At 40.7% G+C, this 57671-nt stretch carries 27 protein-coding genes; 19 read left to right on the plus strand and 8 right to left on the minus strand.

Annotated elements, in window-relative coordinates; translation table 11 throughout:
- Positions 1–701 precede the first annotated feature (701 nt).
- From A4S05_RS11310 to A4S05_RS11335, 6 genes are all read left to right on the plus strand, one after another.
- Complete coding sequence (locus A4S05_RS11310) at positions 702–1901, plus strand: response regulator (protein WP_069069928.1); 1200 nt, start codon at positions 702–704, stop codon at positions 1899–1901.
- Positions 1902–2399: 498 nt separating this feature from the next.
- A complete protein-coding gene (locus tag A4S05_RS11315; protein WP_069069929.1) occupies positions 2400–2762 on the plus strand; it encodes a response regulator transcription factor in 363 nt (120 codons plus the stop codon).
- Between the two features lie 125 nt (positions 2763–2887).
- Positions 2888–3361 (plus strand): chemotaxis protein CheW, encoded by a 474-nt coding sequence (locus tag A4S05_RS11320; RefSeq protein ID WP_069069930.1) that lies wholly within the window; start codon positions 2888–2890, stop codon positions 3359–3361.
- Between the two features lie 126 nt (positions 3362–3487).
- On the plus strand, positions 3488–6796 hold the full coding sequence (locus tag A4S05_RS11325) for a GAF domain-containing protein (RefSeq protein ID WP_069069931.1): 3309 nt from the start codon (positions 3488–3490) through the stop codon (positions 6794–6796).
- A 24-nt stretch (positions 6797–6820) separates the two neighbouring features.
- Positions 6821–7201, plus strand: a complete 381-nt coding sequence (locus A4S05_RS11330; protein ID WP_069069932.1) for a four helix bundle protein — start codon at positions 6821–6823, stop codon at positions 7199–7201.
- Positions 7198–10827: a hybrid sensor histidine kinase/response regulator gene (locus A4S05_RS11335; RefSeq protein WP_069069933.1), complete on the plus strand. Its 3630-nt coding sequence runs from the start codon at positions 7198–7200 to the stop codon at positions 10825–10827. The genes A4S05_RS11330 and A4S05_RS11335 overlap by 4 nt, the downstream gene beginning before the upstream one ends.
- Before the next feature lie 128 nt (positions 10828–10955).
- On the opposite strand, the gene A4S05_RS11340 is transcribed toward A4S05_RS11335, so the two are convergent.
- Genes A4S05_RS11340 through A4S05_RS11350 form a run of 3 tightly spaced genes read right to left on the minus strand, consistent with a single transcriptional unit; the run spans position 10956 to position 13722 of the window.
- A complete protein-coding gene (locus A4S05_RS11340) occupies positions 10956–11660 on the minus strand; it encodes a Uma2 family endonuclease (protein WP_069069934.1) in 705 nt (234 codons plus the stop codon).
- A 54-nt stretch (positions 11661–11714) separates the two neighbouring features.
- Positions 11715–12608, minus strand: a complete 894-nt coding sequence (locus A4S05_RS11345; protein WP_069069967.1) for an ABC transporter permease — start codon at positions 12606–12608, stop codon at positions 11715–11717.
- A gap of 28 nt (positions 12609–12636) precedes the next feature.
- Positions 12637–13722 (minus strand): ABC transporter substrate-binding protein, encoded by a 1086-nt coding sequence (locus A4S05_RS11350; RefSeq protein ID WP_069069935.1) that lies wholly within the window; start codon positions 13720–13722, stop codon positions 12637–12639.
- 480 nt (positions 13723–14202) lie between these two features.
- Here A4S05_RS11350 and A4S05_RS11355 point away from each other — a divergent pair, with 480 nt between their 5' ends.
- From A4S05_RS11355 to A4S05_RS38845, 8 genes are all read left to right on the plus strand, one after another.
- Positions 14203–15762, plus strand: coding sequence for an ABC transporter substrate-binding protein (locus A4S05_RS11355; RefSeq protein WP_069069936.1), 1560 nt, complete (start codon positions 14203–14205; stop codon positions 15760–15762).
- 188 nt (positions 15763–15950) lie between these two features.
- The gene (locus A4S05_RS11360; RefSeq protein WP_069069937.1) at positions 15951–17987 is read left to right on the plus strand and encodes an ATP-binding protein; all 2037 of its coding nucleotides are present in this window, start codon (positions 15951–15953) and stop codon (positions 17985–17987) included.
- Positions 17988–18063: 76 nt separating this feature from the next.
- Positions 18064–18234 (plus strand): hypothetical protein, encoded by a 171-nt coding sequence (locus A4S05_RS41510; RefSeq protein WP_176726978.1) that lies wholly within the window; start codon positions 18064–18066, stop codon positions 18232–18234.
- Positions 18235–18419: 185 nt separating this feature from the next.
- Positions 18420–23849, plus strand: coding sequence for a trifunctional serine/threonine-protein kinase/ATP-binding protein/sensor histidine kinase (locus A4S05_RS11365; RefSeq protein ID WP_069069938.1), 5430 nt, complete (start codon positions 18420–18422; stop codon positions 23847–23849).
- 87 nt (positions 23850–23936) lie between these two features.
- A complete protein-coding gene (locus A4S05_RS11370; RefSeq protein WP_069069939.1) occupies positions 23937–29318 on the plus strand; it encodes a trifunctional serine/threonine-protein kinase/ATP-binding protein/sensor histidine kinase in 5382 nt (1793 codons plus the stop codon).
- Between the two features lie 73 nt (positions 29319–29391).
- The gene (locus A4S05_RS11375; RefSeq protein ID WP_069069940.1) at positions 29392–34845 is read left to right on the plus strand and encodes a trifunctional serine/threonine-protein kinase/ATP-binding protein/sensor histidine kinase; all 5454 of its coding nucleotides are present in this window, start codon (positions 29392–29394) and stop codon (positions 34843–34845) included.
- 119 nt (positions 34846–34964) lie between these two features.
- The gene (locus tag A4S05_RS11380; RefSeq protein WP_069069941.1) at positions 34965–40766 is read left to right on the plus strand and encodes an AAA family ATPase; all 5802 of its coding nucleotides are present in this window, start codon (positions 34965–34967) and stop codon (positions 40764–40766) included.
- A 280-nt stretch (positions 40767–41046) separates the two neighbouring features.
- Entirely contained in the window at positions 41047–43038 is a 1992-nt protein-coding gene (locus A4S05_RS38845; protein WP_084227082.1) for a PAS domain-containing sensor histidine kinase, read from the plus strand.
- Between the two features lie 262 nt (positions 43039–43300).
- Here the strand turns inward: A4S05_RS38845 and A4S05_RS11390 are convergent, their stop codons facing one another.
- The gene (locus tag A4S05_RS11390; protein ID WP_069069942.1) at positions 43301–44428 is read right to left on the minus strand and encodes an ABC transporter ATP-binding protein; all 1128 of its coding nucleotides are present in this window, start codon (positions 44426–44428) and stop codon (positions 43301–43303) included.
- Between the two features lie 291 nt (positions 44429–44719).
- On the opposite strand from A4S05_RS11390, the gene mrdA reads away from it, so the two are divergent.
- Both mrdA and A4S05_RS11400 read left to right on the plus strand, forming a co-directional pair.
- Positions 44720–46552: a penicillin-binding protein 2 gene (mrdA, locus tag A4S05_RS11395; RefSeq protein WP_069069943.1), complete on the plus strand. Its 1833-nt coding sequence runs from the start codon at positions 44720–44722 to the stop codon at positions 46550–46552.
- Positions 46553–46946: 394 nt separating this feature from the next.
- Positions 46947–47384 carry an NUDIX hydrolase gene (locus A4S05_RS11400; protein ID WP_069069944.1) on the plus strand — a complete coding sequence of 146 codons (438 nt, stop codon included), beginning with the start codon at positions 46947–46949 and terminating at the stop codon, positions 47382–47384.
- A gap of 112 nt (positions 47385–47496) precedes the next feature.
- Here the strand turns inward: A4S05_RS11400 and pip are convergent, their stop codons facing one another.
- Positions 47497–48444 carry a prolyl aminopeptidase gene (gene pip, locus A4S05_RS11405; protein ID WP_069069945.1) on the minus strand — a complete coding sequence of 316 codons (948 nt, stop codon included), beginning with the start codon at positions 48442–48444 and terminating at the stop codon, positions 47497–47499.
- A 340-nt stretch (positions 48445–48784) separates the two neighbouring features.
- On the opposite strand from pip, the gene A4S05_RS11410 reads away from it, so the two are divergent.
- Positions 48785–50980 (plus strand): GUN4 domain-containing protein, encoded by a 2196-nt coding sequence (locus A4S05_RS11410; RefSeq protein WP_069069946.1) that lies wholly within the window; start codon positions 48785–48787, stop codon positions 50978–50980.
- Here A4S05_RS11410 and A4S05_RS41515 read toward each other — a convergent pair.
- A complete protein-coding gene (locus A4S05_RS41515; RefSeq protein ID WP_176726979.1) occupies positions 50973–51350 on the minus strand; it encodes a hypothetical protein in 378 nt (125 codons plus the stop codon). The two genes, A4S05_RS11410 and A4S05_RS41515, sit on opposite strands and share 8 nt — an antisense overlap.
- 65 nt (positions 51351–51415) lie before the next feature.
- On the opposite strand from A4S05_RS41515, the gene A4S05_RS11415 reads away from it, so the two are divergent.
- A complete protein-coding gene (locus A4S05_RS11415) occupies positions 51416–52948 on the plus strand; it encodes a DUF1565 domain-containing protein (protein WP_069069969.1) in 1533 nt (510 codons plus the stop codon).
- A gap of 128 nt (positions 52949–53076) precedes the next feature.
- Positions 53077–53838, plus strand: a complete 762-nt coding sequence (locus A4S05_RS11420; RefSeq protein WP_069069947.1) for a hypothetical protein — start codon at positions 53077–53079, stop codon at positions 53836–53838.
- 114 nt (positions 53839–53952) lie between these two features.
- Here the strand turns inward: A4S05_RS11420 and A4S05_RS11425 are convergent, their stop codons facing one another.
- The gene (locus A4S05_RS11425) at positions 53953–56004 is read right to left on the minus strand and encodes a tetratricopeptide repeat protein (protein WP_069069948.1); all 2052 of its coding nucleotides are present in this window, start codon (positions 56002–56004) and stop codon (positions 53953–53955) included.
- Between the two features lie 269 nt (positions 56005–56273).
- On the minus strand, positions 56274–57107 hold the full coding sequence (locus A4S05_RS43220) for a PEP-CTERM sorting domain-containing protein (RefSeq protein ID WP_069069949.1): 834 nt from the start codon (positions 57105–57107) through the stop codon (positions 56274–56276).
- Between the last annotated feature and the right edge of the window lie 564 nt (positions 57108–57671).

The following is a 57671-nucleotide window of genomic DNA, read 5'->3' on the forward strand; positions in this document are numbered from 1 at the left end:
TAGAAAAAGACGAAGGCGATCGGCTTCTTTCAGAACACCAAAGTAATCTCAGGGAAGCTGTTGTCAGCTATCAAAACCATAAGCAACCTTGAAAAATATTCCTAAATAAATATTCTAAAAAAAGGCGTGCTACTTCTCTTAGTAGCACGCCTTTTTTAGAAAATATTCCCTAGAAAACCTGATATAGCAGGAGGCAGGAGGTAAAAGTATTACTATTCCTAGCCTTGGGGTTTTTAAAATGTCCTAACCTATGTGGCTACGGCTATATTAGCTATGGATAATTAAGAATAGTAAACTTAAATAAATATTTTTAATATTTATTGTCAATCTCAATAATGAAAGTAGAACTCTCTAGAGGATGCTAATCTTTTTTAAACAAAAATTCAGAACTTATACGGATATGATTCAGTATGAAAATTCTTAAAATGATATATCAATACTGCTTACATCACAATGAGGACTATGGCAACCCCCTTAAGTCATAAATATTAGCAGAAAACTAAAGTCTGTCAATAAAACTCTATGCTAGATAAATTATTTCATAGCATAGTTTTGCTATCTTCTCATCTTCCTTGCTTTTAATAATCTTGATTTAGACTGCTACATAACAAATGTATTTGCACTTATTCACATATCTGCTGACCACTATATAGCTAGCGTGGGTTTTTTGAGGGTTGGCTTTTTTACAAAAGGAACAAACTATGTCCCATCGGGAACTTATTTCAAATAATCTTGTAAATGAATTTAAAACTTGTACTCAATTACAATATAATGGCAAATTAAATATTAAGAGTTCAAAGGGCAGTCAATGGACTTTTTACTATCGCCTGGGACGAATAGTTTGGGCAACAGGGGGAACTCATCCCTTTAGACGCTGGCGTAGGCATATAGCTCAAAATTGTCCCCAAATTGATATTGATAAGTTGCAGTTACGTTTGCAAGACCTATCAATCGATTACTGGGATTATCGCCTTCTAGAAATCTTGTATAAAAAACAGAAAATCCAGCGAGATCAAATCAACACTATTGTCGATAATACGATAGCAGAACTATTATTTGACCTCGCTCTGCAAGGAAACTTTGCATCTATAAGTTGCAATCGCAGCCAAGAAGTTATCTTAGAAACTCCAATGAGTTTCACGAGTGCAGAAATGTCTGTAAAGCACATGCAAGACTCATGGAAAATTTGGTCAGAAGCTGGTTTAGCAAATTTTTCTCCTGACTTAGCACCAATTCTGCGGCGGCCAGAGCAACTTGAGCAGATGGTAAGTCCATCTGTTTACAAAAACTTTGTGAATTTAATCAATGGCAAGTTCACTCTGCGAGATTTAGCCATGAAAATGAAGCAGAGTGTATTACCACTGACGCGTTCGTTGCTTCCCTATATCCTGAAAGGAATTATTGAATTGGTAGAAGTACCTGACTTGCCTTTAGGAATTACTGAAGTCAACAATAACTCTACCACCACACAAGGAAAAAAGCGGATTGCTCCATTAGTGGCTTGCGTTGATGATAGCCCTCAAGTATGTAAAATGCTAGAGGATATTATCACTTCCAATGGATTGAGGTTTGTCAAGATTCAAGATGCTGTACAAGCTCTACCAATTCTCATTCAGGATAAACCAGACTTGATTTTCTTAGATTTGATTATGCCAGTTGCTAGTGGTTACGAAATTTGCACTCAGTTGCGACGAATATCTACCTTTTCCAATACGCCAATAATTATATTAACGGGCAGTGATGGTCTTTTAGATAGAGTTCGTGCCAAAGTAGTTGGCTCTACAGATTTTCTTACCAAACCTGTAGTGGCTGATAAGGTAATGGGTATAGTACGTAAATATTTACCTACACCGACTGTATCCACCGATAATAGTAAATCTAATTTAGAGATTTGTAATTAGGAACAATTAGAGGCTATTTTTGTTCTGAATCCTTCTGCAAAATTTATAGTTTTTTCCACCTCAGTAAAAAATAACTTATTGAGGCAAAACTATTTTAGATTTACTCCAGTAATCAAGTCAGTGGCTCTGTTAATTATTTTAAAATTTGGATTTTAGATTGATTATCGCGTTTAAATTTGCTTGCTTTCAGGTATTTTTAAATTTTTAATATTCAATCCAAAATCCAAATTTTGATGATACAACTATTTGGTATTCAAATATATATTAATTTATGTTGATTACGTACTTTTTCTGAGGTTGATACATAAGGATTGAACCAAAATTAGACAAATACAAAATTTTGTATTTATAACAGTCCTATTTGATTTGTGAAATATTGGTTAGGGCAAAGGGGTTAGGGCTAGTCTCTAGTCCCTTCCATGTCTTGTTTAGGAAATCATTTAGGATTTGTATATCTAATTTGTTTACATTTTGATAAAAATTTAACGAGTAATTAGCATGAATACTGTTTTAGTTGTTGAAGATGGCTTAACAGATATGGAAATAATCAGCCGTTACTTACAACAGGCAGGTTATTCTGTGATGAGCGCTACTAGCAGTGAAGAGGCTCAAGACAAAATAGATAAAAATAAGCCAGACCTAATATTTCTCGACGTAATTTTACCGGGTAAAAGTGGCTTTGAAATTTGCAGAGAACTGAAAAACAATCCCAACACTAGCAAAATACCTGTAGTTTTTTGCTCTACCAAAAATAGTGATGTAGATAAAATTTGGGGTAATATGTTGGGCGCTGATGGTTATCTCTCAAAACCAATTGATCGAGACGAGCTAGTGGTAATTTTAAAGCGATTACTTAATTAGCAAATAATGTCATAAATCAATAATCACTAGAAGTTACTATTTCTCAGGTATAACCTATATAAGAAGAAACCATAACTGTAAATAGTGGCTAAAGATAAATAATCAAGGACAAAGGATTAATAACTTTGGAAACCCAGGAAAAGTTTTTAAGTTTTAATTTGGGAGTAAGTGATACAGCCGTAATTTCGTTACAACACATCACAGAGGTTTTGCAAGTGCCATTACCTGAAATATGTGCCGTTCCTCAAATGCCTAGTAGCGTTTTGGGTATTTATAACTGGCGTGGTGAAATGCTTTGGTTAGTGGATTTGGAGGCAATGTTAGGTTATCCTCCAATTTCGCAAGGATCAAATTTACTTTCAAGAATGATGGCGATTGTTCTGGAAAACAAGGGTAAATATTTGGGCTTATTGGTGCGACAGCTTATAGATATTGAATGGCTGGATACTAAGGAAATGAAACCCGCAACTGCTGAATTATTTTATCCGAAAATATCACCTTTTTTACAGGGATACTTTATTAATGATTCGGAGGACATGATTTTTAATTTAGATGCCACAACTATTATGCAAGCTCCCATCTGGGGGATTCATAATTGAACATTTGGCAATGGTTAATTAGGTAGAGGATTTTGACAATACTTAATCTTTAATGACCAAATACCAAATCATTTTTAGCTGTCACATATCAAATTATTATCCATCACAAGTTTTGAGGTTAATCAAATGACATTCTTGTATAACAGTAGCCAGGAAAATGAGCATCTAATCTCTGAATTAGAAAATCAGAATGGTAACGCTAATATAGCGAATATTGCTAGCAATGAAATAACTTTATTAAATGCGATCGCTCAGGAATTTAAAACTTGGCGGCGACAGTTGCAAGACATTGCTACTCACATGCGCCAAGCGCCAGACCTTGATACACTACTCAAAATCACTGTAGCGCAAATTAGAGAAAAGATTGGCTGCGATCGCGCCTTAATTTATCAGTTTACTTCGCGTGAATCAGGTAATGTTTTAGCCGAATCGAGAACACTAGGTTGGACACCAACTTTAGGTGAAAATATTCCCGGAATTATTTTTGGCTTATATACCAATCAAGACTATATAGAATCTGTAGTTATTGACGATATCAATCAAATACAACTTACACCTTATCAAAAGCAACTACTAGATAAATTTCAAATTAAAGCTAGTTTGAGTTTGCCGATTTTAGTAAAAGGTAAAGTATGGGGATTACTGTCAGTAAATAATTGCTACTCAATCCGGCAGTGGCAAGAAGTAGAAATTAGTCTACTATCTCAAATTACAACAGAACTGACTTACAAATTGCAGAGCTTTGAATTCCAAAAAGAACAGCAACAGCGGATACTAGCAAAAAAATCGGTAGCTAAAGTCATCGACAAAATTCTGCGAGTCTCAAATGTCGATAAGCTTTTTCAAACAACCACTCAAGAAGTACGTCAATTACTAAAATGCGATCGCGTTGGTGTTTATCGCTTCAAATCTGACTGGAGTGGCGAGTTTGTCGCTGAGTCTGTAGGTAATGGTTGGGTAAAAATGGTAGGCCCTGATTTTTACATGGTCTGGGAAGATAGCCACTTACAAGAAACTCAAGGAGGACGTTATGCCAAGGGTGAAAGTTTTGTGGTCGATGACATTTATCAAACGGGCCATGCTCAATGTCACATTGACATTTTAGAGCAGTATGAAATGAAGGCTTACATCATTGCACCGATATTTTCTGGAGAAAAATTATGGGGTTTGCTAGCAGCTTACCAAAATTCTGGGCCTCGTGATTGGCAACCTTGGGAAGAAACTTTTGTAACTCAAATTGGCCTGCAATTTGGTGTGGCTATCTCACAAGGGGAATATCTCGAACAAGTGCAGATGAAATCTGATCAACTAGCTCAAATAGTTGAACAAGAGAAAGTTTTCACTAAGATAGTCAACCGCATCCGACAATCTTCAGATGTAGAGAGTGTCTTCAAAACAACCACTCAAGAAGTGCGTCAATCACTACAATGCGATCGCGTCGCTGTCTATCGCTTTAACCCTGACTGGGGTGGCGAATTTGTGGCTGAGTCTGTGAGTACTGGTTGGACAAAACTGGTAGGCCCTGATATTAAAACCGTTTTGGATGATACCTACTTGCAAGAAACTAAGGGAGGTCGGTATGTCAGAGGTGAAAACTTTATCGTTAATAATATCTATGAAGTAGGTTTAGCTCCCTGTCATATTGAGATTTTAGAGCAGTTTGAAGCCAAAGCTTACATGATTGTTCCGATATTTTTCGGGGATAAATTGTGGGGATTGCTGGCAGCTTATCAAAATTCTAGCTCCCGTGAATGGCAAAGCTGGGAAGTAAACTTTTTGGTTCAGACTAGCTTGCAATTTAGCCTAGCTAAATCCCAAATAGATTATTTAGAATTAGTCCGGGTGAAATCTGAAAAATTAGCTCAGATAGCGGAACAAGAGAAAGCTGTCACCAAGATCAGTAACCGCATTCGGCAATCTCTAGATGTAGAAGAAATCTTCAAAACCACCACTCAAGAAGTAAGACAATTACTGCGGTGCGATCGCGTCGCTGTCTATCGTTTCAACCCTAACTGGAGTGGGGAATTTGTAGCGGAATCAGCAGGTCATCTTTGGGTAAAACTGGTAGGCCCCGACATCAAAACTGTCTGGGAAGATACCCACTTACAAGAAACTCAGGGAGGTCGATATGTCGAGGGTGAAAACTTTGTTGTAAATGATATCTATCAGGTAGGTCATTCTCCTTGCCACATTGAAATTTTAGAGCAATTTGAAGTCAAAGCTTATGTAATTGTTCCTGTATTTGCTGGGGAACAATTGTGGGGCTTGCTGGCAGCTTATCAAAATTCGGGAACTCGTGATTGGGAAGAATCGGAAGTCACTTTGTTAGCACGTATTGGTAGCCAGTTAGGACTGGCATTACAACACACCGAATATTTGCAACAAGTACAAGCGCAGTCAGCAAAATTAGCAGAAGCAGCAGCGCGGGAAAAGGCAGCTAAGGAGTTATTACAACAACGATCTATTCAACTTCTAACAGCCCTTAGACCCGCTCTCAACGGCGACTTAACGGTACGCGCACCAATTACAGAAGACGAGCTAGGCACGATCGCAGATGCTTACAATAATACTCTGCAAGCACTGCGGCAAATCGTTATTCAGGTACAGGGGGCTGCTCAACAAGTTGCCCAAACTTCTAGTAATAGCGACGCTTCACTGGCTGGACTAACCAATCTAGCACAACAGCAATCTGAGGAAATTACCGCAGCATTAGGTGATATTCAACAGATGGTAGACTCCACTCAAGCTGTGGTGGCAAACGCAGAGTTAGTGCAACTAGCAGTGCAACAAGCCAATCAAACTGTAGAGTCTGGCGATACTGCGATGAACCTAACTGTAAAAGCAATCCAAGGAATTCGCGAAACCGTTGCTCAAACCAGCAAAAAGATTAAACGCCTCAGCGAATCCTCGCAAAAAATCTCCAAAGTGGTGAATTTGATTGGTAATTTTGCCACACAAACAAACGTACTGGCTCTGAATGCAGCCATTGAAGCCACCCGTGCAGGTGAATATGGCAAAGGCTTTGCAGTTGTAGCTGATGAAGTCCGTTCTTTATCTCGCCAATCAGCAGCAGCAACCATCGAAATAGAAAAATTAGTTCAGGAGATTCAAGCAGAAACCGGGGAAGTTGCAGTAGCAATGGAAACTGGTATTCAGCAGGTAGTGGAAGGTACGAATCTTGTTAGCGACACTCGCCAGAACTTAAATGCGATCGTTTCTGCAACTGCCGAAATTAGTCAGCTAATCGAGCGAATTACCGCAGCGACTCAAAAACAAATGGCGCAATCTGTAACAGTAACTAAATCAATGCAAGATGTAGCAGAAATTGCTAACAAAACCTTTGCTGAATCTCAAGAAATTGCTACTGTGTTCCAAGATTTATCAGGAATGGCGCAAGAGTTGTTAACAACTGCTAGCAAGTTTAAAGTCAAATGAATTTTAGATTTTAGATTTTGGATTATGAATGAGGAGGATTTTAAGCGGAGAACAAAGCAGCTAGCATTGCGAGTAATCCGCTTAGTAGAAGCTCTTCCGCAGAGCCGAACGGCAGATGTAATTGGCAAGCAGCTAATCCGTTCAGCAACATCTGTGGGAGCTAACTATCGGTCAGCTTGTCGTGGTAAGTCAACCGCCGATGTCATTGCTAAACTCAGCTTGGTAGAGGAAGAAGCCGATGAAAGTCTTTATTGGATGGAACTTATTGTTGAAGTTGGTTTATTACCACTGGAAAAAGTTAGCAATTTGATGTCAAAAAACACCGAAATTCTTGCAATGACAGTTGCATCAATTAAAACTTTACGTAACAAATCCAAAATCCAAAATTTAAAATCCAAAATATGATTACAGATAACGAAATTCGCGAACAAGGATACATCTACTTTCTGGCTGAAGCCCCGGAATTAGTCCAAATTATTGAACAAGAACTATTTAGCTTATCGGAAGGTTATAGCACTGCCAAAATTCACAACTTAATGCGGGCTACTCATACCCTTAAAGGTGGTGCTGCTAATGTTGGATTAGAAGTAATTAAGATGATAGCCCATTTTTTAGAAGATGTATTTAAGGCTCTCTATAACCCAAATGTGGTAGTTGATGCTGAATTACAAACACTTTTATTACAAGCTTATGAGTGTCTGAGTATAGCATTAAATACTGAGCTAATCGGCAGTACTGTTAATGATGAAGAATTGCTTCATCGAGCAACTTCCGTCTTTGCACAGTTACAAGAAAAATTGGGTGATGCTTTTGGTGCTGAGTCTCATATTCCCACCTCTGAAGAATTGGGATTTGATATTGTGCAGTCAGTTTTTGAAGTGGGAGTAGAACAACGTCTAAACAGTATTGCTGATGCTGTTAATAATCCACCAAATGATGCCGAATTAATTGAATTTTTAAAATCTCAATCTGAAGTGTTTTTCGGATTGGCAGAATCTCTAAACTTACCTGGTTTAGGAGAAATTTCCCAAACTATTCTGTTGGCTTTGGAAACAAATCCCACCCAGGTGCAGAAAATTGCAGAAATTGCCCTTGCAGATTTACAACAAGCACAAAAATTAGTATTAGATGGCGATCGCACATCTGGTGGAAAACCTTCTCCAGGTTTACTAAAACTCACAATTGTGGAAAATCATGAGTTATTTGAAGAATTGCAAAATAATTCATCTACTGGCAGTTTTTTCACCCATGAAGAACAATTTTACCAGTTTATCACTACATCTGATCACAATAAAAATGAATCGGTCAATCCAAAAACTGCCAAGTTTTATTTAAAGGTAATTCGCTATATTTTTGGCTGGTTCAATCACCAGATGCAAATACCAGAAGCAGAACTAAGTTTGAATTTACTAGTTCCCACATTAGAAAGAAAAAGTCTACTTAAGTATATCGAAAACTGGCTGAAAAAGTTTCTTGATTTTGTTCAAGATGAAGAAGATAGTCCAAGTCTTTATATTTATAGACGTGGTATCATCTTAATCATTCTATTTGCAGTTGCAAAATTTCAATATTCTCTTAAATCATCTGATACGTATCTCTCAGTAATTAAAATTCTACAAAACCAAATTTATAAATTAGCAAAAGAATATAAAAATTATCCTCCTGTTACTGGCGAAGAGAAAAATTGGCTTGATAGTCCCAGATTACAAACACTCTTAGTTATTAAAGAGATATCTGTATCACCCCAAACAACTGATAACTTACTAGAAGCAATATGGGGAGAAGAAGCTAGCCAAAATATTGCTGCTGAAATCGTGACTTTCCAGACTGATGATGATTTTTCAGAAAAGCTTGATTCATTAACTGTCAGTGAACAGGTAGTTATCAATGTTTCTGAAACAGCTATTGAAGTCATGCCTGATTTAGCTACACAAATCAACAAAGAAATAGAAGATAAATCACAGTATGTTCAAACTAAAAACTTTCGCCAACCTTCATTTATTCGAGTAGATACAGAGAGACTGCAACACCTTAATTATCTAGCAGGAGAATTGCTGATTTACCAAAAACGGCGTGGATTGCAAGATGAACAAGTCAAAGAAATAATTGAGCAATTAATACAGCAACTCACTAGACACCAAACAACTTTAAATGAATTACGCGATTTACCATTACAAATACAAAATATAAGCTCACAACAAACGCAAAGTTTTGCAGTGGATTTTGACTCTCTAGAAATGGATGTATATACAGAATTTCAGATGACATTGCATGAAGCAATAGAAGAGACATTGCAACTACAAGAAACCACAGAGTCTCTTGACTTGCTGCTGACCCAAGCTGCTCAAATTAGTGACAAACAAGAGAATTTAACTCTTAATATTATAGATAGCTTAGTAGAAGCACGAATGTCGCCTTTGGGCAATATCCTGAATCGCTTCCCCCACATGGTAGATAAGTTGGGGAATGTTCATGCCAAACTTGTAGAATTGAAACTTATTGGTAGTGAAGTACTAGTAGATAAAGCGATCGCAGAAAAGCTGTACGATCCCTTGTTACACTTAGTGCGTAATGCTTTTGACCACGGTATTGAAGCTCCGCAACTTCGTCGAGAGCTTGGTAAACCAGAACAAGGTTTAATCGAAATCTGCGCCTATCATCAGGGTAGCCAAACTGTTATTGAGGTTCGGGATGATGGTCAGGGATTAAATTTAGACAGAATTCGGAGAAAAGCTGCTGAACTTTATCCCATACAAACTCAAGAAAAAACTAGAGCTTATGCTTCTAATCTGCCTGAATCTGAACTTTTAGATTTGATATTTGCGCCTGGGTTTTCTACTGCTAATAAAGTGAGTGATATTTCTGGGCGCGGTATGGGTTTAGATATTGTGCGTACTCAGATGCACGCACTCAACGGCTCAATTTCAGTTCAATCCTTACCCAATCAAGGAACAATATTCATACTCAAAATTCCTTTTTCTATGACTACAGAAAAATTAATGCTAGTTCAAGCCAAAGGTGTTGTTTATGCTCTCCTTTTGGACAGTGTAGAAAAAATATTGATTCCCTCCGATCAACAGATTAAAGAAATTGAAGGGAATAAAGTCTTGCATTTGCACACAGACAATGATGAGACTATGGTCAGCCTTCGTCAGCTTTCAAAGTTGATTGATTATAATGGTTCATTCTTTAATAGTGCTACTTCATACAACACATCAAATACTCAAGATCCAAGTTTAACGAAGAATCCGGTGCTTTTACTACGACGAAATCAGGGAAAAATTGCTTTAGAAGTTGACCAAATAATTGGTGAACAAGAACTGGTAATTAGACCTTTAGGAAATGCGATCGCACCGCCAAAATATATTTATGGTTGTAGTAGTTTAGCCAATGGTAATCTCATCTTAGTGATTGATGCTTCACTGCTGGTAAAGTCTAGCGAGATCCAACAGACAACACTTGATATCAGAGCGCTACCAGTAGCTTCAGCTTCTTCCTCAAATAAAAAAGCCTTGCCGATATCGGGGCAGACTTTTTCATCTACACCATTACTTGCTGCATCTACTTCCACAACAATTATAGAAAGCCAACCCAGTTATTCTCAAGAGCCAAATAAATCACCAAAAGTTATTTTAGTAGTAGATGACGCAATTAGTCTCCGCCAAACTCTTTCTCTCACTCTGCAAAAATCTGGCTATCAAGTAATACAAGCTCAAAATGGTGTAGAAGCTCTAGAGAAGTTGCACTTACATCCAGAAATTCAAGTTGTTGTCTCCGATTTAGAGATGCCACGAATGAATGGTTTCGAGTTGTTGAGTAATTTCCGTCAATACCCCAATTTAAGCAAAATACCTGTAGTGATTCTCACTTCTCGTAGCGCTGAAAAACACCGCCAGCTTGCCCAAGAATTGGGTGCAAAAGCTTACTTAACTAAGCCTTATTTAGAGCATGAATTTTTGTCTACAATTAAAAGTTTAATTAATAGCAATACAGATGATTTAAATCATTTGCTCATGGTGACAAATCATTAAAATTAATCTGAATTTTAGTTGAGTGCTATCGGTAAGTTATCTGTGAGAGTTTAAGTTCAGTGATACCACACTGGTGAAAGAAGCATGGTGTAGTTATGTGGTGTCTCAATCCTTGGGACGCGATCGCCTTAATTACCAGGTAGATTATTTGGATCTACACCTAGAGAACGTAAATACTGCGCTAACTGTTCAGTCTTTTGCCGCTCCTGTTCTACCTGTTCTGCATCTGTCAAATAGCGATTTCCTTGCTCGTCATACCAACATAAAAACTCCTGTTGTATCCCAGCAATTACAGCTTGGTGTCGTCCTATACCTAAACCCACCTCTGGCATCAAATAAGGTTCACCTATTTGTAGTTGGTAGTTTCCATCTATCAACTTATACACTTCAAAGGGTTGATGTTGGTCGCGTCGCCAAAATTCAGGGTTATAAATTACGTAGTACAATACACCGAGTTTTCTGTAGATATCTAGCTTCTCGTCATATTCACCGCCTGGGGTATGAGATACCATTTCTAATGTGAATATTGGAACTATCCCATTTTCTTCCCAAACCGCGTAACTTTTGCGTGATTTACCACCCTTTTTCCGTTCTACTCCCAGACTTAAAAAAGCATCTGGGACTACAGGTACTCTAGGATTTACTCCTGTGGTGTGATACAGTCCCATATCTACTCCGAAGTACCAATCCATGCGATTTGCCCAAATGGAGTTAAGTAAAAAGAGTAAAATATTGGGCAAAAAGTTTTGATCTTCGTTATCCACTGGTGTATCGTCTGAACAGGGAAGTTCATCAGTAGTTGGTAACGCATTTTTGAGATCAGGTGAGAGCATAACCGTTGTCTCGCTGGCGTTTAATGCCTTTATTATAAATGAGCGAACAAAAGTTTAACGTTTGGGTGTAGCTTCACCAAACTTAATTAAAAATGCGATCGCAATACTAACAAGCAAAATTAACGTCATACTTAAGGCTGAACCAAATCCCCAATTTTGCGTTGCTCCAAGAAACTGGTTATAAACTAACCGCGCCGCCGTCATACTAGAAGCACCACCGAGTAATTCTGGATCGACAAAATCCCCCAAGCCTGTGATGAATACAAGCATGGAAGCAGCTGCAATTCCCGGCAAAATTTGCGGTACGGTTACTTGGAAAAAAGTTTCTACAGGATTTGCACCTAAATCAGCTGCGGCTTCTAGCAACTGCTTGTCTAACTTTTCGAGAGAAGCATATAAAATCAAAACCATGTAGGGTAACAAGCTGTAACTCATCCCAATCAATACAGCTTGACTCTGATTAAGTAATTGCAAAGTAGGCAAGCCTAAATTGCTGAGTAAACTATTTAATAAACCAGTAGGACGAAGAATTGTAATCCAAGCATAGGAGCGAAGTAAAGAGGAAGTCCACAAAGGCAAGACAAAGCTTAATAACAGTAAATTTCGCCAACGCTGCGGTGCTATCTGAGCAATCCAATAAGCGACTGGGAAGCCCAAAATTAAGCAAATTATTGTGGTACCAAAGGCAAAAAATAGCGATCGCCCAATTACTTGCACATAAAGAGAGTCAAATATTCGGATGTAGTTTTTGAATCCGTTGGGATTGACCAAATCTCCCGGTCGGATGTCTGCAACTAAACTTAACTCGAAAATTATCAAAGTTGGCAACACCAACAAAAGCAATAACCAAATGCCAGATGGTGCAAGCAATACCAAGGGTTGGAGCCAATTTCTGACGGGGCGATGCAATTCTTCTATTTTAGAAATCTCATTTTTTTCCAAATTAATCACTCCTAACTCCTAACTCCTAACTGTTTTAACTGCTGGTCAATTGAGTCCAATAACGATCATAAACCTCTTCAAATTCTCCTACAGGAGTAATACGTTCACAATTTTGTAAAAGTGACTCTGGCGGAAACAAATTAAAATTGTTTTGGATTATTTTTGGCAATTGTTCAAATCCAGCGCTATTAGGTGTAGAAATATTCAGACGTTGAGTGATTTGGGCTGCTATTTCTGGTTGCAAAATCATGTTAATCCAAGCATAGGCTCCAGCTTGATTGGGGGCTGTTTTGGGAATCACAATAGTGTCTGTCCATAATGAAGAACCACTGCGAGGAATCACATATTTGAGTTTAGGGTTTTCTTGAGAGATTTTCACTGCATCTGCTGAATAACACATTGCCAAGAGTAAATCTCCTGCCAGAATTTGATTTTGCCAAGCGTCGGTGTCGAAACGTGCGATCGCAGGTTTTAGTTCCTTCAACTTTTCATAAGCTTGTTTGATTTCTTGTTCATTTTTTGAGTTGTAAGAATAACCTAGCATTCGTAACGTCGCACCCATCACCTCTCGAACATCATTGAGCAAAGTCATTCGCTGATTAAGTTGCTCTTGGTTTTGCCAAAGGTAATCCCAGTCTTGTGGTGGATTTTTGATTTTTTCGGAATTGTAAAGTAAACCTGTTGTTCCCCAGTTAAAAGGGATACTGTAGCGGTTATTGGGGTCATAGCTAGGATTCTGGAACCGGGGAAATAAATTCTCTAGACCGATTAAGCGATCGTGATTTATTTCTGTTAGCAAACCTTTGTCTACCATCTTCTGCACCATGTAATCAGATGGGTTGATGATGCTATAAGTGCCACCGCCTCCAGCTTGCAACTTAGCTAGCATGACATCATTGGAATCATACACATCCGCTAGCACTTTTATGCCAGTTTGGGTGGTAAAATTTTTCAGTAATTGATTGTCAGTATATTGCGTCCAGGTAAAGATATAAAGTTGGTCACGCTGACCATTAGTATTAGAATTAGCACGTACTTCAGCCAGCCTCCAGCCACAACCAGCTAAAGATAAGCTAGAAAGCGCTGCCACCCCTTTTAAAAATTGGCGTCTGTTAGTCATTAAGTTAATAGTTAATCATCTTCTGTGTTGTTGTCGATTGATTTTAGATATAGGACTCATATTTGATTTCTGAAAAAACTCAGTACAACTAAGAAGCCTTCTTTCCTGTTGCCTGTTGCCTATTGCCTGTTGCCTATTGCCTGTCTACGCAAATTCGTTCAGAAATCAAAGCGGATTCCTATATGCCTTTAATTAGAGTGCTCATAGCCAGTTTAAACATTAACTTAAGTGTATCTACCTGTGCAACTGTTAATAAGTTACGGCTATCAGCTAGTTTGAGTAAAGATTTTTAATCTATTTAAACAAGCTTGAGCTATAAGAATTAACAAGGTGAGCGATCGTCAAACTATCAGGGGAACCCAGGGTTGTCAGCTGAACTGCACTTCTGTAGTAGCAAAAAGAACAGGGTTTGTCATTACCTTACCAGTTAAAACTGTGACAGGAGTTTTGGATTCATAACTGTAAGGAGGACTCATACAAATGTCTAATTGGCAAAACTTTCGCTTGCAGTTTCAGGGAATTCGATATTATCTGATTTTCCTGGCTGCCCTCTGGTTGACTTTAGGGGTTCCAGGTTGCAGTTTCTCCCCATCCAATTCTCAAACAACTTCATCTCTTAGTCCCACCCAGATCAAGCCAACAGTAGAACGCTTTGACGGTGTGACGGTTAATGTCATTACCCATGATGAAGCAATTTATACGGGAACTAAGCGACATATTGCTGAGTTTGAATCGCTAACTGGAGCGAAGATCAATTTAACGGGTATTCCCTTTAAAAATCTCTACACCACATTACAAAAGAACTGGTCTGGTAACAATTCAAAGTACGATATGGCAGTGATCTTGCCTCAATGGCTGATTGACTTTATCAATGCTGGCTATTTGGAAGATTTAACTGCACGAGTCAATACTGATAATGCTTTGCAGTGGTCAGATATTGCTCCGATCTTTCGGAATGTGAGTGCGACTTATAAAGGGCGGATTTATAGCATTCCCTTGGATGGCGATTTTCACATGGTTTATTACCGTACCGATCTGTTAAAGGAAGCTGGTTTAACGCCTCCAGCAACATGGGATGAGTATTTGGCGATCGCTAAACGGTTTCATGGCAAAGACCTAAATGGCGACGGTAAACCAGACTATGGCTCTTGTATTTCAAAGCGTGCTAATGAAAATAGCACAAGTATGTTGATTTCCATTGCCACTCCTTTTTTGCAATCTCAGGGAACAGCACAAGGAGCATTTTTTGACCCAGATACGATGAAACCTTTGGTCAACAATCCAGCTTTTGCCAAAGCACTGGATATTTACAAACAAACTATGGACTATGGAATTCCCCAAGATCAAAATCTGGGTGGTTCTAAAGCTAGAGAATTATTTATCACTGGCAGGTGTGCTATGACCATTGATTGGGGCGATGTCGGGCCTCTAGCTATAGATTTGTCTGTGTCTAAAGTGATGGATAAAGTCGGTGCTGTCATCACTCCAGGTACTACTCAAGTCCTCGATCGCAAGACCAACAAATTGGTCGCCTGCAATAAATTTACCTGTCCATACTCCATTGGTGGCGTCAATCACACGCCTTATGCAGCTAATGTTGGTTGGACTGGTGTAATTCATACTAAGGCAGCATCAAGGGTACAGGATGCCGCATACTCGTTTCTCTCATATATCAGTCAACCTGCTCAGTCCAGTATAGATGTGACTATCGGCACAACGGGCTTCAATCCCTATCGAATTTCTCAATTTCAAAACTCAGATCCCTGGATAAAAGCAGGGCTGTCGTCTAAAGCTGCTAACAACTATCTGGCAGCGATTGGGGTCAGCTTGAACAGCCCCAACATCGTTTTGAATTTGAGCATTCCCCATAATCAGCAATATCAATTTGAAGTCCTCGATGCCGCTGTATCTAATTTTTTAGCAAACAAACTCACCACAGAGACAACCATGCAGCAGATTGAACAGGGATGGGAGCAGATTACTAACACAGTCGGGCGTGATTCTCAACGCGCCGCTTACCGCGCCAGCATCGGGCTATGACAGAATGAAAAACTCTACGCCACTTGCGGGATGGAGTTTCCCGTCGCTTTCAATAAAAGGGGGCAATAAGGCAATACAGTTCAAAATGAGCAACAAAACTCTCATAATGATAATGATATCGAAATCATTTATGACTTGTAATACACAGGCAATATCAGTAGCTTGAGACTGTAACAGGAGGCACGCAAGTGCGAAATTGGAACCTCAGCACCAAAATTATTGCTTCCTATTCAGTGCTAATCGCAGTGATGGCTGGGACAATAGCTTCGGGGATGTACTGGCAGTTTTACTCTAGTCAACGGCAGGCAATTCGTAATCGTCTTTTGGCGATCGTCAGTCTGGCAGTTCCCCAAATCGATAGCGATTATCACGGATTGGTTCTCTCGCGTAGCGATCGCACTTCCGCCTTTTATAAAATTAATCAAGATAGACTTGTAGCCATTCAAGCAACCAGTCCAGATATTAAGCGTATTTATACGGTACGCCAGCAACCAAATAAAAAATTTGTCTATGTCTTAAACTACGACCCTGCCGATCAAGGCAAAACTGTATTGATTGGCATGGATTACACCAAGTCATTAGATAATTTGTATGCAGCCGTTGCTAGAAATACACCCTTCGTTGAGCCGGAATTTCACCAAACTGCAAATGGCGAAACTATTCTTTACGGTTATGCCCCAATTACCAATCTCCAGGGTCGTGTGAATGGATTCTTGGTGGTTGAACTGGATGCAAGTTCTGTGTTGCGCCAGGAATATTCAGTAGCCGCATTTGCTTTGGTAACTTTTTTGGGTGTATTGTTGCTGACTGTAGTTTTAGTGCGTTGGCTATCGCGATCGCTTGTCGTGCTACCAATTTTACAACTCAATAGCGCCGCCAAGCAATTAGAAAGGGGAAATTGGGATGCAACTCTACCGAGCGATGTCTACGACGGGCTACGCCTACGCACCGATGAGCTTGGAGAACTCTCCGCATCTTTTAATAGCATGGCTAAACAGTTGCAAACCTCCTTTGCCACTTTAGAACAAAAAGTAGAAGAACGAACGCTACAACTAGCAGAGGCCAAAGAAAAAGCCGATACTGCTAACCTTGCCAAGAGTGAGTTTCTGGCTAACATGAGCCATGAACTGCGAACACCGCTTAATGGCATCCTAGGCTATGCCCAAATTCTCCAAAACAGTGAACCATTAACAGAACGAGCTAAAAAAGGTGTAGATATCATCTATCAGTGCGGCAATCATTTGCTGAATCTAATTAATGATGTCCTTGACCTTGCTAAAATCGAAGCCCATAAGCTGGAATTGTACCCCAGCGATGTCTATTTACCGGCACTTCTGGAAGGCGTTGCGGAGATGATGCGCGTGCGTGCTGGTCAAAAAGGAATTCCTTTCACCTATCAACCTGATTCTAATTTACCCATTGGCATTACAGTCGATGAAAAACGGCTACGCCAAGTGTTGATTAACTTATTAGGCAATGCCATTAAGTTTACTGACGAAGGCGGGGTGACGTTTCGCGTTAAAACTCAAAAACTGGAAACTGGAACCTATCAAATTCGCTTTCAGGTCGAAGATACAGGGGTGGGGATATCGCCATCTGGACTCACGAAAATCTTCCAACCCTTTGAACAAGTGGGTGATGTGAAGAAACAAGGAGAAGGTACTGGACTAGGACTAGCAATTAGTCAGCAAATCGTTTCTCTGATGCATAGCACCCTAAATGTGGAAAGCCAGTTGGGAAAAGGTAGCACCTTCTGGTTTGAGGTCGAACTTGCCGAAGCTAAAGAATGGGCAGCAAGTCTGCGAACAACTAAGCAAGAGAAGATTACAGGATTTCAAGGCAGCAAGCGCCAAGTGCTGGTAATCGATGACCGTTGGGAGAATCGGTCAGTTTTGGTCAATTTACTCAAACCTTTAGGTTTTGTAGTGACTGCCGTCAGCAACGGTAGAGAAGGATTGGACAAGGCCAAAGAGATTCATCCTGACCTAATTATTACAGACTTGATGATGCCAGAAATGGATGGCTACGAGATGCTGCGACAGTTGCGACAGATTCCTGAGTTGAAGAATATTCCAGCGATCGCTTCTTCAGCTAGTGTATTTGAAAGTAACCAAAATGAGAGTATCACAGCCGGAGCCGATGCTTTTTTACCCAAGCCTGTAGAAGCCCCAGCACTGCTGAAGTTGTTGGAAAAATACCTGAGTCTGCAATGGATTTATGAGTAAAATTCCATTAGGGTAAAGGTTAAAGGTTTTTTCTTTCCCCTTTCCCCTTACCCTTTTCCCCAAAACCCGACAAGTATTGACCCCAGATGAGATCATTCCCCCGACCGATGAGGTTTTGTCGAAATTGCACACATTGGCGTTGCAGGGACGCTTGATGGCGATCGAGCAACAGCTAAAAACTTTGGAAAAAACAGATGATCAGAGGTTGAATGAACAAGTTTTTCGCTGTGACTTTCGGCACTTTTAGATCCCCTTAAAAAGAAGGGAATCGGAATCAAAGTCCCCCTTAAAAAGGGGGACTTAGGGGGATCTAAAATTTTTTATACTGACAAGAGGACTTTTCAAACATCCTCTCAGATACCCGACTTCGCGCAAGTTGTCAGGGATCTTTTTTGGGAATACTAAATCTGGAAGTTTCACAGATTTAGCAGCATGGTTAGCACTATTGTCAATATTCCCGGATACAAGATTAGCGAAGAACTCTACAATGGTTCGAGAACCCTAGTTTATCGAGGGTATCGAGAGACTGACTCGTTACCTGTAGTGATTAAACTGCTGAAAAATCCTTATCCCAGCTTCTCTGAACTCTTGTCGTTTCGCAATCAATACACCATCGCCAAAAATCTTAACCATCCGGGAATTATTCAAACTTATAGCCTAGAACCATACCAAAATGGCTATACGTTGGTGATGGAAGACTTTGGGGGCATATCTCTTAAGGATTTTGTCAAGGTAGAGAGGTTACATATAACCTCTCTAAAGGAATTTTTGCTCCCCGCTATATCTCTGTGTAACACATTAGATATTCTCATTCGTCATCGTATTATTCATAAAGATATTAAACCCAGTAATATTTTAATTAATCCCGAAACCAAACAAGTTAAATTAATTGACTTCAGTATTGCATCTTTGCTACCAAGAGAAACCCAAGAAATTCAAAATGCCAACGCTCTAGAAGGCACACTTGCTTATCTTTCACCAGAGCAAACTGGAAGGATGAATCGGGGAATCGATTACCGCAGTGACTTCTACTCATTAGGTATCACATTTTATGAATTACTCACTGGAGTTTTACCATTTGTCTCAAACGATCCGATGGAGTTGGTGCATTGTCATCTTGCCAAAAATCCCATTGCCGTACATCATCACAATCCCAATATTCCCTTAGTTTTATCTGAAATCGTCAGTAAGTTAATGGCGAAGAATGCCGAAGAACGCTATCAGAGTGCCTTGGGAATCAAGCATGATTTAGAAATTTGTCTAAGTCAATTACAAGCCACCGATAATATTGAATATTTTACATTAGGAGAACGAGATATTAGCGATCGCTTCCTCATTCCCGAAAAACTCTACGGCAGAGAAACCGAAGTATTAACCCTGCTCCAAGCATTTGAAAAAGTCAGCCTTGGGACAACAGAAATGATGTTGGTAGCAGGTTTTTCTGGAATTGGAAAAACTGCCGTTGTCAATGAAGTTCATAAACCCATTGTCCGGCAACGCGGTTATTTTATTAAAGGGAAATATGACCAATTCCAGCGCAATATTCCCTTTTCGGCATTTGTGCAAGCATTCCGAGATTTAATGGGGCAATTGCTTTCAGAATCAGATGCACAACTACAAGCCTGGAAAACCAAAATTCTCGAAGCCGTTGGCGACAATGGACAAGTCTTAATTGATGTAATTCCAGAGCTAGAACGTATTATTGGTACTCAACCTCCAGCTATAGAACTATCAGGGAGTGCTGCCGAAACCCGCTTTAATCTGCTGATGCAGAAATTTGTGCAAATCTTCACAAGTGTTGAACATCCCTTAGTGATGTTTTTAGATGATTTGCAATGGGCAGATTCCGCATCGCTGAAATTGCTGGAATTATTAATGTCAGAAACAGGACATTTATTAATCTTGGGTGCATATCGGGATAATGAGGTTTCGCCGGTTCACCCATTCATCCTGACTGTAGATGAAATTGTCAAAACTGGGGCAGTGGTCAATACGATTGTTCTGCAACCTTTAAGCGAACCAGATATGAATCAGTTGGTAGCAGATACCCTAAATTGCAAATTATTTCTAGCCCAACCTTTGACAAAATTAGTCTATCAAAAAACTCATGGTAATCCTTTTTTTGCTACCCAGTTTCTCAAAGCATTAAATGACGATAATCTAATTACTTTTGACTTAGAATCCTGTCATTGGCAGTGTAATATTGCCCAAGTCAGAGCCTTAGCAATTACTGATGATGTGGTGGAGTTTTTGTCACTGCAATTGCAGAAGTTGCCGAACCAGACTCAGAATGTTCTCAAACTAGCAGCTTGTATTGGAGCGCAGTTTGATTTGAATACGCTGGCGATCGTTTCAGAACAATCCCTAGAAACAACGGCGGCTGATTTATGGAAAGCTTTGCAAGAAGGGCTGATTATTCCGAATACGGAAATCTATAAGTTCTTTATTCAATCAGATGGTACCTCGGTTTCTAATGCCGCAGCTAATCCGATTTATCGGTTTTTGCATGACCGAGTTCAACAAGCAGCTTATTCCTTAATTCCTGATGACCAAAAAAAAGCAACCCATGTCAAAATTGGGCAGTTACTTCAGCAAAACTTTTCAGAAATAGAACGAGAAGAAAAACTGTTTGATATTGCCCTTCATTTGAATTTAGGAATTGAATTAATTAATCAACAACAGGAACGAGAAGCCTTAGCGCAACTTAACTTCAAAGCTGGCAGTAAAGCCAGAAGTTCAACTGCATACACTGCCGCCAAAGTGTATCTACAAACTGGAATTGATTTACTAGAGGTCGATTGTTGGCAACATCAATATGAACTAACTCTAAATTTGTATGTGACGGCTGCGGAAGTTGCGTATTTGAATGGTGACTTTGAGGGTATGGAACAGCTAGCCGCAGTGGTATTGCGACAAGCACAGACTATTTTCGACAAAGTGAAAATCTACGAAATTCAAATCGTGGCACAGACGGCTCAGATCCAAATATTAACTGCGCTGGCAGTGGGAACAGAGGCTTTAGCACAATTTGGGGTGGATTTCCCGACGGAAGTAGACGAAGCTTTGATTGACAAAGCCTTACAAGAACTTAACCAGCAACTAAATGGTAGAGAGATTGCTGGGTTAATCGATCTGCCCGTGATGAGCGATCGCACAGCCCAAGCCGCGATGCAATTGTTAAGAATGTTGGTTGCACCTGTGTTCCAGGGAATGCCAGGTTTACTGCCCCTGTTGAGCGCGACGATGGTGCGGTTGTCGCTCCAGTTTGGCAATGACAAAGCCTCGACAGTCGGCTATGTGATTCATGGCATGGTGCTATGTTCAATTCTTTGCGAAGTCGAAACAGGCTACGAGTTTGGTAAATTATCACTCTCCTTGCTGGAGAAGTTGAATGCTCAGTCTATGAAATGCAGCACTCTCAACCTGTTTGGAAATTTCATTCAGCATCACCAGCAATCATTCTTGGCAACGCTACCAACCATGAAAGATAGTTACATCATTGGTATGGAAACAGGTGATTTTCTCTTTGCTGGCTACGGCATAGCAAATTACGCCTATGTTGCGCTTTTTGCAGGTGTAGACCTAGACACGTTGGCACCGGAATTGACTGGTTACAGTGCTGCCCTGGCTCAATTGAAACAAGATTCAGCGCGGATTATTTTGGGTATGGTGCGGCAAACAGTGCAGCAGTTCAGAGAAACGGTGAGCCAGCCCGATTGCTTAATAGGCACTGCCTACGATGAAACGGTGATGATTCCTAAGCACCACGAGGATAAGAATCTCACAATGATCGCCTTTGTATCTACTTACAAACTGCTGCTTGCCTACTACTTTGGCAATTATCAGGCTGCTCTCGACTATATCACCCAAGGCAAATCCTATTTGATGGCAGCATCGGGAATGGTGCATATTCCCACTTTCCATTTCTATGCAGCCCTGACGTACTTGGCACTTGCTCCCACAAAGTCAGAAATTGAGCTTTCGGTAATTCTCGCCGAGTTTAAAACCTATGAAACTATTCTGCATCAGTGGGCGCACAATGCCCCGATGAATCATCAGCATAAATGGCATCTCTTGGAGGCCGAAAAGTGTCGAGTTTTCGGTAACAAATTGGAAGCAATGGAGCAGTACGATCGCGCCATTCAACTCGCCAAAGAAAATCAATACCCCAACGAAGAAGCATTAGCCAATGAACTAGCTGCTAAATTCTATCTGGATTGGGGCAAAGAAAAAATCGCTCAAACCTATATGAATGAAGCTTATTATTGTTACACCCGTTGGGGAGCAAAAGCTAAAGTTGTTGATTTAGAAACCCGCTATCCCCAACTACTCGCCACAATTTGCCAAAAACAGCAATCATCTTTCACATCTACGGAAACGATGATTGCGATCTCTTCTCACACGATTCAGACTTCTAGCTTCAATAATGCTAGCCTCTCTGAAGCCCTGGATCTGGCGACCATTCTCAAAGCTTCTCAATCTCTGTCGAGTGAAATTGAGTTGGATAAATTACTCTCAACTCTACTTGAGGTGATACTGGAAAGTGCGGGAGCGGATAAATGTGCGTTGCTGATGCCTTCAGGCTCGCGCTGGGTAATTGAGGCATTATCCCAATTGGAACAGCCTAATATTATCTTGCGAAGGCTGCCCTTTGACGATGGTCAAACAGTACCCGTTACCCTAATCAATCGGGTCAAAAATACCCTCACCTTGACAGTAATTGAGAATGCAGTAGTTGAGCCAACCCTAGTAGCTGACCCTTATATTATTCGCCATTCACCTAAGAGTATTCTCTGTGCGCCAATTCTCAACCAAGGCAAATTGATTGGCATTTTGTACCTAGAAAATAATTTGACAGTGGGAGCATTTACGAGCGATCGCCTACAAGTTCTCAAACTCCTCACGACTCAAGCAGCGATCTCTCTAGAAAATGCCCAACTTTATCGCCAATTAGAGGAATATTCCCATACTTTGGAGCAAAAAGTCGAAGAACGCACCCAGGAAATCACACGTTCTTACACTCAGCTAGAATCAACCTTAGAAAAACTATACTCAACTCAAGCCAAGCTAATTCAAGCTGAAAAAATGTCAGGTTTGGGACAGCTAGTTGCTGGAATTGCTCATGAAATTAATAATCCGATTAATTTCATCTATGGCAACTTAGAGCCAGCCAGTGAATATGTTGCTTCCTTAATTGAATTAAATAACTTATATCAGAAATACTATCCCCAACCGTTGCCAGAGATTGCCGCAAAAATCACCGAGATAGAACTAGAATTTCTGGTGAATGATTTACAAAAGCTACTCTCGTCGATGAGGGTAGGAGCAGATCGTATCCGTCAAATTGTGCTGTCGCTGCGAAATTTTTCCCGTTTGGATGAATCAGAAATAAAATCAGTAGATATTCACTCTGGTATTGATAGCACGCTGTTAATTTTGCAACATCGACTTAAAAACAATAGCAAGCATTCCGAAATTACAGTTATTCGAGAATATGCAAACCTACCTTTAGTTAATTGTTATGCTTCAGCGTTAAATCAGGTATTTATACATCTGATAAATAATGCTATTGATGCTATACAAGAATCAAAGATAAATCGCACACCTACTATTAGAATTCGGACGGAATTTTTAGAACCTAAAAAGGTAATAATCCGCATTGCAGACAACGGTGTAGGGATGAGCGAGTCTGTGCAAAATAAGATGTTTAATCCATTTTTTACTACAAAGCCGATTGGTAGTGCGACAGGTTTGGGATTGTCAACTAGCTATTCGATTGTAGTAGAAAAACATGGAGGTCAGTTAAACTGCATTTCTAAACTAGGAGAGGGAACAGAATTTTCCATTGAAATTCCGTTATAGTTTAGTCCTCAGATCCTCGACTTCGCGCAAGTTGTCGGGGATCTTTTTTGGGAATACTAAACCTGGAAGTTTCACAGATTTAGCAGTATGGTGAGCATCTTAGCCAGTATTCCCGGATATCGCATTAGTGAAGAACTCTACAATGGTTCAAGAACTTTAGTTTATCGAGGGTATCGAGAAACGGACTTATTACCTGTAGTCATTAAACTGCTAAAAAATCCTTATCCCAGTTTCTCTGAACTCTTGTCATTTCGCAATCAATACACCATTGCCAAAAATCTTAACTCACCTCTAATCGTTCAAACCTATAGCCTAGAACCTTACCAAAATGGCTATGCGCTGGTGATGGAAGACTTTGGGGGGATTTCTCTGGTGGAATGGAGAATGAGGGGAAGTGTAGAATCTCTGATAGAGTTTTTGGAGATAGCGATCGCACTTTGCAACACTTTAGATATACTCTACCGCCATCGGATTATTCATAAAGATATCAAACCCGCCAATATTTTAATTAATCCTGAAACCAAACAAGTCAAATTAATTGACTTTAGTATTGCATCTTTATTGCCACGAGAAACCCAAACACTGATAAATCCAAATGTACTGGAAGGAACACTCGCTTATATTTCCCCAGAACAAACAGGAAGGATGAATCGCGGGATTGACTACCGCACTGATTTTTATTCTTTGGGCGTAACTTTTTACGAATTACTGACGGGAGTTTTACCATTTCAGTCAGAGGATGCGATGGAGTTGCTACACTGTCATATTGCGAAATCAGCAACCTTAGTACATGAAATTAATTCAGCAATTCCATCTGTACTCTCTGCAATTGTTAGTAAGTTAATGGCGAAAAATGCCGAAGACCGTTATCAGAGTGCATTAGGGCTGAAATCTGACTTAGAAAACTGCTTGGTTCAATTAAAGGAAACAAGCAAAATAGAAGACTTCCCAATTCCTCAACGGGATGTGTGCGATCGCTTCATCATCCCCGACAAACTTTATGGACGGAAAAATGAAGTTCAGTCTTTACTGAAAGCCTTCGATCGTGTTGCTAGTGGTAGTTCTGAACTGATACTGGTGGCTGGTTTTTCTGGTATTGGCAAAACAGCAGTCGTGAATGAAGTCCACAAACCCATCACCCGACAGCACGGCTATTTCATCAAAGGCAAATATGATCAGTTCAATCGCAACATTCCGTTTTCTGCCTTTGTCCAAGCTTTCCGCAGCTTGATGGGACAACTCTTGAGCGCATCTGATGTAGAACTAGCTCGTTGGAAAAAGCAAATTCTGGCTGCTGTTGGTGAAAATGGACAAGTTCTGATTGAAGTCATTCCCGAACTAGAACACATTATTGGTTCCCAACCCCCGGTAGTTGAGCTAGTTGGTAGTGCTTCTCAGAATCGGTTTAATCTGCTGTTCGGCAAATTTATTCAGGTATTTACCAAGAAAGAACATCCTTTAGTGATTTTCCTCGATGATTTACAGTGGGCTGATTCTGCTTCTTTGAACTTGTTGAAATTGTTGATGAGCGAGTCGGAAGCAGGCTATTTATTAGTACTTGGAACTTATCGGGATAATGAAGTTTTTCCGGCTCATCCATTGATGTTAACCCTGAATGAGATGAGACAACGAGGTGTCAATCTTAATACTTTAATCTTGGCTCCTTTGAAGGAATCAGATATTACTTGTTTAGTTGCCGATACATTGCTGTGTTCCAATGATATCGCTGCATCACTTTCGCAGTTGGTCTACCAAAAAACTCAGGGAAACGCATTTTTTACAATCCAGTTTTTATCCGCACTGTATGAGGAAGAATGTATTATTTTCAATCGTTTATCCGGTTATTGGCAGTGCAACTTAAGCCAGGTGACACAATTAGCATTGACAGATGATGTAGTTGCATTTACTACCCAACGATTGCGGAGGCTACCAGTAGCAACACAAGAAGTATTAAAGTTAGCGGCTTGCATTGGTAATCGATTTGATTTAGAAACATTAGCAATAGTCTGCGAAGCTGGTCAAGATAGTGTAGCAGTAGACTTGTGGCGATCGCTTCAAGAGGGGTTAGTTATCCCAGAAAACTCAACCTACAAGTTTTTCCAAGGGAATGAACATGATATTGAAGATATAGAAGCGATGAATAACCTCAATGTGAGTTATCTCTTTATCCACGATCGCGTTCAGCAAGCGGCTTACTCTCTTATTCCTGACGGTTTAAAACAAGCAACTCACTTCAAAATTGGCAACCTTCTGCTGGCTAATGTTTCACCGGAAGAACAAGGGAGCAAAATTTTTGCGATCGTTAATCACTTAAATCAGGGTTTTGAACTGCATCAAAGCCAGGAAGAACGTTTAGAACTTTTGCGGCTAAACTGTATTGCAGGGATAAGGGCTAAAGAGTCTACTGCCTATGGAGTTGCCGTAAACTATTTTACGGTAGCTCAACGCTTGTTACCTCCAAATAGTTGGCAGCAAGACTACGAAAAGTCCCTAGAAGTTTATTTCTATCTCGCAGAAGTTAAGTATTTGTCTGGAGATTTTCAATCTTCTCTAGCCATTATTGAAACAATCTCTAACTTTGCCAAACGACAACTTGAAAGAGCCGAAGCCTTTAACCTGGCAATTTTGATGTTCACATTACAAGGTCATTATCTGCAAGCACTTCAGTATGGACAAAAGGCATTATCTTGCTTGAATTTTGATTTATCAGAAATAGATTTACCAGAGAAACTTGAATCATCCCAAAATGAGATTCAACTAAAATTAGCCAATCGCCAGCCAGAGGAGCTAGTCAATGAACCAGAAGCTACCGATCTAGAGAAGCGCTTGATTATCAAAATCCTCAATAATTTAATCGTACCAGTTTATGTTCTACAAAAGGGAGAGCTATACTTTCTCGTTGCGTTATCAATGGTTTCAGTATCTCTCAATTTTGGCGTAATAGCTGAATCAGGAAACGGATTTTCAGCCTATGGGATGTACTTGGGATATTATCAGCGTGACTATCAATTGGGCTATGAATTTGGAGTCTTGGCAGAGAATTTAGCCAAACGATTTAAGCAAGCAGATAATCTCTGCAAAGCTTGCTATATGCTAGGCAACAATCTCCTTTCTTGGGTGCGTCCTCTGCGTAGCTCCGGTTCGATTTTTGATGAAGGATTAATCGCTGGACTCCAGTCTGGGGAGATGGTTTTCTCAGGTAATCTTTTGATGTACAAGTTGCTCAATTCATTTTATGCAGGAGACAGTGTATTAGAAGTTCAGCAAAATCTTCCTGAATATTTAGAATTTTGTGCTAAGAAACTTAACTATCAACTGGCTGTGGATGTGATAGCGGGATTAAATATTTGGTTGCCTGAACTTACAGCTTTTCCTGCGGAGAATCTCCCAACTGAGCAGCAGCATCTTGAGTCCTGTAGAGTCAACAATAGCGACTATGCAATTTGCCATTATTTACTCCTGAAAACTAAAGTCCTATGCTTTTACGGGCGCTATGAAGAGGCTGTGGAAGCAGCACAGGGGGCTGAAGAACTTGTTGGGACTATTATTGGAAAATACCAAGTTGCAGCCATCAATTTCTATCAATCTATTGCGATAGCAGAATACTGTCGAACTCATGCTCTAGGCTTAGACAATAGTTACATTCAAAAAGTTAAGTCAAACCAAGCTCAACTTAGTCTCTGGGCAATTAGTTGCCCAGAAAACTTTGCTCATAAATACGATTTAGTTAATGCTATTTTAAGTATTTTATCAGGACAGAAAGCAGAAGCAATTGAACTGTTCGATCGCGCCATAACTCTAGCCAAAGCCAACGAATATATCCAAGAAGAAGCCTTAGCAAACGAACTTGCTGCTAAATTTTACCTCGATTGGGGTAAAGAGAAAGTTGCCGCCAGCTATATGCAAGAAGCCTATTACTGTTATTCCCGTTGGGAAGCTAAAGCTAAAACTGATGACTTAGAAACTCGTTATCCAGACTTGCTTTGTCCGATTTTGCAACAGTCGGATTTCTCGGTGACAATGTTAGGCACGCTAGCAACGATCGCTACTCCCAACTATTCACTTCATTCCAACACCCGCAAAACTTCTAGCGGTTCCAGGATCAATACAACCCTTGATTTTGCTGCCATTATCAAAGCCTCTCAAGCACTTTCGAGGACGATTCAATTAGACGATCTGCTCCACCAACTTACCCAAATTATTCTGCAAAATTCGGGTGGCGATCACTGTGCGTTAATCTTACCTTCGGAAAATGAAATTTGGGAAGTGCGGGCGATCGCCACACCCACCGCCACCGAACTCTGCTCCGAACCCCTGGAAAACAACCCCAATCTCCCCGTCAAACTGATTCAATATGTCAAAAACACTCAACAAATCGTGGTGATTGACGATTTAGAAACCGATTTACCTGTAATTGATAATTATTTGACACTACACCAGCCTAAAAGTGTCCTGTGTTTACCCATTCTCAATCAAGGAAATTTGGTCGGTATTTTGTATCTCAAGAATCGCTTAACCAGTGGTGTGTTTACTAGCGAACGCATCATTATTCTCGACTTTCTCTGCACTCAAGTGGCTATTTCTCTAGAAAATGCCCGACTTTATAATCAAGTCCAGCAGACTCTCACCGACTTGCAACAAGCTCAATTACAAATAGTCCAAAGTGAAAAAATGTCTGCACTGGGTAACTTAGTCGCCGGAGTTGCCCACGAAATCAACAATCCTGTCGGCTGTATTATTGGCAATGTTGATGCTGTCCAAAATTCCATTAATGACCTATTTGGGTTGATTGACCTCTACAACGATAAATTTCCCCAACCTGGGACGGAGATTGAAGAGGAATTAGAGACAATCGACCTGGAATATTTACGGGATGATTTACCCAAGTTAATTAGAGCCATGAAGGATGGTGGCGATCGCATCACAAGCATTAGCAAGAGTCTCCGCACCTTCTCCCGTGCTGATACCGATCAAAAGCAGAAATTTAACCTGCATGAAGGGATTGATAGCACCATCTTGATTTTACGCCATCGCCTCAAGGCTTCGGAGACTCGTCCGGCTATTGAAGTTGTCACCAAATACGGTAATTTACCTCAAGTAGAATGTTTTCCCGGTCAATTAAATCAGGTATTTATGAATATTCTGGCTAATGCCATTGATGCTTTAGAAGAATCTAATCATGGACGCAGCTTTGCAGAAATTAAGGCCAATCCCAACTGCATTAATATTCAAACATCGGTCGAAAATGAAAAGGTAAAAATTGCCATTGCTGATAATGGTAAAGGGATGAGTGAAGAAATTCAACAAAAGATTTTTGACCATTTATTTACTACCAAAGCTGTTGAAAAAGGTACGGGATTAGGATTAGCGATCGCTCGTCAAATTGTGGAAGAAACCCACGGCGGAAAATTAAGTTTTAACTCTGTTCTAGATGAAGGTACTGAATTTATCATTGAAATTCCAGTATAAGTTTTGTATGTAATGTTAAACACGCTTCAGATATCTGGGAATACTAAACCTGGAAATTTAAGGATTTAGCAGTATGGTTAGCACTCTTGTCAATATTCCCGGATATCGCATCAGCGAAGAACTCTACAATGGTTCGAGAACCGTAGTTTATCGAGGGTATCGGGAGGCTGACTCATTACCTGTAGCCATTAAATTGCTGAAAAATCCATATCCAGATTTCAACGAACTCTTGTCGTTTCGGAATCAATACACCATTGCTAAAAATCTCAACTCTCCTCTGATCGTCCAAACCTACAGCCTCCAACCATACCAAAATGGCTACGCGCTGGTGATGGAAGACTTTGGGGGAATTTCTCTCAAGGATTGGGAAGTTAAGGGAAGGGGGCAATCTCTACAGGAGTTTTTAGAAATTGCGATCGCACTCTGCAATACCTTAGATATACTCTACCGAGAGCGGATTATTCATAAAGATATCAAACCCGCCAATATTTTAATTAATCTCGAAACAAAACAAATTAAATTAATCGACTTTAGTATTGCATCTTTACTACCACGAGAAACGCAAACTTTAATCAATCCCAATGGATTAGAAGGGACACTCGCTTATATTTCCCCGGAACAAACAGGTCGAATGAATCGGGGGATTGACTATCGAAGTGACTTTTATTCTTTGGGAGTAACTTTATACGAATTACTGGGAGGAAAGTTACCTTTTGAATCCAAAGAGCCGATGGAGTTAGTCCATTGTCATATTGCCAAAAATCCCCCGAATTTAAGTGAAATAAAGGAGACAAAAATTCCGCAAGTTTTGTGCGATATCGTGATGAAACTGATGGCGAAGAATGCCGAAGAGAGATATCAAAGTGCCTTGGGACTGAAATTAGATTTAGAAAAATGTTTAGATCAGCTACAAGTTTCTGGTGAAATTCAGAGTTTTGAAATTGGACAACGGGATGTGTGCGATCGCTTCATCATCCCCGACAAACTCTACGGACGAGAAACCGAAGCAGAAACTTTACTGCAAGCATTTGAGCGAGTTAGCCTTGGTGCAACAGAAATGATGCTCGTTGCAGGTTTCTCTGGTATTGGGAAAACCGCCGTTGTCAACGAAGTTCATAAACCAATTGTTCGGCAACGCGGTTATTTTATCAAAGGAAAATTTGACCAATTTCAACGCAATATTCCCTTCTCTGCTTTTGTACAAGCATTTCGGGATTTAATGGGGCAATTGTTAACCGAAAGTGATGTCCAACTAGAGCAATGGAAACATCAAATATTAGAAACTGTTGGAGAGAATGGTCAGGTAATTATTGAAGTCATTCCCGAATTAGAAAAAATCATTGGCGAACAACCACCAGCAGTAGAATTATCAGGAACGGCAGCCCAAAATCGCTTTAATTTATTGTTTCAAAAATTCACCCAAATCTTTACTAGCGCCGAACATCCATTAGTGATGTTTTTAGATGATTTACAATGGGCTGATTCAGCATCATTAAAGTTGATGCAGCTATTAATGGCTGATACAGGTCATCTTTTCATCATTGGTGCTTATCGGGATAATGAAGTCAATCCAGCCCATCCATTAATGTTGACTTTGAGTGAAATCCAAAAAAACCAAGCAACCATTAATACTATTACTTTAACACCCCTGAGTCAATCCCAAATCAATCAATTAGTCGCTGATACCCTAAAAAGTACAGAAAATTTGGCATTACCCCTTTCACAATTAGTCTATCAAAAAACTAAAGGCAACCCATTTTTTGCCACCCAATTTCTCAAAGCCCTACACGAAGAAAATCTCATTCAATTTAACTTGGAGTTAGGCTGTTGGCAATGCGATCTATCCAAAATTAATCAACAAGCCTTGACCGATGATGTTGTAGAATTTATGGCGTTGCAGTTAGAGAAGTTACCCTTAGCAACACAGAATATTCTGAAGTTAGCCGCTTGTATTGGCAATCAGTTCGAGCTAACAACATTAGCAATTGTTTCAGAACACTCAGAAGTAGAAACCGCAGCCAATTTATGGAAAGCATTGCAAGAAGGTTTGATTTTACCGATTGGTGATGTTTATAAGTTTTATCAACAAGAGTCATTAGTCACTTGTACTGAGCGTAGTCGAAGTATTAGTCATCTGTCATTAGTAGATAGTCAAAAACAAATGACCAATGACAATGGACAAATGACAGTTTCTTATAAATTTTTGCACGATCGCGTTCAACAAGCAGCCTATTCCCTAATTCCCGATGACCAAAAACAAACGACTCATTACCAAATCGGACAACTGCTTCTACAACAGATTTCCGCACAAGCTAGAGTTGACCGGATTTTTGAAATCGTCAATCAATTAAATCACGGAACTGTTTTAATTACCCAACCAACTCAACGAGAAGAATTAGCTAGCCTCAATTTAATTGCCTGTCGCAAAGCTAAAACTTCAACCGCCTATCAAGCAGCGCGTGAATATGCGACAGTCGGATTGTCTTTGTTGTCAGAAAATGCTTGGCAGCAGCAGTATGAAATGACCCTCGCCTTATATGAATTAGCTGCGGAACTAGCAATGCTAAACGGTAATTTTGAGGCGATGGAACAGCTTATTGATATTGTCATTCAACAGGCACGCTCCTTACCTGAAAAAGTCAATGTTTACTGCATTAGAATTCAATCTCATATTTCCCAAAGTAAACTGACATCAGCGATCGCGATCGCCCAACCAATCTTACAACAGCTTGGTGTCACCTTTCCTGAAACACCGACACCATCAGATATTAAACGGGAAATCCAACAGATTGAGGAACTCATTGGAGATCGGGAAATCGCTGATTTGGTTCACTTGCCTGAAATGACAGATGGAGAAAAACTCGCTATTCTTAAGATTGTCAATATCATCAGCCCAGCAGCTTACCTCACTGGCTCAACGTTGTACCCATTGCTGAATACTTTGTCCGTTAAACTCTCGATTCAGTACGGTAACACATCGACTTCTGCTTTCGGCTATGCGAACTATGGCAATATTCTCTGCAATTTCTTCCAAGTCGTGGATACAGGAACACAGTTTGGTTCTCTGGCACTCCAGATTATCTCAAAACTCGATGCCAAAGCCAGTAAAACAGAGATTTTGATGCTCTTGGGGTTGTTTATTGTACACCGCAACTCTCACATTCAAGAAACACTACCCCTGTTGCAAGAAGGTTACACCACTGCCATAGAATTTGGGAACTTGGTACTTGCTGGGTACAATGGCCACAGTTTTTGTCTTAATTCTTTTTGGAGCAGTAAACCCCTGGCTACCTTAGAGCAGGATATTAGTGCTTACTGCCATAGTTTGACGCAATTAAATCAATTAACAACCGCAAATTATTGCCGGATTTATTGGCAACCTGTTTTAAATCTGCTAGGTTTTGCAGAACACACCACCCTTTTGTCTGGAAAAGCCCTTGAAGAAATAGAATTTCTCCAGCAGCTACAATCCGCCAAAGATGGATATGGATTGTATATTTTCCATTTGTATAAACTAATGCTTTGTTTCTTGTTTGGAGAAATTGAGCCAGCGAAAAATCATGCTATTGAAGTCAGGCGCTATTTTATGGCTGGTGCGGGATTAGTCAGCGAACCAGTATTTTATCTTTATGATTCTCTGCTAACTCTGGCACAATTAAATCCACAGTTAGATGAAACATCAGAAGCATTGCAGGGTGTCATAGAAAATCAAACCAAATTACAGCAATGGGCGGATCATGCACCCATGAATTATCAACATAAAGTTGATTTGGTAGCGGCAGAAAAATGTCGAGTGTTAGGGCAAAAAGCCGAAGCAATTGAGTTTTACGACAAGGCGATAACTCTAGCCAAAGCCAACGAATATACCCAAGAAGAAGCACTTGCTAACGAACTGGCAGCAAAATTCTACCTAGATTGGGGCAAAGAGCGCATAGCCGGGGAATACATGGTTGCAGCCTACTATGCCTATGCTCATTGGGGTGCAAAAGCCAAAGTCGCTGACCTAGAAGCTCGCTATCCGCAACTACTTAGACCTATATTAGAGCAAACCCGTTCTCCTCTCTCCACTCACGAAACTCTGTTCACATTGGGTAGTGTCACCTCCACCAGTTCGGCCATATCCAGTAATAATGTTTCTCTGGCTTTAGATTTAGCTACTATTCTCAAAGCTTCTCATACTATTTCCGCTGAAATCGAACTGGAAAATCTACTTTCATCGTTGCTGACGATCGTCATCGAAAATGCGGGGGCTGATAAATGCGTGTTCATGCTCTTGCGAGACTCGCGCCTGTTAATCAAAGGGTCAATTACCACAGGTTCAAAGCCAGTTGTCTTGCAGCGTATTCCCATTGAAGATAGCCAGGACATTCCCCACAGACTGATTTACAAAGTCAAGCATGACAAGCAAACTGCTGTAATAGTTGATGCAAGTGCCGATCGCACCTTAGCCAATGACCCCTATATCATCCGTCAGCAGCCCAAAAGTATCTTGTGTAGCCCGATTTTGCATCAAGGGAAGTTGATGGGGATTTTATATCTAGAAAATAATCTAGCAACGGGGGCGTTTACAAGCGATCGCGTCGAACTTCTCAACTTACTTTGCGCCCAAGCCGCGATTTCTTTGGAAAATGCTCGACTTTATGAGCGATCGCTAGAAGCTGCTCAACAGCTAGAAGCAGCTTTACAAGAACTCCAGGGCGCTCAATTACAAATCGTGCAAAGTGAAAAGATGTCTGCATTGGGTAATTTAGTCGCCGGGGTGGCTCACGAAATGAATAATCCCCTCGGTTTTATTGCTGCTAGTCTAAAACAAGCCAAACCTACCTTTGGCGATTGTATCAAACACTTGAAACTATATCAAGAAAGGTTTCCTGCGCCCGGAGATGAAATTCTTGAACACGCTGAAGAAATCGACTTGGATTATACTGTAGAAGACTTGCCCAAGATGATTGATTCCATGTCTATGGCGTGCGATCGCCTGAAAAATATCAGCACTAGTTTAAGAACTTTCTCTCGTGCCGATAAAGACTACAAAGTGCCATTTAACATTCATGATGGCATTGATAGCACAATTTTAATTTTGAAACATCGTCTCAAGGGCAATGAACAACGTCCCGCTATTGAAGTGATAACTAACTATGGAAAACTGCCTCAAGTTGAATGTTTTCCTGGTCAATTAAATCAGGTATTTATGAATCTTCTGGCAAATGGTATTGATGCATTAGATGAATCTAACATTGGACGCAGTTTTGAAGAGTTTAAAGCCAATCCTAACTGCATTATAATTACAACTTCAGTCGCAAATAATCTAGTTAAAATTGCCATTGCGGATAATGGTAATGGGATGAGTGAACAAGTCAAATCAAAAATATTTGACCATTTATTTACTACGAAAGCTGTTGGTAAAGGTACAGGATTGGGGTTAGCGATCGCGCGTCAAATTGTTGAAGAAACTCACGGCGGAAAATTGAGTTTTAACTCTGTTCTAGGTGAGGGTACAGAATTTATCATTGAAATTCCGGTATGATTTTTGGTGACTTTCATTTGCTCTCAAGCCTTGGCTTTAGATCCCCGACTTCGCGAAGTCGGGGATCTTTTGGTCTTTTTTGGGAATACTAAATCTGGAAGTTTCACAGATTTAGCAACATGGTGAGTATCTTTATCAATATTCCCGGATATCGAATTAGCGAAGAACTCTACAATGGTTCTAGAACTCTGGTTTATCGAGGGTATCGAGAGACTGACTCAATACCAGTAGTAATTAAACTGCTAAAAAATCCTTATCCTAGTTTCAGCGAACTAGTGCAGTTTCGTAATCAGTACACCATTGCCAAAAATCTTAACTCACCTCTAATCATCCAAACTTACAGCCTGGAACCCTACGAAAATGGCTATGCGTTGGTGATGGAAGACTTTGGGGGGATTTCTCTCAAGGATTGGGGAGTGAGGGGAAGGCTAGAATCTTTGATGGAGTTTTTACAGATAGCGATCGCACTGTGCAATACCTTAGATATACTCTACCGCGATCGGATTATTCATAAAGATATCAAACCCGCCAATATCCTGATTAATCCCAAAACCAAACAAGTTAAATTAATTGACTTTAGTATTGCATCTCTGCTACCACGGGAAACTCAAACTCTGATGAATCCCAATGTGTTGGAAGGAACACTTAGTTATATTTCTCCAGAACAAACGGGAAGAATGAATCGGGGGATTGATTATCGTACTGACTTGTATTCTTTAGGTGTCACTTTTTACGAATTACTCGCAGGAGAATTACCGTTTAAATCAAACGATCCGATGGAGTTGGTACATTGTCATTTAGCAAAACTTCCACCTCTTTTAGGAGATAGGGAAGAGATTCCCAAAGTTCTCTGTGATATCGTGATGAAATTGATGGAAAAAAATGCTGAAGACCGTTATCAGAGTGCATTAGGACTAAAATTTGATTTAGAAAATTGTTTATTTCAACTCCAAGAAACTGGTGAAATTAAGCGTTTCCCAATTGCTCAACGGGATGTGTGCGATCGCTTTATTATTCCCGACAAACTTTATGGAAGAGAAACCGAAGTATCAACCCTACTCGAAGCATTTGAAAGAGTTAGTCTTGGTGCAACAGAAATGATGTTGGTAGCTGGTTTTTCTGGTATTGGTAAAACTGTTGTAGTTAACGAAGTTCATAAACCAATCGTCAAACAACGTGGTTATTTTATCAAAGGGAAATATGACCAATTTAAACGAAATATTCCCTTTTCGGCATTTGTCCAAGCCTTCCGGGATTTAATGGGGCAATTATTAACAGAAAGCGATACTCAAATCCAGCAATTTAAAACCAAGATTTTAGCGGCTGTAGGTGATAACGGACAAGTAATTATTGAAGTTATCCCCGAATTAGAAAGAATTATTGGCAAACAACCGCCACCGCCAGAATTATCAGGAACGGCGGCACAAAATAGATTTAATTTACTATTCCAGAAATTTACCCAAGTCTTTACTAGTGATGCACATCCATTAGTGATGTTTTTAGATGATTTGCAATGGGCTGATTCGGCATCACTGATGTTAATGCAGTTATTAATGGCTGATACAAAATATCTTTTCTTAATTGGTGCTTATCGTGATAACGAAGTCAACCCAGCACATCCGTTAATTTTGACTTTGAATGATATCCAAAAAACAGACGCAACGATTAATACGATTACTTTAGCACCTCTTAGTCAAGGGCAAGTGAATAAATTAGTTGCTGATACACTTAAATGTACAGAAAATTTGGCATTACCTCTTTCTCTACTAGTATCTCAGAAAACTCAGGGTAATCCGTTTTTCGCTATCCAGTTTCTCAAAGCATTACATCAAGATGGCTTAATTGAATTTAATTTTTACTCAGGGTTTTGGCAATGTGATATTACTCAAATAAATCAGCAAGCTGTTACAGATGATGTTGTTAAGTTCATGGTATTTCAATTACAAAGACTGCATCAATCAACTCAACAGGTGTTGCAACTAGCGGCTTGCATTGGCAATAAATTTGATTTAGCCACTTTGGCAATTGTTTCGGAAGAATCAGAAATTGAAACGGCTGCTAGTTTATGGAAAGCTTTACAAGAAGGGTTGATTTTAGCAATTAGTGATGTTTATAAGTTTTATCAAGATTCATCATTAATTGATGGTCATTTATTATTAGAAAATAGCAAGCCAAGGACAGTTTCTTATAGATTTTTACATGACAGAGTGCAACAAGCGGCTTATTCTCTAATTCCTGATAACCAAAAACAAGCAACTCATCTCAAAATTGGCCAATTACTTCTAGAAAATTCCTCTCAAATAGAACAAGAGGAAAAACTGTTTGATATTGTTGGGCATTTGAATTTAGGACAAGAATTAATCACTCAATCAAACGAGCGAGAAGCCTTAGCTCAACTTAACTTGCTAGCAGGAAGTAAGGCAAAAAGTTCTACTGCATACACTGCGGCCAGAGTCTATTTACAGACTGGGATTGAGCTACTGACAGTCAACTGCTGGCAAGATCAATATAAATTGACCCTGAGTCTCTACATTGCCGCCACCGAAGCCGCCTATTTGAATGCTGACTTTGATGGCATGGAACAGATAGCAGCACAAGTGTTGCAATCAGCCCAGACGATTTTAGACAAAGTTAAAATTTACGAAATTCAAATTGCTGCCCAGACAGCCCAGAGCAAAATATTAGAAGCGATCGCAATCGGAAGAGATGCACTCTTTCAATTGGGGGTTGAACTCCCCACTGCACCTGACGAAGCCAAAATTGGTAAAGCACTACAAACCGTAGCCAGTCTTCAAGGTGACAGAGAGATTGAGGAATTAGTCGATCTACCTGTAATGAGCGAGCGCCATACTCAGGCAGCCATGCAACTGTTAGGAATATTATTCTCACCGATTCTACAGGCAATGCCAGGATTACTGCCCATACTGAGCGCAACAATGGTGAGTTTATCAATCCAGTTTGGGAATGCACCAGGATCAACGGTGGGGTATGCGATTCACAGTATGGTGTTGTGTGCCTTTTTGGGAGAAGTGAAAACAGGCTATAGCTTTGGGCGATTAGCCATGAACTTGCTCGATCGATTTAATGTCGGGGAATTTAAGTGTAAAGTTCTACTTCTGTTTGCGGCTTGGGTTCAACATCATCAGGAACCTCTTAGGGCAACGATGCTGACGATGAAAGATGGCTATGCAACTGGTATAGAAACTGGTGATTTTCTCAACGCTGGCTATAACTCCCTCAATTACTTCATTGCCAAACTTTTTGGTGGGGTAGAACTGGACATTTGGGAACCGGAAATAGCAGATTACAGGGCTGTCTTAGTGCAGGTAAAACAACATTCTGCCCAGACTTATTTAGATATGATGCAGCAGACTGTGCAGAACTTGAGGGAAGCCCGTATTCTGTCGGATTGCTTAATTGGCACTGCCTACGATGAAACAGTGATGCTTCCTAAGCACCATCAGGATAAGGATCTCACAGCGATCGCTATTGCTTATACTTACAAACTGATGCTTGCCTACTTTTTTGGTAACTACACGGCTGCCCTAAACTATAGCGCCCAAGCCAAACAGTATTTGATGGCAGTATCAGGGATGATTTTTGTTCCCATTTTTCATTTCTATGCAGCCCTGACGCATTTGGCACTATTTCCCACACAGTCAGAAGTTGAACAAGCCGAAATTCTCGCCCAGGTAGAACTCCATCAAACCACTTTGCGCCAATCAGCACAAAATGCTCCCACGAATCATCTGCATAAATGGCATTTAGTTGAAGCTGAAAAACAACGAGTGTTGGGCAATAAAGCAGAAGCACTTGAACATTACGATCGCGCCATCTCCATCGCCCAAAAAAACGAATACGTTAACGAAGAAGCACTTAGCAATGAACTAGCAACCAAATTCTACCTTGATTGGGGTAAAGAAAAACTTGCCCAAGGATATATGCACCAAGCATACTACTGCTACGCTCGTTGGGGCGCAAAAGCCAAAATAGAAAACCTCGAAAAACGCTATCCCCAACTACTCCAATCCATTCTGCGACACCAACGAATCAACCTCAACCCTTTAGAAACTGTTAACTTTCGTGGGATTTCCTCATCTACTCGCACTTCTAGCACTGACAGCAGCAGTATTTCCGATGTTCTGGATTTTACCTCTGTCCTCAAAGCCGCTCAAGCTATTTCCAGTTCTCTGGAATTAGATCAACTAATTACCAGCCTCACCCGCATTATCCTCGAAAACTCCGGCGCGAAAAAAGTTGCGCTCATTCTTCCCCAAAATGATACTTGGCAAGTTAGGGCAATTACCTCGATCAATCATCAGGAAATACAAACCATTTTTGCACCACAATCACTAGATACTTGTCAAGATATTCCTGTAAATATGATCAATTATGTCAAAAATACCAAGCAAACAGTCGTTATAGACAATTGCCAAACAGATATTATTGGCTTAGTTGGGGAATATATGCACCGAACCCAACCCCAGAGTGTATTGTGTACCCCAATTATTAATCAAGGGCGTTTGCTAGGGATTCTTTACTTAGAAAATCAACTGACTCAAGGGGTATTTACTAGCGATCGCCTTTCTGTTGTCAACTTCCTCTGCACTCAAGCGGCAATTTCTTTAGAAAATGCCCAATTATATAATCATCTCCACGAGCGAGAAAAGTTTCTCAGTAGCATTTACGAAGGTATTGGCTGTCTGATTTTTGTGTTTGATATCCGGGATAATGGTAAGTTTGAGTACACAGGATGGAGTAAATCTTGCGAACTTGCAGTTGGTATACCTGCTTCCCAAGTGCTAGGTAAAACTCCGCAAGAATTATATGGTCATCAAGGTACAGGAGTATATCAAAATTATCTGCGTTGTTTACAAACCCAAATACCTCTCACCTATGAAGAATGTCTCACATTTAATGACCAGAAAGCTTGGTGGTTAACTACACTAAGTCCATTAAAAGATGAGACGGGCAAAGTTTATCGCATAGTTGGGACAACTATTAATATTAGCGATCGCAAACAAGCTGAGTCAGTGATCACAGAAAAATCTCAAGCACTCGGAACAGCCTTAGAAGATTTACAACAAGCCCAATTACAAATTGTTCAGAGTGAGAAAATGTCTGCGCTGGGTAATTTGGTTGCTGGGGTAGCCCATGAAATGAATAATCCTCTGGGCTTTATTTCTGCAAGTCTCAAACAGGCTAAACCCACTATTGCTGATGTTGTTAAACACTTGAAACTTTATCAAGAAAGTTTACCTAATGCGGGTGATGAGATTCTTGATCATGCTGAGGAAATCGACTTAGATTATACCTTAGAAGATTTACCCAAAGCAATTGATGCAATGGTGATGGCGTGCGATCGCCTGAAAAACATCAGCACTAGTTTAAGAACCTTCTCCCGTGCAGATAAAGATTACAAAGTGCCATTTAATATCCACGAAGGTATTGACAGTACAATTCTGATTCTCAAACATCGCCTCAAAGCTAACGAACAACGCCCTGCGATTGAAGTAATAACTGAGTATGGCAAGTTACCGCAAGTTGAATGTTTTCCTGGACAATTAAATCAGGTCTTTATGAACATTCTTGCCAATGCCATTGATGCCTTAGATGAGTCGAATTCTGGGCGGAGCTTTTTAGATATTCAAAAAAATCCTCACAAGATTACAATTCAAACCTCATTGAAAGATAATCAGGTTCAAATAACGATTGCTGATAATGCTAAGGGAATGAGTGAAGAAGTTAAGCAAAAGATATTTGACCATTTATTCACCACGAAATCTGTAGGAAAAGGGACGGGGTTGGGGTTGGCGATCGCTCGTCAAATTGTCGTGGAAAAACACGGAGGTTTGATACACTGCAACTCCTGCTTGGGACAAGGCACAGAGTTTGTGATTACAATTCCAGTGCGGCAATGAAGAGTGCTGAGTGCTGAGTGCTGAGTAAATTAAGAAGTACTCAGTAGTTATATTGTTGGGTTTGAGTAAGGCCCCTTGTGGGTGGTCTTTCTTTTAACTCAGCACGAGCTAAACGCCCCGCTACCGCTATAGGAATCCGCTTTGATTTCTGAACGAATTTGCGTAGGCAGGCAATAGGCAATAGGTAACAGTCAAGAAGGCTTCTTAGTTGTACTGAGTTTTTTCAGAAATCAAATATGAGTCCTATATCAGCACTCAGTATTGTAAATAGGAGGTGATCATGTGTACTGAAGCATTCAATCATGAAATATCGCTTTTACGTCAGCAAAACGCTCAATTGCTGCAACAGCTAGAAGCATTGCAAGACCTTTATTCAACTACATTGTTAGCCCAACAGCATCAAATTTGGGAATTAGTTACTCAGGAAGTCCCCCTATCAACAGGATCACAAAAGTTACAACTGATAGAATTACAGTCAAAATTGGAGGATTATTCTACCTTTGTGCGATCGCCAGAGAAAATTCGCGAATGGCATCGCCAAGGTAAGGCAACTGCCTTGGCTGAGAGTGAAGCTAAGTATCGCCAGCTAGTCGAAAATATCAGCGACCTGATTTTTTCTATGTCACTGCAAGGCACTTTTACTTATGTCTCACCACAGTATAAAAATGTTTTAGGCTGGGAATCTTCAGAACTACTTGGTCAACCCTTTGCCCCCTTGGTTCATCCTGATGATTTACCCTTGGTTCAAAGAAGCATCCAAGAAATGATGGAAATCAATAGGCAGCGGATCGTAGTAGAATTTCGCCACCTGCAAAAGGATGAAAGTTGGTGCTGGATGAGGGCAGTGGCTTCGCTAATTTTCGACTCAAACGGTCAAATCACTGGTTTTCATGGTGCTCTCAGCGATATCAGCAGTAGCAAACAAGCCGAAGAATTAATCAAAGCCTCGCAAGCAGAATTACTCGCCTTGTTCAACGCTATGCAGGATGTGATTCTTGTCTTAGATGCTGAAGGACGATACCTAAAAATTGCTCCTAGTAGTGCGCCCTTACTCTACCAACCTCCTACGGAACTGGTGGGCAAAAAAATTCATGACGTTTTCCCCCCTGATTTTGCCGACTATTTTCTTAACTCTATTCAACAAGCACTATTAACTAAAAAAACTGTGAAGCTAGAATATAGCTTGCCAATAGGTGACCAAGAGGTTTGGTTTGAGGCGAGTCTTGCCACAATGAGCGAAAACACCGTTGTTTGTGTAGCCAGGGATATTAGCGAGCGCAAACACATGGAAGACCAACTGCGACAACAAACAGAAAATTTAGCACAAACTCTTCAAGAACTCAAACAAACTCAAGCACAAATTATTCAGGCAGAAAAAATGTCCAGCCTGGGGCAACTTGTTGCTGGAGTTGCCCACGAAATCAACAACCCCGTTAATTTTATTCACGGTAATCTCAGCCATCTTGAGGAATATACTCAAGACCTACTGCGAATAATTCGCCATCAGCAGCAACAGTCTGGTAATGAGTCGGAATTTCAGGCTTTGTGTCAGGAAATTGACCTAGATTACATCGAGGAAGACGCACCGAGAATATTAAGTTCGATGAAAGTTGGCACTCAACGCATCCGTCAAATTGTGCTGTCGCTACGAACCTTCTCACGTATGGATGAAGCCGAGTTTAAGCCAGTGGACATTCACGAAAGTATCGACAGTACCCTAATGGTATTGCAACATCGCCTCCAAGAAAAAACAAAACTTCCAGCCATTCAAGTCATCAAAAACTACGGCACATTACCTTTAGTGGAATGCTATGGCGGACAACTAAATCAGGTGTTCATGAATATTTTGGGGAATGCCATTGATGCTTTAGAAGAAGGTAGGAGGCAGGATAGCGTAGCGGTAGCGAGTCTGCGAGCGTCGGCAGAAGGAGATTCAACCCCAGATGAGCGGGAGACTATTGAAAATGGACAATTGAGAATGCACAATTTAGCATCTGGATTGTCAACTCCGATGATCACCATTCGGACTTCAGCGATAGATTCAGGCTGGGTAAAAATTGCGATCGCTGATAATGGAATAGGTATGTCAGAACAGATTCAAAAACAAGTTTTTAATCCGTTTTTCACCACCAAGCCTGTGGGTAAGGGAACAGGTATGGGAATGTCTATCAGTTATCAAATTGTTACAGAAACACATGCTGGCAAACTGGAGTGTCAGTCAACACCAGCAGAAGGAACAGAGTTTATCATTACAATTCCGATTCAGCATTAAAATAATTCGTAATTCGTAATTCGTAATTCGTAATGACACTCTCTACGTTCGCGTAGGGTGTCGTTCGCGGTAGCGTTGCGTAGCAAAGACAGACGCTAAAAGCGTAGCTTGCTTAAGAGGATGTTTGAAAAGTCATGATTGATGTATAAATTTTTTTTGGCTACAATTGCGAATTGCGAATTGCGAATTGGTTTCATGGAGCCAGTGACTTGATTGTTGGGGTCAATCTAAAATCTAAAATCTAAAATCTAAAATTGTTTGACTATTGACTAATAGCTAAACAATCAGTTTCAGCCCACCAGGTATAAATAGGTGTGTCGCGGTCAGGTAAAGCACCAAAAGTATTAGGTTGCAACACATTTATCCTAACGCCATTGGTTAATTCCACAACATAATTAACATGTGTGCCCAAATACATAACATTGACCAGTCTTCCTTCAAAGCAGTTAGCTGGCAAATTGGGTGGATAAAGTGAAAGTTGTATTTTTTCTGGGCGCACACTTACCACCACAGCTTGTGATAATTCAGATGGTGTATCTTCAGCGCGGCTAATGATAATTGAGAGTCCTGTTTTCGTTGAAATTTGCACATTCGAGGAGTCTACGCTGACGATTTCACCACTGAATAAATTAGTATCACCAATAAAATCAGCAACGAAGGATGTCTGGGGACGTTCGTAAATTTGGCTGGGAGTGCCAACTTGTTCAATTTTGCCTTGATTCATCACGGCAATGCGATCGCTCAAAGACAATGCTTCTTCCTGGTCGTGTGTCACCATCACAAAGGTTAATCCCAATTCTTTGTGTAAATTTGATAACTCAACCTGCATTTCCTTACGCAGTTTTAAATCTAACGCCCCTAAAGGTTCATCCAGTAATACGACGGTGGGACGGTTGACTAGGGCCCTAGCTAAAGCGACCCGCTGCTGTTGACCACCAGAAAGCTGATTGGGAAAACGCGATCGCAAACTTTCCATTTTTACGAGTTTTAAAGCTTCTTGAACTCTAGCTTCAATTTCCGATTTGCGTAATTTTTTTAGCCGCAGTCCAAAGGCGATGTTATCCCAGACATTTAGATGGTTAAATAAAGCGTAACTTTGAAATACAGTATTGACGGGTCGGCGGTAAGGCGGCACATTAGTCATAGACTGACCCTGAATTAACACCTTGCCAGCGTCAGCGATTTCAAACCCAGCAATTAAGCGCAGTGTTGTTGTTTTACCACAACCGGAGGGGCCTAAAATACTAAAAAATTCTCCTTGTCTAACATCCAAGTCGATTCCATGTACTGCTGGTTCTTGGTTAAAAAACTTGAAGACATTACGCAGTTCAACATCAAGTGGCTGAAAACTTGTTATCCCCCTCTGATTCTGCATGACAATTTGAGCCATAATCCTCAGTAGAATGCCGTGATTTTATGAGATTTTGTCAATTAATGTAGTCTTTTGGGCAGACTAGATTTGACACTTTGGTTTATTGTATCCGCCAAAAACAATTGTTCAAGAATATACTCACCCGATTCTTTTATGCTCAGTGCCGCACATCGGCCAAAGGTAAAATTAGTCACTTCTATTGTACTTGGGTGTTCTTTGATTAAGCTAATAAGTATTAAAATTGCATATTAGCAATTGCTAAAAGGCTGGCTAAGATTGTGTTTATTCATTTTGAATTTTGAATTATTTATGTCTTTATTCCCATCAATTGGTAGCAAAAAAGATACACGTACTGTTGGACGTGGTTTACAGCCGATATTTTTAATTATATTTACTCTACTGATGATCACTGGGATCAGTGTTCGTTTGGCATATTTGCAAATTACTGAAGGAGCAAGCCACCGAAAACGAGCCGAGTCCAATCGAATTCGGATGATCCCCAAACAACCAGAACGAGGCAATATCTTTGACCGCAATGGCAAACTTTTAGCCAGTACTCGCTATCCTCGCTCTGTATATTTGTGGCCGATGGCACATACCAAGCCAGCATGGTCGGTTGTGGGATCACGTCTATCTGAAATTCTCGATGTTCCTCAAGAAGAGATGGAAAAGAAATTAGAAGAGGCCGGTGCTAACTCTTCTTCACTGATTCGGGTCGCTCGTGACTTGAACGAAGCGCAAATCACAGCATTGAAGGAGTATCAAGCCGAACTCCAAGACGTAGAAATTTCTACAGAAGCGGTTCGCTACTATCCCCACGGCAAACAATTAGCACATGTATTAGGCTATACGCGAGAACTTACCGCCGAGCAGTTAAAACAAAAGAAGCAGGAAGGCTACAGATTGGGTGATGTGATTGGTCAAATGGGAGCCGAAAAAGCTTATGAAAAAAGTCTGCGGGGTGAATGGGGTGGTCAGCAGGTAGAAGTGGATGGTGCAGGTCGGCCGCTCCGGGTTTTGGGGGAGAAACAGGCAAAATCTGGTAACGATTTGCACCTAACTATAGATTTAGATATGCAAAAGACAGCAGAAAAAGCTTTGGGCGATCGCGACGGTGCGATCGTGGCCCTTGACCCCAAGAACGGTGCGGTTTTAGCAATGGTATCTCATCCCACCTTTGACCCAAATATTTTCTCCAAGCAGAAACTCACCCAAAAAGATTGGGAATTTGTCCAAGGTGCTGATCATCCTTTGGTGAATCGCGCCCTCAGCGCCTTTCCCCCCGCTAGCACCTTCAAAATTGTCACCACCACAGCCGGGTTAGAATCAGGTAAATTTTCTCCTAACACAGTCCTGCAAACCTACGGTTCCTTAACTTTTGGCGGTACCCGATTTGGTGAATGGAATCACGCCGGATTCGGGCCATTGGGTTTTGTCGGAGCATTACAGTGGAGTAGTGATACCTTCTTCTATCAAATTGGTCGGGGAGTTGGCGGCCCAACTTTAATTGAATGGACTCGCAAGTATGGATTTGGTAAAACAACTGGCTTTGAGTTTGCCAACGAAGAAGCAGAAGGTTTAGTACCAGATGAGAAATGGAAGCAGAAAGCTTGGAAGATACCTTGGACTGTAGGCGACAGCATTAATATGTCAATTGGTCAAGGTGCTTTACTAACTACACCTCTGCAAGTCGCCATCATGTTTGCCGTACCTGCTAATGGTGGCTACCGAGTCCAGCCGCATTTGCTTAAAGACAACGAAGAAGCAAAAAGCTGGCGAGAATCTTTAAATATGAAGCCTACAACCATAAGTGTTCTCCGTCAGGGACTACGGAAAGTAGTATCCGAAGGTACGGGTAAAGTTTTGCAGCAGCCAACAATTCCCCCAGTCGCGGGTAAAAGTGGTACCGCCGAAGCCTGGAAGGGTCGTGTTAAGCAAAATCATGCTTGGTTTGGAGCCTATGCACCGGCTGAACAGCCCGAAATTCTGATTGTGGCATTTGCTGAACATTCCGGCGGTGGAGGTGGTAGCATTGCTGCGCCCATGATTTTACAAATTATGGAGGAATATTTTCAGCGCAAGTATCCGGGGAAGTATCAGAAACCAGTGCCTGAGAATATAGTAAACAGCCGTCGGAGTTGATTAACTTATCCCCTGGTTTGAAGCCGGGGGATTTCGAGTCATTGGTCATTAGTCATTGGTCATTGGTCATTAACGCAAAAACTATGTCCCGNNTAGATATCCCCAAAAATATTCACTCTACTTCAGTAGACTTTAGCTATGAGCCAGAGAATGAATTCTCTGGCGGGTTATGAAGACCGCAGCAAAGTTATTTCTAGCTTAAGTTGACACCAATGATATCTGTGCGCCTCTACTTCAACAATCAAAAACTTTCAATAATTAACTCTTATGGTTAAAAAACCAAATTTTAATCTTTTCATAACCAAAAATTAACCAAAATTTATCCGGTATCAGCTCTAGACTTTTTGAAGTAGACATTGTACAAAAAAGCTAGACCGTACAGGATGCAAATTACATGAGTCGAAAAGTCAGCAAAGTGTTTAAACAGTCTGGCGTAATTCCTTATAGAGTGAACAATGGCAAAATTGAAATCTTGCTAATTACGACCCGTAACTTTCAACACTGGGTTATTCCAAAAGGAGATATTCCTAATGGCATGAGTCCCCCTGCTTCAGCAGCCAAAGAGGCGTGGGAAGAAGCTGGTGTGATTGGGCAAGTAAACGCCAATGAACTGGGCACTTATAAGTACCGCAAACGAGGCAAAATTTACCGAGTCAAGATGTATTTGTTACCAGTCGAGATGCTGAGTGAAGATTATCCAGAAGCAAGTAAAAGAAAACGGCAGTGGGTAGAAGTGAATAAAGCTATCAGGCGGGTTAAGTTTAATTCACTCAAACGAATCCTGAAAGGTTTTTTCCAGGTCAAATCATACTTTTGTGCATTTCAACAATAATTACTAATAACGCTGGCAGACTCGCTACCGCTGCGCTAACGTAATTCGTAATTAAAGTAATAGCATAGGAAGCAAACTACACACATCATCTCGTAGATAGCCTCATAAGTAATTATGAATTGCTAATATTATCTGTTGCTTGAATCAAAGCACTACGAATTCCTGGTTCACTCATCGAATGTCCGGCATCAGGAACCACAATAAATTCGGCTTCTGGCCAAGCGCGATGTAATTCCCAAGCTGATATCATTGGGCAGACTACATCATAACGTCCCTGAACAATTACAGCCGGAATATGGCGGATACGGTCTATATTTAAGATTAATTGATCTTCGGTTTCTAAAAATCCCTTATTCATAAAGTAATGGCATTCAATGCGGGCGAAAGCTGAAGCAAATTCACTCTCGCCAAATTTTTGCATAAGTTCTGGGTCTAAGAAAAGTCTACTTGTACTACCTTCCCAAATTGACCAAGCACGCGCTGCTGTTAATTGAATTTCTAAGTCTGGACTGGTCAACTGCTTGTAATATGCTGCGATCAGATCATCACGTTCATCTATGGGAATCGGTTTGAGATATTCTTCCCAAGCATCAGGAAAAATATAGCTAGCACCCTCTTGGTAGAACCATCGCAACTCTTTTTGCCTCAGCATGAAGATCCCACGGAGAATTAGCCCCGTGCATCGAGAGGGATGGGTTTGACTGTAGGCTAATGATAAAGTACTACCCCAACTTCCACCGAAGACCGCCCACTTTTCTATACCTAAATGTTGGCGCAGTTTTTCGATATCACTGACTAAATCCCAAGTGGTGTTTTCTCGTAATTCAGCATGGGGCGTACTTTGACCGCAACCGCGCTGGTCAAACATCACTATCCGCCATTTTTCTGGGTGGAAATATTGCCGATAAAAAGCTGGACATCCACCACCAGGGCCGCCATGCAGCACAACGATGGGTTGACCTTGGGGGTTACCTGACTCTTCAAAATGAATGGTATGAAGGTCAGAAACCTGTAAACTACCTTCTAAGTAAGGCTCGATCGCTGGGTAAAGTTCTCGCATTTTCGATATTTTATCAGAAGAATTCAGAATTCAGAATTCAGGAGTCAGAATTCAGTATGAATTTTGTACGAGTGGGTGATAGCGTCGGCGGCAAGCGAGTATTTTCGAGTCGCGTCTGAATATTGGCTAAAAGCTCGTCCCTGCTGGGCGTACTCGCCTTAAAACTCTATCCCTTTATGGGTAGAGTTTTCTGAATTCTGAATTCTGACTCCTTCTTTATCAGTAATGTTGTCATAGCGATCGCTAGCTTTGTGAAACAACTTCAGTAATTCATGTCAGTACGATTGAATACTATTTATATAAAAGCTACCGTACTCCTCCTATCAAGGAATTTTAACAGATGTGTCCAGTCGGTGTTCGTACTAGTCACTCAACTCATGCCTTAGAAATCGGCTTGGCAAAGCTTTGGCTCATATTGGTGGGAGTTAACCAATATCAGGATGAGCAAATACCCTGCTTGCGTTACTCAGCATTAGATTGCCAAGGTTTAGGAGAAGCATTAAATGCTGCAACTCAAGGATTTCCGCAAAGGGATGTGAAGATTCACAACGATTTTGCTCATCAGCAGCCCTTATTAGAAGATGTCCGTACCAGTCTCAAACAAGTAGCATCTGCCACTAAATCTATTGACACCGTTCTGTTTTATTTTTCTGGACATGGGATGCTAGAGCCATCGAGTCAGCAGGTGGTATTGTGTCTCAAAGATACTCAAAAAGACAACTTAATAGAAACTGGTTTGAAGTTGCAAGAGTTATTGCAATTATTGGAAAATTGTGCCGCCCAGCAGCAACTTGTGTGGCTGGATGCTTGTCATAGCGGTAGCATGACCTTATTGGGTGCTAGGGGAGAAACACCAATAGATCCGCAACTCAACCCCACACAAGAATTAGTGGAAGTTCTGCGACAACGCGCTGCTAAGAGAAAAGGATTTTATGCCTTACTATCTTGCGATCAAGGGCAACAATCTTGGGAATTTCCGCAATTAAAACATGGAGTATTCACCTATTACTTAATTCGGGGACTGCGGGGAGAAGCGGCTGATTCCCAAGGCATTATCGAAGCGGATGGACTTTATCGTTATGTTTATCACCAAACTCTCGCATATATAGATAAAGCTAATCAGCAACTACGGGTGATTAATCAGCTAAAAAAAGGTCGCGGCGAAAACCAAATTCATCCAGAATATCCATCTCAAACGCCGAAGCGAATTGTCGAAGGAATCGGAGAAGTGATTTTAGGACTCAAACCAGACAAAACAGTGTCCCCACGATATCCACGACAGGCGTTAGTTATAGAGGGACTTCCTAAGAGCAAGAGTGCTTTGGCTTTGGGTAAAATACTCAGTACATATGGTGGCTTTGAGGTAAATTATTGGACTATTAGCGAAAAAAACCCTGCTTCGGATGTCCGCAAAGCGATTCAAAAATGTTTGTTAGCTGAATCTTTTTCCGAATCACCCACTAGCAGCAATTCTATAGAAGAAACCGCAACTGTATTTTTATACTTGCGAGGGCAGATTCAAGAAACTGAACAAGGAGAAGCAGTATTAGTACTTTCTGATAATGTTGTACTGAATCGTTCCTGGTTGAGAAAACAGTTGCGCCGATGTCGATCGCAACAAATTATCATCCTGGATTGCCCTGTGGGAATGCACACATGTGCATCTCTACGCGATTGGGTGGAAGAATTGCAATTGGGACTCGACTCTGAACAATGTTTAATTGCTGCTGCTGCTCCACCTCCAGAGGGTGAAAGATTTGCTTCTTCCTTGGTAGATACCCTCAATGTTGCTATTCAAGCATCTGGACTCACCGCAGCAGCTTGGATTACACAATTACAAGTAGAATTATCACGCACCGATATCGAATTATATTTCTGGTTATTTGGTTCTCAAGGTGTGATTGAAGTCTTACCAGGAAAAACTTTGTTTTCGGGCGATCGCTCTGAACAAAAAACTGAAGATATAGATGATTTGAGTTCATCTGTGGGGATAGATTACACTCAATTGCGGGATTTACTTAAAGCTGGGAGATGGTTAGAGGCGGATCAGGAAACTACAACTCTCATATTGAGGATAGCTGGTAGAGAAGAAAAACGCTATCTTGATTTAGAAAGTGTAGAAAACTTTCCCTGCATCGACTTATGTACTATTGATACTCTCTGGGTTAAGTATAGTCATGGACGCTTCGGTTTCAGCGTCCAGAAGCGGATTTGGGAGAGTATTCGAGATGTTTCTGCCAGCGATCCTGTACTAGCTTTGATAATTGGTAATGGTAATGTTGCTGCTTCCCAAACTTGTATTGATTTTGCCAATCGCGCTGGGTGGCGTTTAAAAGATTCCTGGATTGATTATAGTAACTTAATTGTGGAAGAAGATGCTCCCAATGGGCAGTTACCATACTTTGGTTTTTTTGAGCAGGTTTGGCGGTTAAAGCTATTAGGTGTTTGGGAATGGCATAGTGCGATCGCCACAGCTTCTTGGTGGCGATTATGTGTTGCTTTATTCTCTCGCATTGAGACTTGTCAAATTAAATAAGCTTGGGGATGGGGCATTGGGCATTGGGCATTGGGCATGGGGCATTGGGCATTGGGCATGGGGCATTGAGCATGGGGCATTGGGCATTGGGAATAGGAGATGAGTCTTTAATAATCGCCGACAAGTCTTTGATACTCGTGAATGAGTCTTTAATACTCGCCGACAAGTCTTTGAACTCCACTCCTCTGCCCCCATGCCCCATGCCCAATGCCCCATGCCCCAATCCCCAGTTATCACCCTCAAAACTCGGAACTTCGAGGCGAGAACCTGGAATGTTGCGTGAGAGTCTATAACTTGTGTGTACACACGATCCGCTTGCAATAAAAAGTAACGTGGATATATTTTCTACACACAAAGATACTACTTTCAAAAAGTTTGCTACAAGTAGTGTTATTTATGATTGTCATAATTAAAACAATTGACTCTCAACTATCAATGGTGAACTCTACCCTCGTTGTCACACTCTATGTCAACCCTATGACGGGGAATGATACCAATACAGGTTCACGGTTGAGTCCGTTTAAAAGCCTCAGCCGTGCCTTAAAAGTAACCAAAATCCCGACGATAATTCATCTGGAATCGGGGACTTACAGCGCCGTTAGTGGTGAGGTGTTCCCACTGATTATCCCTGAAGGGGCGAAAGTGGTGGGTAACGAAGCGAACAAAGGTGCAGGGATTTTAATTTCTGGGAGTGGCGAGTATCAAAGTCCCAGCTTTGGTATACAAAATATTACGCTGCTCTTGGTAGATAATGCCAGTCTTTTAGGTGTTACTGTTACCAATCCTTCACTCAAAGGTACTGGTATCTGGATTGAATCGGCTGCACCTACTTTAGCTAACAATACTTTGAGCAGCTGTGGGCGGGAAGGTGTGTTTACCACTGGCACTGCCAAACCCGCAATTTTAGATAACATATTTGTGCAAAATACTGCTAGTGGGTTAGTGATGGCAGGTCATAGCCAGGGAGAAGTACTGGGGAATGTATTTCAAAGAAACCGTTTAGGCATAGCAATTAGTGACTTTGCCGCTCCGGCGATCGCAAATAATAAATTATCAGAAAATCGCACGGCGATCGCACTTTCTCGCAATGCCCAACCTGTGCTGCGTCAAAATCTCATTGCCAAAAATACCCAAGGTGGTCTATTAGTCAATGGCCATGCAGTCCCCGATTTAGGTAATACCCAAGATCCCGCTGATAATATTTTTCGTGATAATAGTGAATTTGATTTAAAAAATGCTACTACCCAAAAGCTTATTTCCGTAGGTAATCAATTAAATCCTTCTCTAGTCAAGGGCTTAGTCGAATTGCTCCCAAGCAATAAAGTAGCGGTTAGCACTAGTTCCTCTAACGCCCCAACAGAATCCCCATCTGAAAAACTCCCCGCCTTTCCCCAACTAGATGGACATTGGGCAGAACCATTTATTCAGGCATTAGTGAGGATGGATTTAACTCATGCTTTTGCTGATGGTAGCTACCAGCCAGATAAACCTATGACTCGCGCCCAATATGCAGTTCTAGTAGCGATCGCTTTTAACCCATTTCCCAAAATCCCGGCCCCTGATTTTACCGACGTACCCAAGGATTTTTGGGCTTATAGCGCGATCCAAATCGCAGCTAGCGGTGGCTTTGTTGGCGGATTTAGCGATCGCACTTTCCGCCCCAATCAAAATGTGCAGCGGCTACAAGTGATTGTCTCCCTGGTAAACGGACTAGGACTACCAGCTGTTGATAGCGATGTTTTAGAACTATATAGCGATCGTCATACCATTTCCGAATACGCCCGCAAAGCCGTTGCGACTGCTACACAACAAAAAATCATCGTTAATTACCCAGATCCCCAGCTACTTGCACCTTCACGTCCGGCAACACGTGCCGAAGTCGCAGCAATGGTTTATCAGGCATTAGTAGCCATTGGACGAGCGCCTGCGATTAAATCAGTCTATGTAGGGTTGCATTCTAGAAGTTGACAAGTAGAATAGGAAACACTGCTTATCGGCTTGTAACTATTGGAAAAAAACCATGTAGTTAAAAGCACGTTAGGCTAATATGCGATGGGTGACCAATCTTAGACCTATTGCCTAAAGCTAATAGCCCCATGTTAACAACACTTCCAGACACCTCTGCCAACTTGGCGATCGCCTTATTAATTAACTATAGTTTCGATCTCAGTGGGTATACTGCCAATGAGCTAGTTGAGCGTTGGCAAACGCAATACCCGCTGAATTGGCTACACCTGGCAGTGATTGAGGCACTCTATCAAGGTCGTTATAAAGCGGTTTCCGTGCAGCAAATCTTAGTATTTTGGCAGCGTCGGGATCAGGCTACATATCATTTCAACATGGAATTTGAACGGATGATTTGTAGCAAGTTTCCCCAAAGCTTAACCTCGTCACCTGTACCAGCCTTACCGCTAGCCAAGAAAAACCCCACTGTCGAGAGAATGACGAGTCCTCAATTACCACCAGCGAAGATTGGCAATGGCTATCAATACAGCAATACTGCAACCCTACAACTCAAAAGTTCTGAACCAAAGACATCTTTGAGTGAGGAAGAACAGAAGCAGGAAGATAGAGATCATAAAACTGTCTTGAAGTCTCCGCTTTCTGGGAAATTTGCCTCTTCGGCAACCCTTGAGCGATTATCTGCTGTCAGCCAAAGGCAAACTTCACAAGAAAGTCCACCGCCTTCCCCATCACCAAGCCATCATCAACGACAGCCAAAACTGCTGCCACCTGCTGCTATTCATGCTCCTATCGGGCAATTTACTCCAGAAAAAAGCGATCGCTCTGACTCTTTTACATCTAAACTCAAAGCGATGTCTGCCGAACAGAATGGAAGTGTGAGGAGTGGGGAGTAGGGAGAAGATGAGCAGGGGGAGCAGGGGAAGTAGGGGAAGTAGGGAAGCAAGAGTAGGATAACTAATGCCCAATGCCCAATGCCCAATGCCCAATGCCCAATGCCTTTTAGGTTTTTAGGCTGTAATTAACTCCTTAAAGCGCTCATCATCGGCAATATCATCAAAATCTAGGTCAGTTGTTGCGTCTTCTTTATACCTGGGATTAAGTTCAATTGCTTGTTGGAGAGATAGCAGAGATAGTTCAACTTGTCTTTGCAGTGCGTAACAGGCTGCTTTGTTGTAATGGGCACTGGCGTAATCTGAATTAATTTCTAAGGCTTTGTTAAAACTAGCGATCGCTTCATCATCGCGTCCCAATCTCACCAAAGTATAACCGCGTTTATCCCAGATTTTGGGAGAATTGGGTTGGAATTCTAAAGCTTTATCCAAAGATGCTATTGCCTCTTCATATTGTTCTAATGCTACTAGGGAAAGGCCGCGATTTAACCAAGCGACTGCATCATCAGGCTTGATTTGTGTAGCTTTGTCAAATGAAGCAAAGGCTTGCTGATGCTGTTGTAAGTTCCCAAAAGCAACGCCGCGATCGCACCAAGCTTGATGATAATCTGGCTGAATCTGAATCGCTCTATCATAGGAAGCGATCGCATCTTTGTAGCGTTTCAACCTTCCCAGAGTTAGACCTCGTTTTAACCAAGCCAGAGGTTCATCAGCTTGGATTTTAACCGCTTGGTTGTAAGCTGCGATCGCATCTTCATAGCGCCTCTTAGAAAACAGCGCATCTCCCTCTTTTACATACTCATCAGCAGTTAATTCGGTTTGTTGTGGCTGTTCCTGTATCTCTTCCTCAACTTCAGAATTAACTACTTCCGTGGTAGATTCAGGTGTAATTTCAGTTAATTCTTGAAGGATGAGATCCTTTCTTTCTTGAGCATCCAATTGTAACTCAGAGAGTTGAGAGACAAACTCAGTTTCTAATCTTTCTAACTTCTCCAAAATGAGAATCTTTTGTTGTTGAGCATTCCATTGTAATTCTGAGAATTGCGAACTAAACTCAGAACCAGATTTCTCTAAATTCTCAATAATTAGCTCTTTGCGTTTTTGAGCATCTACTTGTAATTCCGATAGCTGTTCAGCAAATTCTGACTGCAATGCTGCTAAACTCTCAACAACTTTATTTTTTTGCTCCTGAGCATCTACCTGTAATTCAGATAATTGAAACTTCAATTCTCTATCTAAACTTTCAAATGTGATATCTTTTTGTTTTTGAGCCTCTACCTGTAATTTTGATAGTTGTTCTGCAAATTCAGATTGCAATTTTGTTAAACTTTCAATAGCTATATCCTTTTGCTTTTGAGCATCAGACTGCCATCCAGAAAGTTGAGATGTGAATTCAGACCTTGATACTTCTAAATCAGCAACCGCTAATTCTTGCTTCTGTTGCACGCCTAACTTTAAATTAGACAATTCCGCTGCCATCACAGATGCTAATTTTCCTAAATTCTCCAGTGCAATATCTCTTTGTTGTTGAGCATCAAACTCTAACTTAGATAGCGTCGAAGCAAATTTTGACTCTAAAATTTCTATATTTTCTTGAGATTTTTTGAGTTCAGTTTCTAATCTACTTAATACCTGTGCTTTAGCTAAAGCTAGCTCAGAAGTAAGGATAGATACATTTTCTTCTTGTTCATTTTTAATTTTTTGTTGTAAAGCGACCGTTTCCTGTTCTAATTCATAATTTATTTTTTTAGCTTCTTGAATAACATTTTCAGCCTCTTGCTTAACAGTAATTAGCTGATTTTGCAAATTTTCCATTCCCTGCATTTGTTGCATTGCTCTATCAACAATTTCACGGATTACCGCCCTTCGCAGAAGCCAAAATAAAGCAATGATTGCGACTGGAAATAGACTTAATATAACTAGCCAGATATTAATTAGAATAGTGGTACGGCTAAAAGCCCTCTTTAAATCAGATTGAACTTGCTTTTCGGCTCGTAGTCGCGTCAATTCTTCCCGTTCCTGATTCGATAAGACTGGAGTGGGAGTTAGTGCTGGGGAAGGTGATGGTGCAGATTGTCCACTGGCAATAGTAGCATTTAGCACTAAAGGGAAAAAAACAATAGTGCTTTTTACAATTAAAGCGAAAATAGCTTGATTTTTGCTCTTCATAACAACCATCTCAGTCTCTTGGTCAGTTTTTGAAGCGGCGTGCCTCTCTCCAATCTATAACAAAATTCAGTAGTTAATAACTCAATACGGTTCGGATAAGCATTTTGAACTCAGAATTACCTTTGGGAAAAGGTTACTGGGTTTGGGTTTAAGGTTTTTTATTCCCCCTTCCCCTTTAAGCAAACCGTATTGCCTAATAACTATAAAGGGTAGGCATATTGCCTACCCTACAAATAAATTCATTTACAACACAATCATGATTGAGGATTTTATCGTTTGCGCTTCAGGACTGAACTAACCCCAAAAGTACCAAATGCCAATAAACCTAATATAGAAGCGGGTTCTGGAACACTTTGGCTAGATGCGGTGTATTTGATATCGCCAATACCGATACCGTGGCTATCTGGATTTCTAGTACCGATATCATCGCCATCGGTAAAGACCAACTCAAAACGATCAATGGCACTAGCAAACTTCACTAACACAGTACCGAAATCTCCGTTAGTAGCATCTGAATCAAATCCTATACCATCAAGAGTGTAAGCATCGACTTGCTGGATAGTATTTTTTTGACTTAAAACTGGATTAAAAATGGCGTTAACAACTTGATCTCCCAAAAATCCCTTCAAAATCACCCTATCTTGCCAAGTTTTGCTATTGCTAATATCGACATCAAACAGCTTGAAGCTAACATCTGTGAGAGGACTACTAAAATCTTTGAAGCTAGTTGTCATAGTCATCGAGTTAGCCCCCTTTGTCAGACCAACTGCTGAAGGGTTAATTTGTAGATGCAAACTTTTGTCGTTTGCACCCTGACTACCATTGAGAGTGCTACCAATAGCGGGAGTCAACCCACTACCACCAAAACTAGCGAACGTAGTCTGTGAACCAAGGTCAAATTTCAGGTCAACTGTTCCTGTACCAGCTTGAAAGCTGCGAACTTCACCTGATTTTGGTGCTGTCCATCCAGTGGCGAGTTGATCCCAGTCTATCAAGGTTTCAGTGTTCCCTATATTAGATGCCTTTGCTGTTGTTGGCATCAAGATAGATCCTGTTAAGGCTACAACACATCCTAATTTCAACAAAAAACTTTTTGTCAACATATCTTTGAATCTTTAGTGTGATAGTCACTTTGTTAATACAAGTTCATCGTGTCACACCTTTTATCTAAGTGGATAGCCTTTTATGGTATCTTATTTTTAACAGTGTATATACTTAAATTATGCTTCTATTGATAGAGTAAAAATTTTTTTGGGGCTAAAACTGCCTTAGTGAAACCCTTTCAGGCTTATGGGATTTGGTTTAAGTTAGATAAACTTGAGACTTTGGTAGTAAAAAGTACAAAGAAATGTAAAGAATATATAACCCAATACAGTTCATATCAGCCCAAAAGCCTCATGTCGAGACGCGATTTATCGTGTCTTCAAAGACCAATTATTTACACCAATAACCCTTAAACCAAGCGTGTTGACACAAGTAATCAGACAGAATTAATTACACAAGTTTTTTTCTGTAACCTTTAACCTGTAACCTGTTCCCTAGTTCCACCAATGAATTTAATTGTGTCCGACTACTTGTAAGTACTGGTTGAGTGCAGATGATTTTTACCTTACTCAGGAATTCAGCACTTTTCATACTAGGGTAGGCATCTTGCCATCCTTCAACTA

It is taken from the genome of Nostoc sp. KVJ20 (genome assembly GCF_001712795.1).
Taxonomy (GTDB): Bacteria; Cyanobacteriota; Cyanobacteriia; order Cyanobacteriales; family Nostocaceae; genus Nostoc.

Coding starts and splice junctions, on each gene's coding strand:
- A4S05_RS11400 (WP_069069944.1), top strand. CDS start 46,947: ATGAGTCGAAAAGTCAGCAAAGTGTTTAAACAGTCTGGCGTAATTCCT.
- A4S05_RS11375 (WP_069069940.1), top strand. CDS start 29,392: ATGGTTAGCACTCTTGTCAATATTCCCGGATATCGCATCAGCGAAGAA.
- A4S05_RS11390 (WP_069069942.1), bottom strand. CDS start 44,428: ATGGCTCAAATTGTCATGCAGAATCAGAGGGGGATAACAAGTTTTCAG.
- pip (WP_069069945.1), bottom strand. CDS start 48,444: ATGCGAGAACTTTACCCAGCGATCGAGCCTTACTTAGAAGGTAGTTTA.
- A4S05_RS11340 (WP_069069934.1), bottom strand. CDS start 11,660: ATGCTCTCACCTGATCTCAAAAATGCGTTACCAACTACTGATGAACTT.
- A4S05_RS11415 (WP_069069969.1), top strand. CDS start 51,416: ATGGTGAACTCTACCCTCGTTGTCACACTCTATGTCAACCCTATGACG.
- A4S05_RS11350 (WP_069069935.1), bottom strand. CDS start 13,722: ATGACTAACAGACGCCAATTTTTAAAAGGGGTGGCAGCGCTTTCTAGC.
- A4S05_RS43220 (WP_069069949.1), bottom strand. CDS start 57,107: ATGTTGACAAAAAGTTTTTTGTTGAAATTAGGATGTGTTGTAGCCTTA.
- A4S05_RS11310 (WP_069069928.1), top strand. CDS start 702: ATGTCCCATCGGGAACTTATTTCAAATAATCTTGTAAATGAATTTAAA.
- A4S05_RS11365 (WP_069069938.1), top strand. CDS start 18,420: ATGGTTAGCACTATTGTCAATATTCCCGGATACAAGATTAGCGAAGAA.
- A4S05_RS11380 (WP_069069941.1), top strand. CDS start 34,965: ATGGTGAGTATCTTTATCAATATTCCCGGATATCGAATTAGCGAAGAA.
- A4S05_RS11330 (WP_069069932.1), top strand. CDS start 6,821: ATGAATGAGGAGGATTTTAAGCGGAGAACAAAGCAGCTAGCATTGCGA.
- A4S05_RS11410 (WP_069069946.1), top strand. CDS start 48,785: ATGTGTCCAGTCGGTGTTCGTACTAGTCACTCAACTCATGCCTTAGAA.
- A4S05_RS11355 (WP_069069936.1), top strand. CDS start 14,203: ATGTCTAATTGGCAAAACTTTCGCTTGCAGTTTCAGGGAATTCGATAT.
- A4S05_RS11315 (WP_069069929.1), top strand. CDS start 2,400: ATGAATACTGTTTTAGTTGTTGAAGATGGCTTAACAGATATGGAAATA.
- A4S05_RS11420 (WP_069069947.1), top strand. CDS start 53,077: ATGTTAACAACACTTCCAGACACCTCTGCCAACTTGGCGATCGCCTTA.
- A4S05_RS11370 (WP_069069939.1), top strand. CDS start 23,937: ATGGTGAGCATCTTAGCCAGTATTCCCGGATATCGCATTAGTGAAGAA.
- mrdA (WP_069069943.1), top strand. CDS start 44,720: ATGTCTTTATTCCCATCAATTGGTAGCAAAAAAGATACACGTACTGTT.
- A4S05_RS38845 (WP_084227082.1), top strand. CDS start 41,047: ATGTGTACTGAAGCATTCAATCATGAAATATCGCTTTTACGTCAGCAA.
- A4S05_RS11425 (WP_069069948.1), bottom strand. CDS start 56,004: ATGAAGAGCAAAAATCAAGCTATTTTCGCTTTAATTGTAAAAAGCACT.
- A4S05_RS11335 (WP_069069933.1), top strand. CDS start 7,198: ATGATTACAGATAACGAAATTCGCGAACAAGGATACATCTACTTTCTG.
- A4S05_RS11325 (WP_069069931.1), top strand. CDS start 3,488: ATGACATTCTTGTATAACAGTAGCCAGGAAAATGAGCATCTAATCTCT.